The 56,017-nt window shown below is 71.0% G+C and carries 54 protein-coding genes, 1 pseudogene and 1 riboswitch (2 of these 56 only partly in view); of the genes and pseudogenes, 22 read left to right on the forward strand and 33 right to left on the reverse strand.

The annotated features are described in order from the left end of the window. Positions 1–813, forward strand: partial view of an NADP-dependent oxidoreductase gene (locus tag IE317_RS18815; RefSeq protein WP_191311805.1) — the 3' portion only. 111 nt of this gene lie to the left of the window's left edge; only the last 813 of its 924 coding nucleotides appear in the window; its start codon lies off the left edge, out of view; the stop codon is at positions 811–813. Here IE317_RS18815 and IE317_RS18820 read toward each other — a convergent pair. Continuing rightward, positions 810–1,820 (reverse strand): phosphatidylinositol-specific phospholipase C domain-containing protein, encoded by a 1,011-nt coding sequence (locus IE317_RS18820; RefSeq protein WP_191311808.1) that lies wholly within the window; start codon positions 1,818–1,820, stop codon positions 810–812. The two genes, IE317_RS18815 and IE317_RS18820, sit on opposite strands and share 4 nt — an antisense overlap. A gap of 105 nt (positions 1,821–1,925) precedes the next feature. Here IE317_RS18820 and thiD point away from each other — a divergent pair, with 105 nt between their 5' ends. Beyond that, positions 1,926–2,753: a bifunctional hydroxymethylpyrimidine kinase/phosphomethylpyrimidine kinase gene (gene thiD / locus IE317_RS18825; RefSeq protein ID WP_191311810.1), complete on the forward strand. Its 828-nt coding sequence runs from the start codon at positions 1,926–1,928 to the stop codon at positions 2,751–2,753. A 59-nt stretch (positions 2,754–2,812) separates the two neighbouring features. Then, on the forward strand, positions 2,813–3,616 hold the full coding sequence (locus IE317_RS18830) for an ion transporter (protein WP_191311813.1): 804 nt from the start codon (positions 2,813–2,815) through the stop codon (positions 3,614–3,616). On the opposite strand, the gene IE317_RS18835 is transcribed toward IE317_RS18830, so the two are convergent. From IE317_RS18835 to thiO, 4 genes are all read right to left on the reverse strand, one after another. Continuing rightward, complete coding sequence (locus IE317_RS18835; RefSeq protein ID WP_103351229.1) at positions 3,613–4,038, reverse strand: MarR family winged helix-turn-helix transcriptional regulator; 426 nt, start codon at positions 4,036–4,038, stop codon at positions 3,613–3,615. The two genes, IE317_RS18830 and IE317_RS18835, sit on opposite strands and share 4 nt — an antisense overlap. Positions 4,039–4,194: 156 nt before the next feature. Beyond that, entirely contained in the window at positions 4,195–4,953 is a 759-nt protein-coding gene (locus IE317_RS18840; protein ID WP_191311815.1) for a thiazole synthase, read from the reverse strand. A 1-nt stretch (position 4,954) separates the two neighbouring features. Then, the gene (gene thiS, locus IE317_RS18845; RefSeq protein ID WP_191311818.1) at positions 4,955–5,155 is read right to left on the reverse strand and encodes a sulfur carrier protein ThiS; all 201 of its coding nucleotides are present in this window, start codon (positions 5,153–5,155) and stop codon (positions 4,955–4,957) included. Further along, positions 5,155–6,228: a glycine oxidase ThiO gene (gene thiO / locus IE317_RS18850; RefSeq protein WP_191311820.1), complete on the reverse strand. Its 1,074-nt coding sequence runs from the start codon at positions 6,226–6,228 to the stop codon at positions 5,155–5,157. Before thiO ends, thiS begins: the two co-directional genes overlap by 1 nt. Then, positions 6,222–6,327: riboswitch (TPP riboswitch) on the reverse strand. Its footprint overlaps the gene before it by 7 nt. Before the next feature lie 31 nt (positions 6,328–6,358). On the opposite strand from thiO, the gene thiE reads away from it, so the two are divergent. Further along, positions 6,359–7,018: a thiamine phosphate synthase gene (gene thiE, locus IE317_RS18855; protein WP_191311822.1), complete on the forward strand. Its 660-nt coding sequence runs from the start codon at positions 6,359–6,361 to the stop codon at positions 7,016–7,018. Position 7,019: 1 nt separating this feature from the next. On the opposite strand, the gene IE317_RS18860 is transcribed toward thiE, so the two are convergent. Continuing rightward, positions 7,020–7,754 carry a hypothetical protein gene (locus tag IE317_RS18860; protein WP_191311824.1) on the reverse strand — a complete coding sequence of 245 codons (735 nt, stop codon included), beginning with the start codon at positions 7,752–7,754 and terminating at the stop codon, positions 7,020–7,022. A gap of 147 nt (positions 7,755–7,901) precedes the next feature. On the opposite strand from IE317_RS18860, the gene IE317_RS18865 reads away from it, so the two are divergent. Next, positions 7,902–8,852 (forward strand): threonine ammonia-lyase, encoded by a 951-nt coding sequence (locus tag IE317_RS18865; protein WP_191311826.1) that lies wholly within the window; start codon positions 7,902–7,904, stop codon positions 8,850–8,852. Here the strand turns inward: IE317_RS18865 and IE317_RS18870 are convergent. Together IE317_RS18870 and IE317_RS18875 are read right to left on the reverse strand one after the other, a co-directional pair. After that, complete coding sequence (locus IE317_RS18870) at positions 8,849–10,381, reverse strand: MFS transporter (protein WP_191311828.1); 1,533 nt, start codon at positions 10,379–10,381, stop codon at positions 8,849–8,851. The two genes, IE317_RS18865 and IE317_RS18870, sit on opposite strands and share 4 nt — an antisense overlap. 44 nt (positions 10,382–10,425) lie before the next feature. Further along, on the reverse strand, positions 10,426–11,181 hold the full coding sequence (locus IE317_RS18875; protein ID WP_086846871.1) for a GntR family transcriptional regulator: 756 nt from the start codon (positions 11,179–11,181) through the stop codon (positions 10,426–10,428). 148 nt (positions 11,182–11,329) lie between these two features. Between IE317_RS18875 and IE317_RS18880 the strand changes: the two genes are divergently transcribed. Together IE317_RS18880 and IE317_RS18885 are read left to right on the forward strand one after the other, a co-directional pair. After that, the gene (locus IE317_RS18880) at positions 11,330–12,376 is read left to right on the forward strand and encodes an SIS domain-containing protein (RefSeq protein ID WP_191311830.1); all 1,047 of its coding nucleotides are present in this window, start codon (positions 11,330–11,332) and stop codon (positions 12,374–12,376) included. Further along, positions 12,373–13,338 carry an N-acetylglucosamine kinase gene (locus IE317_RS18885; protein ID WP_191311832.1) on the forward strand — a complete coding sequence of 322 codons (966 nt, stop codon included), beginning with the start codon at positions 12,373–12,375 and terminating at the stop codon, positions 13,336–13,338. Before IE317_RS18880 ends, IE317_RS18885 begins: the two co-directional genes overlap by 4 nt. Before the next feature lie 101 nt (positions 13,339–13,439). Here the strand turns inward: IE317_RS18885 and IE317_RS18890 are convergent, their stop codons facing one another. Further along, positions 13,440–14,099, reverse strand: coding sequence for a DUF3159 domain-containing protein (locus IE317_RS18890; RefSeq protein ID WP_191311834.1), 660 nt, complete (start codon positions 14,097–14,099; stop codon positions 13,440–13,442). A 268-nt stretch (positions 14,100–14,367) separates the two neighbouring features. Between IE317_RS18890 and IE317_RS18895 the strand changes: the two genes are divergently transcribed. From IE317_RS18895 to IE317_RS18920, 6 genes are all read left to right on the forward strand, one after another. Beyond that, positions 14,368–15,183 carry an SGNH/GDSL hydrolase family protein gene (locus IE317_RS18895; protein ID WP_191311836.1) on the forward strand — a complete coding sequence of 272 codons (816 nt, stop codon included), beginning with the start codon at positions 14,368–14,370 and terminating at the stop codon, positions 15,181–15,183. Positions 15,184–15,617: 434 nt separating this feature from the next. Further along, on the forward strand, positions 15,618–16,349 hold the full coding sequence (locus IE317_RS18900; protein ID WP_229902786.1) for an OmpA family protein: 732 nt from the start codon (positions 15,618–15,620) through the stop codon (positions 16,347–16,349). Between the two features lie 14 nt (positions 16,350–16,363). After that, entirely contained in the window at positions 16,364–16,771 is a 408-nt protein-coding gene (locus tag IE317_RS18905; RefSeq protein ID WP_191311838.1) for a hypothetical protein, read from the forward strand. Positions 16,772–16,826: 55 nt separating this feature from the next. Beyond that, entirely contained in the window at positions 16,827–17,303 is a 477-nt protein-coding gene (locus IE317_RS18910; RefSeq protein WP_191311839.1) for a DUF6932 family protein, read from the forward strand. Continuing rightward, positions 17,300–18,181, forward strand: a complete 882-nt coding sequence (locus tag IE317_RS18915) for a hypothetical protein (RefSeq protein ID WP_086852001.1) — start codon at positions 17,300–17,302, stop codon at positions 18,179–18,181. The genes IE317_RS18910 and IE317_RS18915 overlap by 4 nt, the downstream gene beginning before the upstream one ends. 250 nt (positions 18,182–18,431) lie before the next feature. Then, positions 18,432–19,097, forward strand: coding sequence for a DUF4190 domain-containing protein (locus tag IE317_RS18920; RefSeq protein WP_191311841.1), 666 nt, complete (start codon positions 18,432–18,434; stop codon positions 19,095–19,097). Positions 19,098–19,376: 279 nt separating this feature from the next. Here the strand turns inward: IE317_RS18920 and IE317_RS18925 are convergent, their stop codons facing one another. From IE317_RS18925 to IE317_RS18955, 7 genes are all read right to left on the reverse strand, one after another. Then, positions 19,377–22,139 carry an AfsR/SARP family transcriptional regulator gene (locus tag IE317_RS18925; protein WP_191311843.1) on the reverse strand — a complete coding sequence of 921 codons (2,763 nt, stop codon included), beginning with the start codon at positions 22,137–22,139 and terminating at the stop codon, positions 19,377–19,379. Positions 22,140–22,554: 415 nt separating this feature from the next. Continuing rightward, entirely contained in the window at positions 22,555–23,457 is a 903-nt protein-coding gene (gene thpD, locus IE317_RS18930) for an ectoine hydroxylase (protein ID WP_191311846.1), read from the reverse strand. Positions 23,458–23,483: 26 nt separating this feature from the next. Then, positions 23,484–23,876: an ectoine synthase gene (locus tag IE317_RS18935; RefSeq protein WP_191311848.1), complete on the reverse strand. Its 393-nt coding sequence runs from the start codon at positions 23,874–23,876 to the stop codon at positions 23,484–23,486. Between the two features lie 12 nt (positions 23,877–23,888). Next, positions 23,889–25,142, reverse strand: a complete 1,254-nt coding sequence (ectB, locus tag IE317_RS18940) for a diaminobutyrate--2-oxoglutarate transaminase (protein WP_191311849.1) — start codon at positions 25,140–25,142, stop codon at positions 23,889–23,891. Positions 25,143–25,157: 15 nt separating this feature from the next. Next, on the reverse strand, positions 25,158–25,667 hold the full coding sequence (gene ectA / locus IE317_RS18945; RefSeq protein WP_191311851.1) for a diaminobutyrate acetyltransferase: 510 nt from the start codon (positions 25,665–25,667) through the stop codon (positions 25,158–25,160). A gap of 217 nt (positions 25,668–25,884) precedes the next feature. Beyond that, positions 25,885–28,797, reverse strand: a complete 2,913-nt coding sequence (locus tag IE317_RS18950) for a DUF3376 domain-containing protein (protein WP_191311992.1) — start codon at positions 28,795–28,797, stop codon at positions 25,885–25,887. 59 nt (positions 28,798–28,856) lie between these two features. Next, positions 28,857–32,003 (reverse strand): patatin-like protein, encoded by a 3,147-nt coding sequence (locus IE317_RS18955; RefSeq protein ID WP_191311853.1) that lies wholly within the window; start codon positions 32,001–32,003, stop codon positions 28,857–28,859. A gap of 163 nt (positions 32,004–32,166) precedes the next feature. Between IE317_RS18955 and IE317_RS18960 the strand changes: the two genes are divergently transcribed. After that, positions 32,167–33,035 (forward strand): IS5 family transposase gene (locus IE317_RS18960; protein ID WP_229902787.1). Its coding sequence is split into 2 segments (ribosomal slippage): positions 32,167–32,538 and positions 32,541–33,035, totalling 867 coding nucleotides; the frame shifts between segments, so codons are not numbered across the junction. Between the two features lie 22 nt (positions 33,036–33,057). Here IE317_RS18960 and IE317_RS44620 read toward each other — a convergent pair. From IE317_RS44620 to IE317_RS18970, 3 genes and pseudogenes are all read right to left on the reverse strand, one after another. After that, positions 33,058–33,256 (reverse strand): annotated as a pseudogene (locus IE317_RS44620) (transposase); the annotation flags it as partial. 156 nt (positions 33,257–33,412) lie between these two features. Beyond that, positions 33,413–34,648 carry a DUF445 domain-containing protein gene (locus IE317_RS18965; RefSeq protein ID WP_191311855.1) on the reverse strand — a complete coding sequence of 412 codons (1,236 nt, stop codon included), beginning with the start codon at positions 34,646–34,648 and terminating at the stop codon, positions 33,413–33,415. Between the two features lie 4 nt (positions 34,649–34,652). Continuing rightward, a complete protein-coding gene (locus IE317_RS18970) occupies positions 34,653–35,444 on the reverse strand; it encodes an Abi-alpha family protein (RefSeq protein WP_191311858.1) in 792 nt (263 codons plus the stop codon). Between the two features lie 85 nt (positions 35,445–35,529). Here IE317_RS18970 and IE317_RS18975 point away from each other — a divergent pair, with 85 nt between their 5' ends. Continuing rightward, positions 35,530–36,351 (forward strand): maleylpyruvate isomerase family mycothiol-dependent enzyme, encoded by an 822-nt coding sequence (locus IE317_RS18975; RefSeq protein ID WP_191311860.1) that lies wholly within the window; start codon positions 35,530–35,532, stop codon positions 36,349–36,351. A 35-nt stretch (positions 36,352–36,386) separates the two neighbouring features. On the opposite strand, the gene IE317_RS18980 is transcribed toward IE317_RS18975, so the two are convergent. Beyond that, positions 36,387–36,830 carry a LapA family protein gene (locus tag IE317_RS18980; RefSeq protein ID WP_191311862.1) on the reverse strand — a complete coding sequence of 148 codons (444 nt, stop codon included), beginning with the start codon at positions 36,828–36,830 and terminating at the stop codon, positions 36,387–36,389. A gap of 46 nt (positions 36,831–36,876) precedes the next feature. Then, entirely contained in the window at positions 36,877–38,016 is a 1,140-nt protein-coding gene (locus IE317_RS18985) for a dipeptidase (protein ID WP_191311864.1), read from the reverse strand. 100 nt (positions 38,017–38,116) lie between these two features. Here IE317_RS18985 and IE317_RS18990 point away from each other — a divergent pair, with 100 nt between their 5' ends. Together IE317_RS18990 and IE317_RS18995 are read left to right on the forward strand one after the other, a co-directional pair. Beyond that, a complete protein-coding gene (locus IE317_RS18990; protein WP_191311866.1) occupies positions 38,117–38,563 on the forward strand; it encodes a MarR family winged helix-turn-helix transcriptional regulator in 447 nt (148 codons plus the stop codon). A gap of 20 nt (positions 38,564–38,583) precedes the next feature. After that, positions 38,584–38,721, forward strand: a complete 138-nt coding sequence (locus IE317_RS18995) for a hypothetical protein (RefSeq protein WP_191312003.1) — start codon at positions 38,584–38,586, stop codon at positions 38,719–38,721. A gap of 61 nt (positions 38,722–38,782) precedes the next feature. On the opposite strand, the gene IE317_RS19000 is transcribed toward IE317_RS18995, so the two are convergent. The 7 genes from IE317_RS19000 to IE317_RS19030 form a co-directional block, all read right to left on the reverse strand. After that, a complete protein-coding gene (locus IE317_RS19000) occupies positions 38,783–39,637 on the reverse strand; it encodes an amidohydrolase family protein (RefSeq protein ID WP_191311868.1) in 855 nt (284 codons plus the stop codon). Continuing rightward, the gene (locus tag IE317_RS19005) at positions 39,634–41,178 is read right to left on the reverse strand and encodes a benzoate-CoA ligase family protein (protein ID WP_191311871.1); all 1,545 of its coding nucleotides are present in this window, start codon (positions 41,176–41,178) and stop codon (positions 39,634–39,636) included. The genes IE317_RS19000 and IE317_RS19005 overlap by 4 nt, the downstream gene beginning before the upstream one ends. Before the next feature lie 8 nt (positions 41,179–41,186). Beyond that, complete coding sequence (gene boxB / locus IE317_RS19010; protein ID WP_191311873.1) at positions 41,187–42,608, reverse strand: benzoyl-CoA 2,3-epoxidase subunit BoxB; 1,422 nt, start codon at positions 42,606–42,608, stop codon at positions 41,187–41,189. 5 nt (positions 42,609–42,613) lie between these two features. Beyond that, a complete protein-coding gene (gene boxC / locus IE317_RS19015; protein WP_191311875.1) occupies positions 42,614–44,233 on the reverse strand; it encodes a 2,3-epoxybenzoyl-CoA dihydrolase in 1,620 nt (539 codons plus the stop codon). A 31-nt stretch (positions 44,234–44,264) separates the two neighbouring features. After that, positions 44,265–44,684 (reverse strand): hypothetical protein, encoded by a 420-nt coding sequence (locus tag IE317_RS19020; protein ID WP_191311878.1) that lies wholly within the window; start codon positions 44,682–44,684, stop codon positions 44,265–44,267. 97 nt (positions 44,685–44,781) lie between these two features. After that, a complete protein-coding gene (locus tag IE317_RS19025) occupies positions 44,782–45,684 on the reverse strand; it encodes a GNAT family N-acetyltransferase (RefSeq protein ID WP_191311880.1) in 903 nt (300 codons plus the stop codon). 152 nt (positions 45,685–45,836) lie between these two features. Further along, entirely contained in the window at positions 45,837–48,263 is a 2,427-nt protein-coding gene (locus IE317_RS19030) for a beta-glucosidase H (RefSeq protein WP_191311882.1), read from the reverse strand. Positions 48,264–48,358: 95 nt separating this feature from the next. Between IE317_RS19030 and IE317_RS19035 the strand changes: the two genes are divergently transcribed. Further along, complete coding sequence (locus IE317_RS19035) at positions 48,359–48,940, forward strand: TetR/AcrR family transcriptional regulator (protein ID WP_191311884.1); 582 nt, start codon at positions 48,359–48,361, stop codon at positions 48,938–48,940. Position 48,941: 1 nt separating this feature from the next. Here the strand turns inward: IE317_RS19035 and IE317_RS19040 are convergent, their stop codons facing one another. Further along, entirely contained in the window at positions 48,942–49,325 is a 384-nt protein-coding gene (locus IE317_RS19040) for a TIGR03618 family F420-dependent PPOX class oxidoreductase (protein WP_191311887.1), read from the reverse strand. Positions 49,326–49,351: 26 nt separating this feature from the next. After that, a complete protein-coding gene (locus IE317_RS19045) occupies positions 49,352–49,939 on the reverse strand; it encodes a dihydrofolate reductase family protein (RefSeq protein ID WP_191311889.1) in 588 nt (195 codons plus the stop codon). 90 nt (positions 49,940–50,029) lie between these two features. On the opposite strand from IE317_RS19045, the gene IE317_RS19050 reads away from it, so the two are divergent. Further along, positions 50,030–50,485, forward strand: a complete 456-nt coding sequence (locus IE317_RS19050; protein WP_191311891.1) for a winged helix-turn-helix transcriptional regulator — start codon at positions 50,030–50,032, stop codon at positions 50,483–50,485. Between the two features lie 7 nt (positions 50,486–50,492). On the opposite strand, the gene IE317_RS19055 is transcribed toward IE317_RS19050, so the two are convergent. After that, entirely contained in the window at positions 50,493–50,939 is a 447-nt protein-coding gene (locus IE317_RS19055) for a MarR family winged helix-turn-helix transcriptional regulator (protein WP_191311894.1), read from the reverse strand. 49 nt (positions 50,940–50,988) lie between these two features. On the opposite strand from IE317_RS19055, the gene IE317_RS19060 reads away from it, so the two are divergent. Beyond that, positions 50,989–51,456, forward strand: coding sequence for a DUF1579 family protein (locus IE317_RS19060; protein ID WP_229902788.1), 468 nt, complete (start codon positions 50,989–50,991; stop codon positions 51,454–51,456). Positions 51,457–51,496: 40 nt separating this feature from the next. Continuing rightward, complete coding sequence (locus IE317_RS19065) at positions 51,497–53,410, forward strand: ABC transporter ATP-binding protein (RefSeq protein WP_191311899.1); 1,914 nt, start codon at positions 51,497–51,499, stop codon at positions 53,408–53,410. 554 nt (positions 53,411–53,964) lie between these two features. On the opposite strand, the gene IE317_RS19070 is transcribed toward IE317_RS19065, so the two are convergent. Next, on the reverse strand, positions 53,965–54,720 hold the full coding sequence (locus tag IE317_RS19070) for a 2-keto-4-pentenoate hydratase (RefSeq protein ID WP_229902789.1): 756 nt from the start codon (positions 54,718–54,720) through the stop codon (positions 53,965–53,967). After that, positions 54,717–55,508 (reverse strand): 2-keto-4-pentenoate hydratase, encoded by a 792-nt coding sequence (locus tag IE317_RS19075; RefSeq protein WP_191311901.1) that lies wholly within the window; start codon positions 55,506–55,508, stop codon positions 54,717–54,719. Before IE317_RS19075 ends, IE317_RS19070 begins: the two co-directional genes overlap by 4 nt. A 139-nt stretch (positions 55,509–55,647) precedes the next feature. Between IE317_RS19075 and IE317_RS19080 the strand changes: the two genes are divergently transcribed. After that, positions 55,648–56,017, forward strand: partial view of a VOC family protein gene (locus IE317_RS19080; RefSeq protein ID WP_191311903.1) — the 5' portion only. The gene runs 134 nt beyond the window's last position; the window shows 370 of its 504 coding nt (coding positions 1–370); it begins with the start codon at positions 55,648–55,650; the stop codon falls past the right edge of the window.

The following is a 56,017-nucleotide window of genomic DNA, read 5'->3' on the forward strand; positions in this document are numbered from 1 at the left end:
GGGATCAACCCGGTCGACTGGAAGGTGCGGCGCGGCGGCGGGTTCCTCGGCGAGCCGCCGTTCACCGTCGGCTGGGACGTCGCCGGCGTCGTCGAGCAGGCCGGTTTCGGCGCGACCGGTGTCCAGGAGGGCGACGAAGTCCTCGGCATGCCGTGGTTCCCGCGGCCGGCCAACGCCTACGCCGAGTACGTCACCGCGCCCTCGCGCCACTTCGTGCGCAAGCCGGCCGGGCTGTCGTTCGCCGAGGCCGCCGCCCTGCCCCTCGCCGGGCTGACCGCGTGGCAGGGCCTGGTCGACGTCGCGAACGTCCACGAGGGACAACGCGTGTTCGTCGACGCCGCCGCGGGCGGGGTCGGCCACCTCGCCGTGCAGATCGCCAAGGCCCGCGGCGCGCACGTCATCGGCACGGCCAGCGCGGGCAAGCACGAATTCCTGCGCGAGCTCGGCGTCGACGAGCCGATCGACTACCACGAAGCCGAAGCCACCGCGTCCGATGTGGACGTCTACTTCGGACTCGTCGGCGAGGAGAGCGACCTGCGCTGGCTGCCCGCGATCAAGGAGGGCGGCCTGCTGATCGGGGTGCCCAGCGGGGTCGGCGACCGGGTCGAGAAAGCGGCCGGGGCCAGGAACGTGCGCACGAGGCGGATCCTCGTCGAACCCGACCGCGGCGGGCTGACCGGCCTCGTCGGACTGATCGAGGCCGGTCAGCTGAAGGTCCGCGTCGAGCAGACCTTCCCGCTGGAGGACGCCGCCAAGGCGCACGAGCTGGGCGAATCCGGGCGCGTGTCCGGCAAGCTCGTGCTGACCGTCTAACCGCGGGCGAGCACCTGGGGCAGCACCGTCGTGAGCCCGGTCCAGTCCGCGGTGACCACCGACGCGTGCTGCTTCGCCAGGTCGGCGACGCGCTGGTTGGCCTGGTCGACCGTCGGGTTGTGGCCGTCGATGGCCGGCGCGACGTTCTGCGCGTCGGTCATCACGAGGTAGTAGTGGCTGGCGTCGTACCACCACGGCCCGGTCTGCGTCACCCACGCGTTCGCGTCGCCGTCGAACACCACGAACCACGGCTTGAGGTCGGCGGTGTACCTGTCCCGCGGGTCACCGCCGGCCGCGCCGTGCACGGTGGGGAAGATGTTCGCGTCGCCCAGCTTGCCCGCGTTCTTGAGGCCGACGAGGTAGCGCGCGTACTCGACGTCGGTCTTCAGCGTGTCGGTCGGGTTCTGCTCCTCGACCGTGCCCGGGATGATCTCGGTGATCACCCGGCCCCGCAAGGCGTCCACGGACGGCCAGTTGTCCGCTTTGGCGGCGTCGTCGAGCGTCGCGTAGCCGCCGAGCAGCTCGGCCGGGCGGAAGGCGACGCTGCCGAGGTGCGCCCGGAACGTGGCGTCCAGCTCGTCCGGGCCCATGCCGGTGTTGTCCGAGAAGCCCGTCTTCATCTCGAGCTTGAGCGTGATCGGCGTGTGGCCCGGGTGGGCGGCCAGCCAGATCCGGATGTCGTCGAGGCAGTACTCCAGGTTCTTGTTCTTCCCGCCCGAGTACAGCTGCGCCGCCGAGGTGGCCGCGACGCAGTTGTTCTGGTTCCCCAACGGGTTCGAGTGGCTGACCTTCCATTCGTGGGTGAAGAAGTCCGGCCAGACGTCCAGCTCGATCAGCGACGACCCGGCGTCGAGCGCCTGGGCGAGGTAGCCGTAGGCCGCCGGGTCGTACGTGTTGTGCACGCCGACGGTGGTGACGTGGGACAGCTTGGGACTGTCGGCGTCGGCCGCGGTCGCCCCCGAGAGCGTGAGTGCCGCCGTGAGGATTGCCACCGAGAAGAGCTTCATCCAGGCTCCTTCGAACGTGAGTAACGTTCACAATGTCTCACCGTGGTTGACTGTTGATGAAGCAAAAGAGGCTGATCGGCCTAGACCAGAAGTCGGGAAACCACCATGACGACGAGCCTGCCGACCGCGTTGACCATCGCCGGGTCGGACTCCGGCGGCGCCGCCGGGCTGCAGGCGGATCTGCGGACGTTCCTGACCTGCGGCGTGCACGGCCTGGTCGCGGTCACCGCCGTCACCGTGCAGAACACCCTGGGCGTGCACGACCGCGCCGACCTGCCGCCGCACATCGTGGCCGGGCAGATCGAGGCGGTGGCGGCGGACATGGGCGTCGGCGCGGCGAAGACCGGCATGCTGGCCTCGGCCGAGATCATCCACGCCGTCGCCGCGGCCTGTGACCACGCCGAAATCGGGCGGGACGCGAAGATCCCGTTCGTCGTGGACCCGGTGGCGGCGTCGATGCACGGCCACCCGCTGTTCGACGAAGCCGGGCTCGTGGCGCTGCGCGACGAGCTGCTCCCGCGCGCCACGGTACTGACCCCGAACCTCGACGAGGTCCGGCTGCTCACCGGGATGACCGTGACCGACCGCGAGGGCATGCACACCGCGGCCGTGGTGCTGCACCGGATGGGCCCGCGGTACGTCCTGGTCAAGAGCGGTCACCTGCAGACCGACCCCGAGTGCGTGGACCTGCTCTTCGACGGCTCGACGTTCGTGGAGCTGCCGGGCCGGCGCTACCCGACGCCGCACACGCACGGCGCGGGCGACACGATGGCATCGGCGCTCACCGCGGGCCTGGCCAAGGGGATGTCCGTGGTCGAGGCCGCGCGCTACGGCAAGTGGTTCGTCTCGCACGCGGTCGAGCACGCGTACCCGATGGGCGCGAAGGTCGGTCCGGTGTCGGCTTTCTGGCGGCTGGCGCCCGAGGAGCGCTGAGCGACCACCCGGCTACCATTCCTGCGCTTACTTTTCCTTGAACCACGCAGGGGGTGCCCTTGACCGGGCGCGAGCGGGTGGCGAAGGTCCTCGAGGGCCGCCGCTTCCAGAACTTCATCATCGCGGTGATCGTCTTCAACGCCGTCACCCTCGGCATGGAGACGTCGACGTCGATCATGGACGGCTACAGCGGCCTCCTGCACGTCCTCGACCACCTCGCGCTGGGCATCTTCGTCGCCGAGCTGCTGGCCAAGTTCTACGCCTACCGCGGCAGCTTCTTCCGCGACAACTGGAACGTCTTCGACCTGCTGGTCGTCGGCATCGCGGTGATCCCGGCGACCGGGCCGTTCGCGGTCCTGCGGTCGCTGCGCGTGCTCCGGGTGCTGCGGCTGATCTCCGTCGTGCCGTCGATGCGCAAGGTCGTCTCCGGCCTGCTCGCCGCGATCCCCGGCATGGCGTCGATCGCCGCGCTGCTCGCGCTGATCATCTTCGTGGCCGGCGTGATGGCGACCAAGCTGTTCGGCACCATCGACCCCGGCGACTTCGGCGACCTCGGCACGTCGCTGTTCACCCTGTTCCAGGTGATGACCGGCGAGGCGTGGCCGGACATCGCGAAGACCATCATGGAACAGGCGCCGCTGGCCTGGATCTTCTTCGTCGTCTACATCCTGGTGTCCAGCTTCGCGGTGCTGAACCTCTTCATCGCCGTGGTGGTCAGCGGCATGGAGGACGAGCTGCGTCAGGACATCCGCGAGGAAGAGGCGAAGCAGGCCGAAGCGCAGGCGGCCGCGAACCAGGAAATCCTCGACGAACTCCGCGCCCTGCGCGCGGAGCTGGCCGAACTGCGGCAGCGAGCGGCTTAGTCGTCCGCGATCAGGGCTTCGAGCGCCGGGATCGCCGCCGTCAGGGCTTCGCGGTGCTCGGGCGAGAGCCGGTCGAGACGGCGGTTGAGCTCCTGGACCCGGGTCGACCGGACGCCGGAGACGAGCCGCTCGCCCTCTTCGGTCGCCTTCGCCAGCCACGCCCGGCGGTCGACCGGGTCGGACTCGCGGCTGACGTACCCCGCCTCGACCAGGGACGCGATGATCCGCGACATCGTCGCCGCGGCCACGCCCTCCTTGGCGGCGAGGTCACCGAGCCGAAGCTGGCCCGCGTGCACCAGCGTCGCCAGCGCCGAGATGGCACCGTGGCCCGGCCCGGGTACGCCGGCCTGGCGCAGGGACCGCGACAGCCTGCCGACGGCGAGGTACAACCTGCCCGAGGTGTCCTGAACCGATGTGGTCACGGCTGGCTCCTTCTGCGCTGCCCGGCCGCGGATGCGCCGGAAAGTGCCGTCCACCTTACGGGTTCCAGGTCACGCTCGGCGTGAAGCCGCAGCGTCATACCGGGGCTCCGCCCCGGGCCGGGGGCTCCGCCACCCGGAACCCCCGAAAGCAGCAGTTCACCGAGGTGGACTCGAAGCCTGCGCCCAGAAGCGTTGCGGCACCCGCCCCGCGCCCCGGGCCAGGTGACCGGCGACGACGGCGGAACGCATCGCCGACGCCATCCGCTCGGGATCCGCCGCCCGGGTGACCGCCGTGGACAGCAGGACGGCGTCGCACCCGAGCTCCATCGCCAGCGTCGCATCGGACGCCGTGCCGATTCCGGCGTCCAGGATCACCGGGACGCCCGCCCGCGAAACGATCAGCTCGATGTTGTGCGGATTCCGGATGCCGAGGCCGGTGCCGATCGGCGCGCCCAGCGGCATCACCGCGGCGCAGCCGGCCTCCTCCAGGCGCAGCGCGAGCACCGGGTCGTCGTTCGTGTAGGCGAACACGGTGAACCCGTCGGCAGCCAGCCGTTCGGCGGCGTCGAGGGTCTCGATCGGGTCCGGGAGCAGCGTCCGGTCGTCGGCGTGCACCTCGAGCTTGATCAGGTCGGTTTCCAGCGCCTCGCGGGCGAGCTGCGCGGTGAGCACGGCTTCGGCCGCCGTCCGGCAGCCCGCGGTGTTCGGCAGCAGCTCGATGCCGAGCCTCGTCAGGAGTTCGAGGACACCCGAGCCGCCTTCGGCGTCGGCGCGGCGCATGGCGACCGTGGTCAGCTCGGTGCCGGACGCGACGAGCGCGCGTTCCAGCACGGCGAGGTTGGCCGCGCCACCGGTGCCGATGATCAGCCGGGACGTCAGCTTGGTCGTGCCGATGACCAGTGGTTCTTCGTCCATTTCAGCCTCCCTGGACCGCGGTGAGCACGTCGAGGACCGCCCCCTTGGGCACGGCGGTGGTGGCCCAGTCGGCGCGGCGGACGACGACCCCGTCGACCGCGACGGCGATGCCGGGCCGCTGCCCGCCGGTCGCGTCGAGGACGTCGGCGACGGTGGCGCCGTCCGGGAACGCCGTCCACTCGCCGTTGAGCTTGATCTCCATCACTCGTGCTCCTTCAGGTGCAGGCGGGCGGGGGACGCGGCTTCGGTGCCTGCCGGCGGCGCCTCCCCCTCGAGCCAGGCGACCACGGCGTCCGCGGTCACCGGGGCCATCAGCAGGCCGTTGCGGTGGTGCCCGGTCGCGGCGAAGACACCGTCGTCCAGGACACCCAGGTACGGCAGCGCGTCCCGGCTGCCGGCCCGCAGGCCGGCGGCGGTCTCGGTCAGCTCGTACTCGGTGATCGCGGGGAAGACGCGTTCGGCGCCTTCGAGCAGCTCGCGCACGCCGCGGGCGGTGACGGCCCGGTCGAACCCGGCCTCGTACTGGGTGGCGCCGAGGACGAGCTCGGAGTCGCCCCGCGGGACGAGGTAGATCGGGCGGCCTTCGACGACGGCCCGGACGGTGTGCGCAGGCGGTGGCAGGCAGCCGTGGCGGGGCTTGAGCCGCAGGATCTCGCCCTTGAGCGGGCGGACGGCGCCGGCGAGCCGGGGGTGCAGCTGCCCGGTCCAGGCGCCCGCGGCGAGCACGACGGCTTCGGCGTCCGGGAGTTCTTCGACGCGCTCTTGCCGGAACCGGACATGGTGGTGCACACAGGCGGCGTACAGGGCTTGCAGGAGTTTCCGGTTGTCCACGGCCAGGTCGCCGGGGACGTGCAGTCCACTTCGGACGGATCCGAGGCCGGGTTCGAGCCGCTTGGCTTCCCGGCCGGTGAGCCGCTCGGCCGTGCGGCCCATTTCGCCGAGGTGGCGGGCGAGAATTTCGAGGTGCCCGGCGTCGGCACTGTCGAAGGCGACGACGAGCGTGCCATGCTCGGCCAGACCGGGGTCAAAGCCCTCTTTCCGCAGGTCACGGGCGAAGTCCGGCCAGCGTCTCAGCGACTCTTCGCCGAGGCGGAGGACGTCCTCCTCGCCCGGCCAGGCCTCGGTGACCGGGGCGAGCATGCCGCCGGCCAGCCAGGACGCCCCGCCGCGCGCGGGTTCGGGGTCGTACAGGGTGACTTTTCGACCGGTGCGTGCGGCACGCCACGCCGTGGACAGGCCGATCACGCCGCCGCCCACCACTGCCAGGTTCGTCATGGAATCACGCTCCCTGCGCCGGCATGACCCGGATCAGGTTCCACGGTCGGAGCGGCAGCTCCCTCTCAGCCCGTGCCTCGGGCTCCCGTGCGGACACCCTCACCCTAACGCGCGAGGTACGGTCGCCGCTATGCCCGCCCTCTCCGGTGACAAGATCCGCGCCCGCCTCGACGCGGCGCGCCTTTACCTCTGCACGGACGCCCGCACTTCCCGCGGCGACTTGGCTGCCTTCGCCGACGCGGCCCTCGCGGGCGGCGTCGACATCATCCAGCTGCGCGACAAGACCGGCGCCCTGGAGGCGGCCGGCGAGATCGCCGCGCTGGAGGTGCTGGCGGAGGCGTGCGCCCGGCACGGGGCGCTGCTGTCGGTGAACGACCGCGCCGACGTGGCGCTGGCGGTCGGCGCCGACGTGCTGCACCTGGGCCAGGACGACATCCCGGTGCCGCTGGCCCGCCGCGTCCTGGGTGACGACGTGGTGATCGGCCGGTCGACGCACTCGCTCGACCAGGCCCTCGCGGCGGCCGCGGAGCCCGGCGTGGACTACTTCTGCACAGGCCCCTGCTGGCCGACACCGACCAAGCCGGGCCGGCCGGCACCGGGCCTGGACCTGGTCCGCGACACGGCGGCCTGGGCTCCGGAGCGGCCGTGGTTCGCCATCGGCGGCATCGACGGCGACCGGCTGCCTTCGGTGCTCGAGGCGGGCGCGTCGCGGATCGTGGTCGTCCGGGCGATCACCGAGGCCGAGGACCCCGAGGCCGCGGCCCGCGCACTGCGGGCCGCGCTGCCCTGAGTCACGGGGTCGGCGTCGTCGCCGCGCCCTTGCTGGTCGGCGGGGTCGCCGTGGTGGCCGGGGCCGAGGTCGACGGCTGCTCGGTCGTCGTGCCCGGGGTGGTCGACGGGGTCTCGGACGACGTCGTCGGCGGGTTCGTGGTGTCCGTCGGAGTCGTTGTCGTCTCCGTCGGGGACACCTGCGTGTCGTCCGTGCTCGGCGCCGGCGTCGTCACCGGGGTCTTGTCCTGGTGGCCGGAGCCGCCGGTGAAGATCTTGCCGATGCTCGAGCCCGTCCCGCCGCCGATCTGGGTCCCCGTCGCCGACTCGAAGCCGACGATCGACAGGATCGCCACCGCGAACGCCGCCACGCTCGTGCCGATGATCAACGGCCAGCGCAGCTTCCGCAGCCGCGCGGACAGCCGGGACGGCTCTTCCTCCGGCGGTTTCAGCTGGACCGTCGGCTGGTCGGTGAGGTCGGCCGGCGCCGGCCCGCGCCGCCGGATCCCCGACGTCGCCAGCTGGCGCGCCTTGAGCGCCGCCTCGCGGGTGCGCTGCAGCGAGCGCAGGTACAGCTCGCTGCCGACCGTCGACACCACACTCGCCACGCCGGCGCCCACCACCGTGCCCGCCACACCCAGTGTCGAGCCGAGCAGCGCCGCGGTCACCGCCGCCAGCGCCGCCGCCAGCACCTGCGCGATCCGCAGGCCCGACTTCTCTTCCTTCTCCTCCGAAGCCGCTACTTTCTCCTCGCTCATGATCCCGATCTAGGTAGTCAGTGTTCTCCCCTGTCCAACGTCTAAGGCGCGTGAGGCACTCCCCTCGTTGCCACGGCGTGAGGAGGACCACTCTGTCTGTCCATAATAGACACTCCATCCCGAACGTTTTCTTGACATACTCGGCACATGGAACTGGTGACGATCTCTGACGTCGAGGCCGCCGCGAAGCGTGTCGAAGATGTCGCCGTGCGCACGCCCCTGCTGCTCCAGACGTGGGATCCCCGCGGAACCCTGTGGCTCAAACCCGAAAACCTGCAACCGGTCGGGGCGTTCAAGGTGCGCGGCGCGTTCAACGCCATCGCCACCCTCGACGACGCGGCCCGCGCCCGTGGCGTCATCGCCTACTCGAGCGGCAACCACGCGCAGGCCGTCGCGTATGCCGCGCAGCGGTACGGCGTGCCCGCGGTGATCGTCGTGCCGGACGTCGCGCCGCGGATCAAGGTCGAGGCCACCCGCTCGTACGGCGCCGAGGTCATCGAGGTGCCCATCGGCGAACACGAGGGCAAAGCGCGCGAACTGGCCGTCGAACGCGGGCTGACCCTCGTCCCGCCGTTCGACCACGCGGCCATCATCGCCGGGCAGGGCACCGCCGGCCTGGAGATCGCCGAGGACCTGCCGGACGTCGAGGTGGTGCTCGTGCCGATCAGCGGCGGCGGGCTGGCGGCCGGGGTCGGCACGGCGATCAGGGCCCGCTGCCCGCGGGCGCGCGTGATCGGCGTCGAGCCCGCGGTGGCCGCCGACGTCGCCGACAGCCTCCGGCGGGACGAGCTGGTCCGGTGGCCGCAGGCCGACCGCGCCCGCACGATCGCCGACGGCCTGCGCTCGCAGCCGTCGGAACTGACGTTCGCCCATTTGCGCGAGGTCGTGGACGGGATGGTGACGGTGTCCGAGGACGAGATCCGCGAGGCGGTCCGCGTCCTCGCCCGCAAGGCCCGGCTGGTCGCCGAGCCCAGCGGCGCGGTCACGACGGCGGCGTACCTCTTCCACGGCGACGAGCTCCCGGCAGGCAAGACGGTCGCGCTCGTCTCGGGCGGCAACGCCGACCCGGCGATGTTCGCCGAGATCTTGGCAGGTTAGGACCCGGCGACGGGGGCCCGGCCGCCGCGGATGTGCGTCGGCGGGCCCTCCACGCCGCAGTGGTAGCACTCGCCCAGGTGGGGGCACTCGCCGTCCGGCTTGACCTCCGAAGACGACGACGGTGGCGCGAGGACGCCGTTGTGGATGCCCAGCGCGATCAGCCCGCCCGCGATCGCCAGGGCCGCGCAGATGACCAGCGCCGTCCGCCAGCCCGCCGTCAGCGCGACCGGGTCCGCGTACGCCTCGCCGGTCAGCCCGGCCGCCGCCGGCAGCACCGCCACCGCCAGCAGCCCGCCGGAGCGGGCGATGGCGTTGTTGACGCCCGACGCCACCCCGGCGTAGCGGTCCGGGGCCGCGGCGAGCACCGTCGCGGTCACCGGGGCCACCACCGTCGCCAGGCCGAGCCCGAACACGACCACCGCGGGGAGCACCGCGCCGAGGTAGGACGCGCCGGGCGCGATGCGCAGCATCAGCAGCATCCCGACGCCGACGACGATCGGGCCGACCACCAGCTGCGTCCGCGGCCCGATGCGCTGCGCGAGCGCGCCGGACCGGCCCGAGAGCAGCAGCATGATCACCGTCAGCGGCAGCCCGGCCAGCCCGGACGCGGTCGGCGAGTAGCCGAGCGAGACCTGCAGCTGCATGACCAGCAGCATCATCACGCCGCCGAGCGCGGCGTAGACGACGAACGTCAACGCGTTCGAGAGGGTGAACGTGCGGTCGCCGAACAGCGACGGCGGCACGAGCGGCTCGTGCGAGCGGTGCTGGACGACGACGAACGCGGCCAGCCCGGCGATCCCCAGCAGGCCCGCCCCCAGCACGAGCGGGTCGCCGATGCCGCGGGCGGGCGCCTCCACCAGCGCGCCGGTGATCCCGGCGAGGCCGAGGGCGCCGAGGGCGGCGGCGCCGAAGTCCGGGTGGCCGGTGGCGTCCGGGTCACGGGATTCGGGGACGAACTTCCGCGCCATCAGCACCACCGCGACCGCGATCGGCACGTTGATGAGGAACGCCAGCCGCCACGACCAGACCTGCACGAGAAAGCCGCCGAGCAGCGGCCCGGCGGCGGCCGCGATGCCGCCGAGGCCGGACCAGGCGCCGATCGCGCGGGCGCGGGCGTCGTGCGCGAAGGAGGCCTGCAGGATCGCGAGCGACCCGGGCGTCAGGAGGGCGCCGCCGATGCCCTGCAGGATCCGCGTCGCGACGAGCATCTCGGTGGACGTCGCCGCGGCGCACAGCCCGGACGCGACGCCGAACCAGACCACGCCGACGAGGTACATCCGGCGCCGGCCGTACCGGTCGCCCAGCGAACCGGCGACGAGGATGAGCGCGGCGAGGGCCAGCATGTAGCCGTCGAGGATCCACTGGAGCCCCGCGACGGACGCGTTGAGTTCGGCGCCGATGCGGGGCAGGGCGACGTTGACGATCGTGCCGTCGAGCATCGCCATGCCCGAACCGAGGATCGTGGTGGCCAGCAGGCCGCGGGCGGCACCGGTGCCCCAGCGGATCCCGGTGTCTTCGGTGGCAGTCACCCGGCCACCTTCACGTGACCGGGGACCCCCGTCAACCGCGCCGGTTACGGCAGCAGCGTCGTCACGAACTTGTAGCGGTCGCCGCGGTAGACCGAGCGGGCGAACTCGACCGGCTTGCCGTCCGTGGCGAACGAGTGCCGGGTCAGCATCAGCACCGGCATGCCGACGTCCGCCCCGAGCATCTCCGCTTCCTGCGGCCCCGCCAGTGACGTCTCGATCGTTTCTTCCGCGCGTTCGAGTTCGACGCCGTAGTGCTCGCGTAGAACGGCGTACAACGAACCGCCGGCCGAGACGTGCTTGCGCAGCCCGCGGAAGCGGCCGAGCGGCAGGTGTGTGGTCTCGAGCGCCATCGGCTGCGAGTCCGCCAGTCGAAGTCGTCGAAGGCGGAGGATTTTCGCGCCGGTCCGGATGCCGAGCAGCTTCGCGAGGTCGCCCTCGACCGGCATTTCCTCGACTTCCAACAATTTCGACGACGGCTTCAGGCCCTGCTTGCGCATGTCCTCGGTGTAGGAGGACAGCTGGAGCCGCTGGGCGAGCTTCGGTTCGGCCGCGAAGGTGCCTTTGCCCTGCACGCGGTGCAGGCGCCCCTCGGCGGTCAGGTCGGCCAGCGCCTGGCGCACGGTGGTGCGGGAGACCGTGAACTCCCCGGCGAGCGCGCGTTCGGTCGGGATCGGCGACCCCGGCGGCAGCACGTCCAGGAGGTCGAGGAGGTGCTGTTTCAGCGCCCAGTACTTGGGCTCGCGCTGTCCGCGCATCCCGGCGACGGCGCCCGCCTCGCCCGTGGTGGTGGTCTCCAACATGCCCGGCTCCCTATGTCTTCCCTCATCGCACGCCACGTCCCCGTAAGAAACGTACCCTTTTCCCCAAACGCGCCGCCCCTATAACATTGGTCTAGACCTGACCGACGCCGCCTGAGTCCGGTACATAATGCCGGAGGTGGAGAGGAAAATGATGACGGAAGAACGGCCCGGCGCGCACATGGCCGCGGAGATCGCCCAGCAGCCGGAGGTCCTGGCCGGACTGGTGGCGCGTCAGGCGGAAATCGCCGAAGTGGCGGAAAAGATCTCACAACACCCTCCGCGGTTCGCGTTGCTCGCCGCGCGTGGATCGAGCGACCACGCAGCGTTGTACGCGAAGTACCTGATCGAGGTACTGCTCGGCCTTCCGGCCGGCCTGGTTTCCCCGTCCACGGCGACCCTGTACGGCGCCCGGCCCGATCTGCGGGACGTGCTGTTCGTCACGGTCAGCCAGAGCGGCGGCTCGCCCGACCTGATCGAGGTCACCGAAACGGCGCGGCGCCAGGGCGCGCTGACGGTCTCGGTCACCAACACGCCGGACTCGCCGCTGCGGGCGGCGTCGGAGCTCGGCGTCGACATCGGCGCGGGCGTCGAGAAGGCCGTCGCGGCCACCAAGACGTACTCCGCGACGCTGATGGCGCTGTACCTGCTGATCGACGCGGTGCGCGGCGGCAAGGCGGCCGACGCCGAGAAGATCGGCGAGCTGGCGCAGCAGACCCTCGACGGCGCCGCCGAGGGCGTGCAGCGCGCGGTCGACCGGTACCGCTTCGTGGACCGCGTCCTCACCACCGGCCGCGGCTACTCCTACGCCAGCGCGCTCGAGGGGTCGCTCAAGCTCGCCGAGACCAGTTACCTCGCCGCCCGCGCGTACAGCGGCGCGGACCTGCTGCACGGTCCGGTCGCGGCGGTGGACGGCGAGACCGCGGTGCTCGCGGTGACCAGCGCCGGGCACGGCGGCCGCGCGATGCACGAGGTCCTCGAGGCCGTCGGCAAGCGCGGCGCGGACGTCCTCGCGGTCGGTTCGGCCGCCGCCGAGGTGCCCGCGGCGCTGCGCATCGACGTCGCCCCGACGGTCGAGGAGCTGGCGCCGATCCTGGAGATCCTGCCGATCCAGCGGATCGCGCTCGGCCTGTCGCTGGCCCGCGGCGGCGACCCGGACAGCCCGCGTGGCCTGCTGAAGGTGACCAAGACGAGGTGAGCTTCGCGATCGGCGTCGACGCCGGCGGGACGTCGACCAGGGCCGCACTGGTCGACGCCGCGGGCGCGGTGCTGGGCACCGGGCGCAGCGAAGGAGCCAACCCGAACGCGCACGCGCCCGAGGCCGCCGCGGGCCGGATCGCCGGCGCGATCACCGCGGCGCTCGGCGCGCACGACCCCGGCGCCGTCCGCGCGTGCGTCGTCGGCATGGCCGGGGTCAGCAAGCTGAGCGACCCGGGCGTGGCGGCGGTCTTCGAAGCGGCCTGGACGCGAATCGGTCTCACGTGTGCCGTCCGGACGGTCGCCGACGCCGAAGTCGCGTACGCGTCGGCGACGCCCGCCCCGGACGGGACGGTCGTCGTCGCCGGCACCGGCTCGATCGTGGGCCGGATCCGGAATCGGCGGCTGGCCGCCACGACCGGTGGCTACGGCTGGCTGCTCGGCGACGAGGGGTCGGCGTTCTGGCTCGGCCGCGAGGCCGTCCGCTCCACTTTGGAGGCACTGGGGCGCGGCCGGCCGCTCGACGGGCTCCCGTCGGCGGTGCTCGCCGCCGCCCTCGGACTGTCCGCAGTGGACGTCCGTGACGACGCCGGGCGGCTGGCCGCGTCCCGGGCGTTGATCACGGCGGCGAACGCGGAGGCTCCGGTCCGGCTCGCCCGGTTCGCCCCGCTGGTGAGCGCGGCGCACGACGCGGGCGAGCCGGCGGCCCGGGAGATCGTCGCCCGCGCGGCCGGGCACCTGGCCGAGAACGCCCTCGCGGCGCGCGAGCCCGGCGAGTCGACTCCGGTCGTGCTCGTCGGCTCCGTGCTCACCGGAGCGAGCCCGGTCGGCGAGCTCGTGCGCCGCCAGCTGGCCGGTCTCGAGGTGCTGACCAGCTCCGATGGGGTGCTGGGGGCCGCGTGGCTGGCGGCCGTGGACGCCTTCGGCGAGGGGACGCCGCGACCCCGCGCGCAAGGATATTGAGCAAAACTCGGCGCAAAGCCGCGAAAACGTCGACTGAACCCGGGTAGTCCGGGTACCGTAGGCAGTGGCCCCCGGACCCTCCCCCCTCGCCGGGGGCCGCCTTATGCCCCGGGTACGTCGTCCGAGCGGGTTTCCGGCGCCAGGCGCAGGCCGGGGTGCTCCGGCGGCAACGCCCGGTAGAGCACCCAGCCACTGACCGCGACGGTCAGCGCGACGAGCGGCCACGACAGCACCGTGCGCGCCACGCCGAGGGCGATCACCTGGCCGGCCCACCACAGCAGGCCGTAGACGACCACGCGCAGCGTGTACTGGAGCACCCACACCCAGCTGGCCCGGGAGTAGGCCTTGAGCAGCACGGCGTCGCGGCGCCAGCGCGTCTTCTGGCCCAGCAGCAGGCCGACGACGACGCCGAGCAGCGGCCAGCGCACCACGATGCTGGCCGCCCACAGCAGCGCACTGGCCACATTGGACATCAGCTGCAGCAGGAAGAAGTCCTGGGCGCGGCCGGTGTGCAGGGCGATCAGCGCGGCGGCGACGACGGCGGCCAGGCTGACGACGAGCGCGCGGACCTTGCCACCCCCGGCGATCCGGACGATCCCGACCACGACGGCGACAGCGACGGCGGCAGCGGCACCCCAGGCCACAGACTGACCTGCGGCCAGCCAGCCGACGACGAAGCCGACGGGCGGGATGCTGGCGTCGAGCGCGCCCCGGCGGCCACCGAGGATCTGCGCGAGCGATTCACGGGGTTCTCCGGACACGTGTCCAGCCTGCCGGATCGGGTCCGGGACGCCCCGGTCAGGGAGATTTTCGCCACACCGGGTGCCGGATTTGACTCCGAGTGTGCGGTTTCACGGCATGCCGGAGGTGAAGACCACGTAATAGAGAGGCGGAGAAGGCCGACAAGATAAGACACTGTTACCGCAGGCTGAACGCCCGGGGGTGGAGCGGGTTTGCGGCCGATGGTTAGTTGAGGTGTACAACTACATGTCGGGGTGTGTCGGTCGCAGGATGGGAAGGGGACCCAACGTGTACGGATTCGACAGCTACGTAGCCCTCGGTGACAGCTTCACCGAAGGACTCAACGACGGCCTGCCGGACGGTTCCTTCCGGGGCTGGGCCGACCGGCTCGCGGAGGTGCTGGCCGCCGGCCGCAGCGACTTCCGCTACGCCAACCTGGCCCTGCGGGGCAAGATGCTCGACGAGATCCTGGACGAGCAGCTGCCGATCGCGTTGGAGCTCAAGCCCGACCTGGTGACGCTGTGTGCCGGCGGCAACGACATCATCGTGCCGGGCGCGGACGTCGACGCGGTCACCGAGCGCCTGGAGGAGGGCGTCGCGAAGCTGCGCGAGGCGGGTATCCCGGTGCTGATGTTCAACGGCCCGGACACGAAGGTCCTGTCGGTGATGTCGGTGCTGCGCGGCAAGGTGGCGATCTACAACACCAACCTGTGGGCGATCGCGGAGCGCCACGGAGCCCGCATGGTCGACCTGTGGACGATGGCGCCCCTGCACGACCGCCGAGCCTGGAGCGACGACCGGCTGCACTTCTCCCCGGACGCCCACCGCCGCATCGCGCTGAAGGCGGCGGAGGTGCTGGGGATCCCGGTGGAGGCGGACTGGCGCGAGCCGTGGCCCCTGGAGGACACGCCGAGCCGCTGGATCGACTCGCGGCGCTCGGACCTGACGTGGACGAAGGTGCACCTGCTGCCGTGGATCCGGCGGCAGCTGCGAGGCGAGTCGATGGGCGACGGGCTGTCGCCGAAGCGGCCGCAGCTGGCGCCGCTGCTGCCGTTGGAGGTGCTCGAGGTGCCGGAGGCTGCGCCGCACCAGCAGGCGAGCTGAGGTTTCGGTCTTCGGGAGGGGCTTGAAGCGCGCCTGAGGGGTCGGCGCGGCAGCTCGCGGGTGTGGTGGCCCCGGCCTACCCGGCAGGCGGGCTGAGTCTTGCCTGCGGGAGGGCTCCGGCGTGGCGATCTCCAGGCCATCTCTGGACCGCGGCAGCAAAGCCCCACCCCGCCCGGAGTGCGCGCCCCAGAGAGCTGTACCCGCCCCCGAGCCCCCCGCTCCGGAGCGCTGCCCCGCCCAAAACCCGCCCAGGACCTGGCCCACCCTCCCAGGGGGAGCCACCCGCTTCCAGCGTACCGCCCACCTCCGACAGAACGTGCCCGACCGAACACGATCCCCCGAGTTGTCCACATGTCGACTTACCTGGGGACAACTTGTGGAACACCACCCGGATTCAGGTCGCCAACCCGCGGCACCCGGCTTACAGTCCCCTTATGCGTCGGCGCTGGATCCTCGTGGTCCCGGTTGCGGTGCTGGTCACAGCGCTGCTCGCGGGTATCGCCACCTGGACTCGGTCCGGGAGCATGGAGCGGGACCTGACCGCGCGGTCGCAGGCCGCCCTCTTCCAAGCAGGCCTGCCCACCGGGGATGTCCGGTTCGACGGCCGGGACGCCACCCTCAGCGGGTTCCCGCCGGCGCAAGCGCTCCAAGCCCTCGAAATCGTGCAGCACGTCGAGGGCGTCCGGGCCGCGAAGGTCAACGGCGACGTCATCCCCGTGGCGCCGAGCAGCACCACCGCGACCACGGCACCGACGACCACCACCACCACGAGCCCGCCGCCGACCACCAGCACCACCGCTCCGCCGCCCACCGACAAGGCCGGCGTGCAGGCCGAGATCGACCGGATGCTCACCGAGACACCCATCGCCTTCGAGCCCGACACGGCCAAGCTCACCCCCGACGGCGAACAGGCCGCGCGCAGCATCGCGGTCGCCCTCGCCAAGGCGCCCGCCGGGTTCCGGTACCGCGTCACCGGGCACGTCGCGCGGGGGCCCGGTGGCGAGAGCGCCGCCCTCAAACTCTCGCGGGACCGCGCCCGGGCCGTCGCGCGGATCCTCACCGCCAACGGGCTGACGGCCAACCGCGTGACCTACCGGGGGCTGGGCGACACCCGGCCCGCCACCGGTGGCGAAGAAGACCGGCGTGTCGAGATCACGGTCGTTTGAGGGGTGATGAGCTGATGTTCTGGCTGTTCGGACAAATCTGGCTGTGGCTGATCGTCGCCTTCGCCCTGGGTGCGCTCACTTCGTGGCTCGTGGCGCGCACCGTCCAGCGCCCCAAGCCCGAGACCGCACCCGAAGCGCTCGAAGAACCCGAGGAGGAACCGCGGTACGAGCCGCCGCCCCCGCTCTCGACCGAGCAGACGCAGTTCATCCCCGCCGCCTGGGCGCAGCACGCGGCCGATCGGCGGCCCGAGGTGCACGACGACGACGAAGAACCGGATCCCGTCGGGCACCGCGAAGGGCACCTGCCGCTGCCGCCGCAGCGCGGGGCGGAGGCCGAGGAGTGGCCGACCGAAGACGAGCCCGCCTGGCCGCAGGCCGAAGAGGCCCCGCAGTGGCCGCAGCAGCCTGGGCGCGGTGGCTGACACCCATCCTGGTAAGTTCGGCTACGCACTGTGAGCGAGGGCTGAGGAGGGGTGTGTGGCGCTCCCCCATTGGACGTCGCAGCAGGTCCTGCCGCCGGGCCGGCACGCGGGGGACCTCGCCGACGTCTACGAACGCCTGGTGTTCGACGCCCCGCACCAGAACGACCGCGAGATCCTGTTCAGCGCGCTCAACAGCTACCTCGGCGTCGCCCGGCGGATCATCCCGTCCGGCCGCGCCTGGATCGGCGGCGAGCTCATCACCCGGACCGCCCACCCGCCGCGCAGCCTCGACGTCGTCCTCATCCCGGACGAGTGGGGCGCGCTCAAGCGGCTCGACGACGCCGGCCGGTCCGCGCTCTACGGCCTGCTCACGCTGCGCGGCGTGATCGTCGGGCAGCCGGCGATGTACCTCGACCAGGTGCAGCCGGTCGGCGGCATGCTGGACGGCTTCCTCTGCCGTCCCGGCGACGAAGACGTCTGGGCCGAGGTCTGGGCCGAAGGCGGCAGGGGCTACCCGGAGATGATCTGGTGAGGAACGAGTTCCGGCGCATCGCCGACGAGATCCCCGGCGGCACGTGGCTCGACGACCTGGCCCGCGCCTCGGCGATGGCGGCCAACGCCAAGTTCGAGCGGACGTCCCGCTCTCCGCTGCTGCACGTCTCGGTGATCGGCGAGCAGACCATCGACGCCTACACGTTCTCGGACATCAGCCGCGCCCTGCAGGACGCGACGGCGAAGATCGGGCACATCATCCGGAACCCCTCCGGCGAGGTCACCCAGGTCCAGCAGACCGACCGGGACAAGGCGCCGCTGATCCAGCGCGGCCAGGCGGGCAACGCGATCTTCTTCGGCTTCCCGGAGCCGCTGGCCGACGACGCCCTGATCGTCGACGGCATCGAGACGCTGTCCGAGCGCGCGGTCAAGGAGCTGTGCGACTTCCTGCCGGCGAACGGCTCGGACGACGGCGCGCTCGACGCCGTGCTGCTCCAGCGCGACACGGTCCGCAACGCCGTCAGCGACATCGTCAACGCCGTCGCGAAGAACGCCGGCATCGGGATGGCGCTGACCCCGACCGCGGGCGAGCAGGTCACCCGCAGCATGACCACCGAGCAGGCCCGGATCCTGCAGGGCAGCCTCCGCGAGTCCCGCGAGGAGGTCGGCTACGAGACGGTGCGCGGGCGGCTCGACGGCGTCCGCACCCGGCGCCGGATCTTCTACCTCGACCGCGAGTCGGGCGGCACGATCCAGGGCGCGGTGGCGCCGGACCTGCTCGACCAGATCAAGGAGAACCTCGATCGCCCGGTGACGGCCCGGCTGCGCGTCGTGCGCACGACGACGATCGACGGCCGCCGCGGACGGCCCGTCTTCGAACTCCTCGAAATCACCCCGGAAGTCAGCCTTTTCGACTGAAAAGTCCGTTGTGCGACTTTCGTCGTGAACGCTGGTACCGACGGTCGTCGTGGGCCGAACGGCCACGAAAACAGTGGGAACTCCGATATTCTTCCCATTGATCATCGGGCCACGTCATGCCCGCCATGTCAGGAAATATCGATACCCGAGCGCAAATGGTGGGACAATGACTTTTTCCGGAATGTAACAATTTCGTTCGGGGCCACACTTATGGGTTAACGTCGTCGCACTCCCACCCGAAGGGGTTCGCATGATGACCGACCCGCAGTACCCGCCGGCCACCGCGCGCCACGGCAGACCCGCGCCGCCGGTGACGGCCACGGAGCGTCGTCAAGCCAATGCGAAGCCCGCGCGGAACATCCTGGCCATCGTCGGCCTGCTGCTCGGCGTGGCCGCGCTGGTCGTGACCTTCGTGCCGGACATCGAGTGGGTCGCGTGGCCGCTGGGCGGGATCGGGCTGATCCTGGCCGTCACCGGGCTGGTCCAGGTCAAGAAGGGCACCGTGGGCGACCGCGGGGTGGCCGTCACCGCCACCGCCGTCACCGCCGCCGCGCTGCTCACCACGGGCGGGATGCTGCTGTACTCGACCTTCTTCGGCGGCGGCGAGTCCGGGCTCCACCTGCCCGCGGTGGCCACCGACAAGCACGCCGTCACGTTCCAGGTGACCTCGGCGGGCGGCGCGACCGTGCGCTACGGCAGCCTCAACGACCAGCGCACCGAAAACGCGCCCGCCAGCACCGACGCGTGGCAGGGGCAGGCGTCCTACAACAATGGCTCCTACCTGTTGACGCTCACCGCGGACACCCGCAACGCGACGGTCAGCAACGAAATCCGCTGCGCCATTCTGGTCGACGGCAAGAAGGTCGCGGAAAACAGCGGGACGACCATCGCGCTCTGCACCGCGAACGTCGGCTGAGCGGGGATGCCGCCTGGCGACCGGCCGGCCTACCCCCACGTCGGCCGGCCGGGCCGCCACGAGCCGCTCCTGGCGGCTCCGGGCCCCGCGGGGAGATTTCCCGCGCGGGACCTGGCACCGGCGTCTCCGCCTGCCCCTCCCCTAGGGCTCAGCCGGCACCGCCGAACCTACGCGGACACCGCCCGCGCCCACTAAGAATCCACTAAGGATTCAGCACGGGGGCGGGGTCGTGACCCATTCGCAACGAAATTCCCGCTGCCCGAAAGGGCCGGAAAGACTTCACTGCAGATCGGCGAGTTCGGAGCGCACCTCACCGACGAGCTTCGGGTGCACGCGCTCGTAAATGCGCACCGACAACGCCAGTTGTTCGCGCGCGCCGTCGATGTCGCCGCGGGCCCGCAGCACCCGGCCCAGCGTCAGCCGCAGCGTCCCCTCCCGCGCGACGAACTCGCGGCTGATCGCCAGGTCGATCGCTTCCCAGACGTACCGCTCGGCGGCCTCGTGGTCCCCGGCCCGCAGGCTGAGCTCGGCCAGCTTGCCCAGGGAGGCGACGACCTGGTCGTCGTCACCGAACTCGCGGTCGATCCGCAGGCCGGCGCGCTGGTGGGCGATCGCGGCGGGCAGCCGGCCCGCTCGCTTCTCCGCCTGCGCGCAGCTGCTGAGCGCCTGGCCGCGCAGGGTGACGTCGGGGGCGTTCGCGATGGCCTCGGCCAGCCGTTCGATGGCCGCTTCGTGCTCGCCGAGCCGGCTCAGCGCGCGGCCGAGGTGCAGGTCCACCGACGTGCGCAGCCGCTCGTCGGCCGAGGCGGCGGCGAGCTCCGCCGCCCGTTCGGCGTCGGCGAGCCCGAAGCCCGGCAGCTCGAAGGTGAGCGCGATCTCGCACCGCGCGAGCCGCAGCCAGCACTGCCCCGCGACGTCGCCCGCCGCTTCGGCGGCGGCGACACCGAGGTCGGCCATCCGCGTCCACTCGTCCAGCAGCGGGCAGGCGACGCGGTAGGTGTGCGCCAGCCGGGCCAGCCGCCAGACGTCGCCGTAGCGCCCGGCCGCGTACGCGGCGTCGAGGACGGCCAGGAGGTTCGGCCACTCGGCCGCGAACCAGTCGTGCGCCTCGGCGAAGCCGGACAGCGGCGGCATCACGTCGTCGGCGAGGACGTGGGAGAAGTCGAGCGGGTCGGCGACCCGGCCGAGCCGTCGCCGCGCCCGGTCGGCCACCGCCTGGTAGTAGCGGACCGTCGAGCCGAGCACTTCGTCGCGGTCCTTGTCGCTCAGTTCCTGTTCCGCGAGCTCCCGCAGGTACAGCGAGACGAGGTCGTGCGGCACGAAGACGTCACGTTCGGTCTCGGCGATGAGGTTGTGCGCGGCCAGCGCGCGCAGCCGCCGCCGGGCCTCGGCCACCGGGATCTGCGCGACCGCGGCCACCACGTGCGGCCCCGCCATCACCCCGGGCACCGCGCCCAGCTGCAGGAACGTCTCCGCGACCTCGCCGGGCAGCCCGCGGAAGGAGACGTCGAACGCCGCGCGGACGCTGTCGTCGGCCCCGTCGACCTGGAGCCCCGCGAGCCGGGTGCGTTCGTTGCCGAGTTCGTCGACGAGCTCCTCCGCCGTTCGCTGGGCGCCGGCCGAAAGCCGTGCGCCCGCGATCCGCAGCGCCAGCGGCAGGTAGCCGCAGAGCCGCGCGAGGGCGTGGTTGAGGCTCGCCGGGCCGGCGAGCTCCTCGATCAGCGCGACGGCGTCGTCGGGTGCGAGGGTGCCGAGCACGCGCTGCTTGGCCGCGTTCGACACGGCGAGCCCGTCGAGGCGCGAGCGGCTGGTCACCACCGTCATCGTCCGCGCGCTCGGCGGCAGCAGCGGGCGCACCTGCTCGGCGGTGCGGGCGTCGTCGAGCAGCACCAGCATCCGCCGTCCGGCGATCAGCGACCGGTAGAGGGCGACGCGCTCGTGCAGCAGCTCCGGGACCTTCGCGGTTTCGACGCCGAGGCCGAGCAGGAACTGGGTGAGCAGCTCGGCCGGCTCCAGCGGCGGGTGGTGCGGGTCGAAGCCGCGCAGCGACGCGAACAGCACGCCGTCCGGGAACCGCGAAGCAACGCGGTGCGCCCACCACACGACGAGGGTGCTCTTGCCGACCCCGGCGGTGCCGCTGACCACGGCGATCGTCGTCTGCCCGGCCTCGGCCCGGGTGACCAGGCCGTCGAGCCAGGCCAGCTCTTCGGCGCGGCCGGCCAGGTTCGGCACCGCCGCGGGCAGCTGCGAAATCGCCGAACCGCCGCTTTCCCGGGAAAGTGGCGGCCCCTGGTGGGCACCTTCCCGGGAAAGTGGCGGGAGGTCGTCGTTGAGGACGCGCTCGTGCAGCCAGCGGAGTTCGGCGCCGGGCTCGACGCCGAGGGTCCGCAGCGTCGCGCGGGAGACCGTCCGGTACAGCTCGAGCGCGTCCCCGCGGCGGCCCGCGTGGTAGAGCGCCCGCATCAGCTGCCCGGCGGCCCGCTCGGCCAGCGGATCGGCCCGGACGATCGGGCTGAGCTCGACGATCAGCTCCGCGTGCCGGCCGAGTTCGAGGTCGGCGTCGACGCGGGCGCCGTGCACGGCCTTGCGGAGGTCCTCCAGCTCGGGGGCCCGCAGCGACTCGGGCACCCCGCCCAGCGCGGGGCCCTGCCAGAGCGCGAGTGCTTCGGCCAGCAGCGCGGCGGCGGCCTCCGGGGTGGCCACCGACGCGCGGTCCAGCAGCGTGCGCGCCCGGTGGACGTCGATCCGGTCGGGCTCGACGTCCAGCCGGTAGCCCGGCGGGGTGGTGAGGATGCGCGGGCCGTCGAGGTCGCGCAGGATCCGCCGCAGGTGGGAGACGTTGCCGTGGACGATGGTCCGCGCGGTCGCCGGCGGGTCGTGGCCCCACAGGGCGTCGATGATCTCGTCGAGCCCGACGACCTTGCCGGGCTTGAGCGCCAGCAGCGCGAGCAGGCCGCGGACCCCGGGGCCGCCGATCGGGACGGGGTCGTCGCCGTGGAAGAGCTGAACGGGCCCGAGCAGCTGGAGCCGGGTCTGGGCCATGCTCGCGCCCACCTCCCCGGGTCCACGGTGTCCCCCGGCGTCGCCCCCGCCGGAAAAATCAACCTACCGTGGTGGCCGATCGGGGAATACCGCCCCACCGGGCCGGGACCAGGACATTTCGCGACGCTGCGGATTCCGCAGCCGGGATCAGCCGGGCCTGCGATTGACGCCGGACATGACAGGACCCCGTACCACCGGTCCCGATCCGGTGGTACGGGGTCACTGGCAAAACCTCGGCCGGGCCGCCAGGGGGCCGGTCCGCCCGTCCGCCACCGAGGGCAACCGGGCAGGTGAGCTCACCCCGAGCGAAGACCCGCCGCCGGCCGTCCACGAAGACGTGTTGCACGGGCCACACACCCGCGCGGTGGCGCCACGGTAACAGGCCGCACCGAGTCAGTCACCGGTGGGTCGGCAATCACCGCGTGATCGGCGTCGAATCCCGGCCCGCGATGAAGGCCGGCCGCGGCGCGCCGGCCGCGAACGGCTCCTGCAGGGCGTTCTCCACGCTGTTGAACACCAGGAAGATGTTCGAGCGCGGGTACGGGGTGATGTTGTTCCCCGAGCCGTGCATGATGTTCGAGTCGAACCACAGCGCCGAGCCCGCCTGGCCGGTGAACTGGTCGATGCCGTGCTCGGCCGCCATCTTCGTGATGTCGTCCTCGCTGGGCACGCCGACCCGCTGGTCCTTGAGCGAGCTCTTGTAGTTGTCGTCCGGCGTCTCGCCGGCGCACTGGACGAACGTCCGGTGCGAGCCCGGCATGATCATCAGGCCGCCGTTGAACGGGTGGTTGTCGGTCAGCGCGATGGAGCAGCTGACCGCGCGCGGGGCCGGCATGCCGTCCTCCGCGTGCCAGGTTTCGAAGTCCGAGTGCCAGTAGAACCCGGTGCCCTTGAAGCCCGGCATGTAGTTGACACGGCTCTGGTGGATGTACACCTCGGAGCCGAGCAGCTGGCGCGCCCGGTCCAGCACGCGCGGGTCGCGCACCAGTTCGGCGATCAGACCCGAAATCTCGTGGACGTCGAAGATCGACCGGACCTCACCGGTCTTCGCCTCGGTGATCACGCGCTCGTCGCGGGCCAGCTCCCGGTCGGAGGACAGCCGCACCAGCTCCTGCCAGTACGTCTGGACCTCTCCGACGGAGAGCATGTCCTCGACCACGGTGTAACCGCGTGCCTCGTGGTTCGCGAGCGTGGCGGCGTCGATCGGGCCGTCGGCTTCGGTGCCCCACACCGTGGGGTGCACGCGCGGCAGGTGGGCCGGCGTACCGGTGATCCGGGTCGGGTAAGCGTCGTCGACCCGGGTGTCCGTCAGCGTCACGGGCTTCGCCTCCTGTTTCGTCGCCCTTACGGTTCCTCGGTGATGAGCGGATACACGCCGTTTTCGTCGTGCACTTCGCGGCCGGTCACCGGCGGGTTGAACACGCACACGCACTTGATCTCGGTCTTCGGCCGGACCTGGTGCTTGTCGTGGTCGTTGAGCAGGTAGAGCGTGCCGGGCTTGAGCTCGTACACCTTGCCGGTCGCCAGGTCCTCGATCTCGCCCTCACCGGAGGTGATGAACACGGCCTCGATGTGGTTGGCGTACCAGAAGTCGTTGACCGTCCCCGCGTAGAGCGTGGTCTCGTGCACCGAGAAGCCGACGCCCTCCTTGGCGAGGATGATCCGCTTGCTGCGCCAGTTCTCGGTCTTGATGTCGGCGTCGGTGTCGGTGATCTCGTCGAGCGTGCGGACGAGCACGGGCGATCTCCTTTACTTGGTGAGGACGGCCTTGATGGACTCGTCGATGATCGACAGGCCCTGCGTCAGCTCGTCGTCGGTCAGGGTGAGCGGCGGCAGCAGCTTCATGACTTCGCCGTCGGGGCCCGAGGTTTCCATCAGCAGGCCGCGCGCGAACGCTTCCGCGCAGACGCGGCCGGCGAGGTCCCCGTTGGCGAACTCGAGCCCGCGCGCGAGGCCACGGCCCTTGGCGGTCAGGTTCGCTTCCGGGTAGGCCTCGACGATGCCGGAGAAGGCGGTCGCGATGCGCTCGCCCTTCGCCTTGGTCGACTTCTCGAGCGCGTCGTCGCTCCAGTAGACGTCGATCGCTTCCTTGGCGGTGACGAACGCCGGGCTGATCCCGCGGAAGGTGCCGTTGTGCTCGCCCGGCTCCCAGACGTCGAGCTCCGGCTTGATGAGCGTCAGCGCCATCGGGATGCCGTAGCCGCTGATGGACTTCGACAGGCAGACGATGTCCGGCGTGATCCCGGCGTCCTCGAAGGAGAAGAACGGGCCGGTGCGGCCGCAGCCCATCTGGACGTCGTCGAGGATCAGCAGGATGTTGTGGCGCTTGCAGAGGTCGTCGAGGCCCTTCAGCCACTCCAGGCGCGCGGCGTTGATGCCGCCCTCGCCCTGCACGCCTTCGACGATCACCGCGGACGGCTCGTTGAGCCCGCTGCCGGAGTCCTCCAGGAGCTTCTCGAAGTAGAGGAAGTCCGGCATCGCGCCGTCGAAGTACTGGTCGTACGGCATCGGGGTGGCGTGCACCAGCGGGACACCCGCGGCGCCGCGCTTCATCGAGTTGCCGGTGACCGACAGCGCGCCCAGCGTCATGCCGTGGAAGGCGTTGGTGAAGTTGATGACCGACTCGCGCCCGGTCACCTTGCGCGCCAGCTTCAGCGCGGCCTCGACGGCGTTCGCGCCGCCCGGGCCCGGGAACACGACCTTGTAGTTCAGGCTGCGCGGGTCGAGGACCTTGTCGCGGAAGGTCTGCAGGAAGTCGCGCTTGGCCACGGTGAACATGTCCAGGGCGTGGGTGACGCCGTCGCGCTGGATGTAGTCGATCAGGGCCTGCTTCAGCTGCGGGTTGTTGTGCCCGTAGTTCAGCGCGCCGGCGCCGGCGAAGAAGTCCAGGTAGGGCTTTCCGCTCTCGTCGTAGAGGTGGCTGCCCTGCGCGCGGTCGAACACGACCGGCCAGCCGCGGCTGTAGCTGCGTACTTCGGATTCGAGCTCTTCGAAGATGCTCATTTCTTTCTTTCTCTCCTAATCGCCCGGATTCGTCGACAGGGTCAGCGGACCGATGCGGTAAAGCTCTTCCGGCAGGTGCCCGGCTTCGGGGAAATCCTCGCCGGCGAACAGCACACTGGTTTCCATGGCGGCGTTCCACCGCTTCGCAAACGATGAGAACAGCCGGATGGACGCCTCGTTGTCCGGGGTGATCGTGGTCTCGAGGTAACGCACCCCCTCGCCGACCAAGCGCGTGTACAGCGTGTCGAGCAGGGCCCCGGCCAGGCCCTTTCCGCGCTGGGACGCATCGACCGCGACTTGCCAGACCAGCGCCGAGTCCGGCGCGTCCGGCCTGCGGTAGGCGATGACGAAACCGACCGCCTCGCCGTCCTCACGCGCGACCACCGAAGACTCGGCGAAATCGCGGCACCACAGCATGTATGCGTACGGCGAGTTGAGATCCAGCTTGGCGGAATCGCGCGCGATTCGCCACAGCTGCGCGCCGTCCGCCTTGGTCGGGGATTCGATCAAGTGCGTTACGGACATACTCAGGAAACGTAACAGAGAATTTTCCGCCTGCCAGCGACGCAGCTCACGACCCCCGCGATGACCTGCGGCGACGCGATGTACCCGGTGAGCAGTCACACAAACATGTTTGACGTGGACGCCTGCTGGGCACACGCGCGCTCGGGGCGCGAGCCGCGGCCCGTGACCTACCCGCACGATGAACCTTCGCGGCCGTGATCGCAAGGCGACGGGCCGTTCAGCGTCGTCGGCGCAGGCGACGCCAGATCCCGCGCACCGGCAGCACGACAGCGGGCAGCACCAGCGAGCCGGAGACGACGAGCCACCACACCGCGGCGTCCCCGCGCCGCCAACCTGCCACCACGTTCCCCAGCCAGCCGAAGAGCGGCTGCCTGAGCAGGGGCAGGAAGGCGGCGAGCAGCAGCGCCGTCACGGCCAGGGTGAACAGCAGCGTGAACACCCCGCGCGCGGTCCTGCCCATCGTCAGCAGCGCCGTCACCAGGTACACGACGGCACCCGCGAGAATCGGCAGGCTGACCCACTCGAACACGACGCCGCCGTTGTTCCCGAGCGTCAGCCCCGCCAGCAAAGCCAAGGTGGCGGCGATGATCGGTCCTTGCGAGCCGAAGGAAACCGCGTTCGTGGATATCCTCGCGACGATCTTGAACGTGGCCCGCAGCGCGTCGCCGACCTTTACGGGCCACCCCCCGGGGAGCCGGAACGCGACGGTGCCCACGTTCACCGCGGCCGCGCCCAGGCTCAGGAGTGTCCGCGTCAGTTGTGCGGTGTGCTGCTCGCCGGCGAGCTTTTCCGTCGAGATCCGACACGCCTGAAACAGCTGCTGAGCGGTCGCCACGTCGGCCGACCAGCGGGCGGCCTTCGATCGGAAGGACGCGGATGCGGTCCCGCTGGCTCTGTCGTACCTGACGTCGTGCAGCGCCCGCTGCGCCACGACGGGGAGCTCGGCCGCCGCGATCTCCACTTGGCGTGCCCGCGCCAGCACCATCGCGGTCACCGGAAGGCTGACCGGTCGTTGGAGCCCGAACTCGACGGGGTTCAGATCGGCGTCGAGACCCACGAACGCCAGCTCGGCGGCCAATTGAAGGCACAACTGCCGGGCCTCTTCGGGAGAGCAGTTGTCCCGCTCGTCCGGCTTGCGCCAGACGTCCCCCAACGTGGCTCTGAGCTCCTCGCGGAACGTCTCGGGCCCCACGATGTCGCGCAAGGTCTCCAGCCGCACCGGATCGAGCAGGCACTGCACCAGCCAGCCGGCTCCGTCGACCTCCCCCCACATCCAGTCACTGACACGCCACGACGATTTGTAGAACGCACCGAAGTAGCCCGCCTGCATGCCGGTCAGCTTGTCTCCCGCGCGACGCCGCGACAGGTCGAGCAGTGTCCGGGAGTCCGCACTGACCTGCACCAGATCGACCCGCTGATCCACCAACGGCGGCTGGGCATGCAGCCCACGGCTCGCCACGTGAAGGCCGAGGAGCCGGGCCTGGACCACATCGTCGCCGCCGGAGTCCAGCTCGAGCCAATCCAGCAGCGTCGTAACCGTGTCGGCGGATCCCGCACTCTCGTCCGCGAGCGCCCGCAACGTCGGAGCCGCGGCCCGCAACGCCGCGACGGCCATCGGCCAGGCTCGGGCGAGCTGGGCGGAGCGGCCGAGTCCGGCCCACTCCTCGGCCAGCTCGCGGATCCAGGCCTCGAGGGTGGCGCCCACACCAGGCCCTGCGTGGGCGATGATCCACTGCGCCAGCCGTACGGTCCGTGCCGCCTCCCGCCGCGCTGCGTGCAACATCGCTCGCGCGTCATTGAGCGCTTTCGCCTGCACGGGGGCCGGCCCAAGCCGGAAGCCCGCGTTGATCAGCTGCAAACCGGTCGCCACCGCGTCGTCGAGCGCGCTCGTGCGGTAGCCGACGAGGTCCGCCACGGTCATACTCGTCGGCGGGGGCCCGGTCGGGACGCCACTGCTCAACCCGGTGGCGGCGACCTCGCGCAACTGGCGCGACAGGCCACCCGTCCACGCCCGATCAGGGCTGTCCACCGCGGAGAAGGCGAACCGCCAGCTGGCGACCCGGACGAGCTCGGCGCCGTCCTCGGCGGCCCGCCGCTCCAGGTACGCTGCCACGAGCCGCGGGTCGATCAGCGCCTCGGGCCCGCCGCGCAATCCGAGGGTCGCCAGCGACACCCGGGAGTCCCTCGCCCGGACGACGGCATCATTGTGCCGGGTCAGCTCGTCCAGTTCGGCGCTGATCGACTGGCTCATCACGGTCGCGATGACTTTGCCGATCGCGGTCGACAGCAGCGGCGGATTCACCGGATCGGCTTCCAGCGCCACAGCCCCTGGTTCACCCGTAGGCACGACGTAGAGCAACAGCCGACGGACGTCCGCGTGCGAGGGCCGCTCGAAGATCCCGCGCAGCACCGGCCGGATCGGCGTGTTGAGCAGGACTCCCCCGTCGGTGAGCCATTGGGAGCGCACCAGGCCGGTATAAGCCGACATGTCGGGATGCAACGGGTCTGCGCTGGCATCGCCGATCGGTACCCGGGACAGCTCGAACGCACCCGGGAACGAAGCGCTGGAGCGCGCGGCGAGCGCCAGCGGTCCCTCCACGCCCGGCGTCCACAGTGGACCGTTGAAGCGGAAGAGCATCCGGTGCTCGGTGTCGCGCACGAGGTTTCCCAGCGCGTCGTCGAACCGCCTCGCCTCGCCGTCAACCATGGTGCCGGTGAGGAGCACGGTGATGTCCGGTTCGGCGGCAGGCGGAGTACCTTCCGCGGTGATGCGACGCAGGGCCCGCTCCAAATCGCCCAGGAGGACCCGATCGCCGTCGAGCACCGACCGAGGCTGGGGATCCGTGGCGCCCCGAGACAGGTTCTCCAGTGAGCCGATCTCGATCCAGGTGTCCCGCAGCACGTTCGGGGTGGAGCCGAAGGCCTCCGCCAAGCCGAGGCAGGCAGCGCTGATACCGCCGCCGCTGGTGCCGGTCAGCACATCGACCGACACGGAGGCGCGCAGCAGGCCGAGCAGCTTGCGGTACACGCCGGGAGGCACGTCGCCGCGCGACTCCCGCAGCAACTGTGACGTCTCGGCGGCGACGCCACCCAGCCAAATGGCGAGGCTGGCACCGCCCACCATCGTCATCGCCAAGCGGATCTCCTGGTGCCACGGTTCCGCCGTCTCGGCCGCTTCCGGTGCGGCGCTCACGATGAGCGTTCGTGAGCCGGGGCCGCCGGGCCGGTGTCCGGGAGAGTGACGGAGGCCGGGGCTGTCAGGACGACCGCCGGTGCGGTCTTCGCCGATTCCCCGGTTTCCGCCGGTGCCTCGAGCGCAGCCGGACGGTCTCCGGGCCGGATGTGCCGCCACAGCGCAGCCAGCGGCGGGACGACCCATGGCAGCAGCAGGACGGCCACGAAAACGACCCACGCGACCGCCCGGTCGCCGCGGCGCCAGCCGTCGACCACCGAGCGCAGCCAGCCGAAGAACGGCTCCGCCAGCACCGGCAGGAACGGGGCGAGCACCAAGCCGAGCACCACGAGCAGGCCCAGCAGGTAGAGCAGGACCAGGGGGGACTTCTTCGCCATCAGCAGCACGTTGACGACGAAGAAGACAACCCCGCCGGCCAGCACCGGCAGCCCGATCAATCCCACGATCGCATTGCCGTTGCCGCCCATCAGCAGACCCGCGATGAGGGCCAGCGCCGCAGCCACGATGGTCCCCGGTGTCCTCAGCGCCATCGCGCCCTTGGTGATCCGCCAGGTGCTGCGGGCGGTGGCACGGACGGCGGTGACTATCGACTTCCCGGCCTTCGGCGTCGACGGCGGCACGGTCGCGGCCGCCGCGTTGACCCCGGCCGCGGCCAGCTTGATTACGGTCTTGACCAGCAGCGGAGTGCCGCGTTCGTCCGAAATCCGTTCCGCCGAGACGCGGCAGGTCTGGAACACCCGCTGCGTCCGGTCGTCGCTGTCCAGCGGGAACACGCCGTCCCCGGTCTCCGGGTCCGGTGTGGCCATCGCGCGGAAGGCCTTCGACTTCTTGTCGCTCGCCTTCGCCTCGACAACGTCCTCGCGGGCGTGCCGCCACACGACGGGCAGCTCGGTACGGGCGATCTCCAGCTGCCGCGCCCTGGCGAGGACCAGCGCGGTCACCGGCATGCTTTCAGGCACTTCGGCGGCGTAGGCGATCGGCCTCAGCTGCGCGTCGAGCCCGAGGAAGCCCAGCTCCTCGCCGAGCTGGGCGGTCAGTTCGGCGACGTCCGCCGTGCTGAGGTTGTCCGCCTCGCGCGGCGGGCACCACCCGGTCTCCGTGAAGGTCTTCTGCACCTGCCCGCGGAACGCGTCCTGGCCGGCGAGGACGGCGAGGTTCCGCAGCCGGACCGGGTCGAGGAGCACCTGCATGAGCCAGCCCGCTCCGTCGATCCGGCCCCACATCCAGTCGTTCGCGCGCCAGGAAGCCTTGTAGAAGCCGCCGAAGTAGTTCGCCTGCATCCCCGTCAGCTTCTCCCACGCGCGCCGCCGGTCCATGTCGAGCAGCGTCCGCAAGTCGGCGCTCACCTGCACGAGGTCGGCTCGCTGGTCGACAGCGGGCGCCTCGGCCAGCAGCCCGCGGCCGGCGACGTGCAGGGCGAGCAACCGCGCCTGCACGACCTCGTCGTCGGATTCGAGTGCGAGCCAATCCCGCAGCGTCTTCACGACATCGTTCTCGTCCGGTCGGGCATCGACCCGGCGGCGCAGGGCCGGTGCGGTGGCCCGCAGCGCCTGGACGACAGCCGACCAGGCACCGACGAGCCCCTTCGTATCGACGGCCGTTGCCCACCCTTCGGCCAGCTTTCCGACCCACGCTTCCAGGGTCGTACCCGGCTCCGGTTGCTCCGAGACCCACTCGTCCAGTTTCTGCTTCCGGGCAGCGTCCTTCCGCGCCTCGTGCAGCTTTGACCGAGCTTCGTTGAGCACCGCGGCGTCGGCCGCGTCCGGGCCGAGCAGGAAAGCCGCGTTGATTAGCTGAAGTCCGGTCGCGACGGCGTCGTTGAGAGCGGAGGTGCGGTAGGGCAGCAGCGCTTCCACCGGCATCCGGGTCCGCGGCGGGCCAAGCGCGATCTTGCGCGCCAGGCCCTCGGCCGCCTTGCCGCGCAGGGTCGCTGACATCCCCGTGGACCACTGCAGCTCTGGACTGTCCGTGCGGGACCGTGCGTACCGGCAGGCGGCGAGCTCGGCCAGTTCCTCGGCGTCCTCGGCCGTCCGCCGCTCGAGGTAGGCACGGAAAAGCTGCTTGTCGATCAACGACTCCGCGCCGCCGCGCAGCCCGAGCCCGGCCAGGACGACCCTGGTGTCCCTGGTCAGCAGCACACTGGCGTTGTGCCGGGAAAGCTCCTCGAGCTCGGCACTGATGGACTGGCTCATCACCGCGGTGACGACCTTGCCCATCGTGTTGGTCAGCATCGGGAAGTCGCCGGCGTCACAGGATTTCGCTTCGGCCTCCCGCTCCCCCGTCGGCACGACGTACAGCAGCAGCCGCCGGACGTCGGAAGCAGCGGGCCGGGCGAAGATCTCCGCCAAGGCCGGCCGCAGCGGCTTGTTGAGCAGCACCCCGCCGTCGGTCACCCAGTGCGAGCGGGCGAGCTTGGTGTACGGCTTCATGTCCGGGTGCCGGTCGTCGGCCTGCCCAGTACCGATCGGCACCCGGGACAGCTCGAACGCACCGGGGTAGGAGGCGGTGGACCGGGCGGCGAGGGCGAGCGGTCCGAGCACCTTCCCCGATCCCCACTGCTCGCCGTGGAACCGGAAGAGCAGGCGGTGGTCGGTGTCCCGCACGAGGTTGCCCAGCGCGTCCCGGTACCTGGCGCTCTCGCCGTCGACCATGGTTCCCGTGAGCAGCACGGTGAGATCCGGCGTGCCGGCCGCCGGGCCCGCGCTGTTCCCCTTGATCCGGTCGAGCGCGCAGCGGACCCCGTCGAGCAGGACGCGGTCACCATCGAACAGCGACCGCGGCTCGGGCTCGGCGGGGTCGCGGATCAGCTTGTCCAGCGAACCCGTCTCGATCCAGGTGTCGCGCAGGACCTCCGGGCTGGAGTCGTACGCCTCCGCGAGCCCGAGGCAGGCGGCGTTGATGCCCCCGGCGCTCGTCCCGGTCAGGACGTCGACCGAGACGTCCGCGCGGAGCAGGCGGGTCAGCTTCCGGTAGCTGCCTGGGGCCACGCTGCCCCGCGCCTCGCGGAGCAGCTGGGATGCTTCGGACGCGACGCCGCCCATCCAGACGGCGAGGCTGGCGCCGCCGACCATGGTCATCGCGAGGCGGATCTCCTGCCGGGGCAGCGTGTCCTCGGCGCTTCCGGGTTCCGGTGTCTCAGCCATGGGCTTCCCCCGCCCGTCGTCGGTCCTGCCGGAGAGTAGAGGCGAGACGCACGCAGCCGGATACGTCCGCAGGTACGGTCGATCGGGTGGACTTGTTCGCCCTCTTGGTCGCCTAGGGCGTGTCCTGTAAGCGGTTGAGCTGGCCCTCTGGTACTTGTGCCCGGTGGTTGGTCGCGGTGAGCTGACGGACAAGGCATGGGCGGTAATCGAGCCGCTGTTGCCACCGGTGCAGGGTGATGGCCGGCGGTGGCGTGATCACCGCCAAGTCATCAACGCGATCTTGTGGAAGCTGCGCACCGGTGCTCCGTGGCGTGACCTGCCCGAACGGTACGGGCCGTGGAAGACCGCGCATGAGCGGCTGCGGTTGTGGACCAAGGACGGTACCTGGGAGAAGATCCTCGACCGGGTGATCGTCAAAGACGACGCCGTCGGCGACCTGGAATGGATCATCTCGGTCGACTCCAGCGTGGTCCGAGCGCATCAGCACTCGGCTGGTGCCCGGAAAAAGGGGGATGCAGCGACGGAGTCGAAGCCCTCGCCTGCGACGGGGAAGGGCTCGGCCGGTCCCGTGGCGGGCTGAGTACCAAGATCCACCTGGCCGTGGATGGGCGGGGTCTGCCGATGCGGTTTCTGCTCACGCCGGGTCAGGCGGGCGACAATCCGCAGTTGCTGCCGCTGCTGGACGGCATCAGCGTCGCCCGCCCTGGACCTGGCCGGCCCCGCTGCCGGCCGGAGACGGTGATCGCGGACAAGGCGTACTCGCATCCCTCGACCCGCCAGGCGATGCGCGACCGGCAGATCACCTTCGTCAGCCCGGAGCGCGATGACCAGATCGCCCGCCGCGTCGCCAAAGGCTCCCACGGCGGGCGACCACCGGCGTTTGATGCCGAGGTCTATAAGCAGCGCAACGTGGTCGAACGCTGCTTCAACCGCCTCAAGCAGTTCCGCGACCTGGCCACCCGCTACGCCAAACGCGCCGCCTACTACCAAGCCGAACTCACCATCGCCGCAATCGTCCTCTGGCTCCGATGACTTACAGGACAGCTCCTAGGCGTCAGTTCAGAATGAGTTTGCGGAGGCAGATCACGAAGCAGGCGAGGCTGAGGATGGCTGGTGGACGTCGGCTCGTCGTTGGGTGCGGATGCGCAGGCGGCGGAAGTTTCGAGCCAGGCGAAGGTGCGTTCGACCGGCCAGCGGATGGTGCCCAGGCCGGAGCCGTGCTCGACGCCGCGGTGGGCGATGAGCGAGGTGATGCGCGGACCAGGCGGCGGCCACGTGCCATTCAGTCAGCCGCCGCCAGCAGGTGACCCCGGAGGCACCGAACAACGCCGTCCGCAGACGGTTCCAGCCGATTCTGGAAACTCTGCAGTCAGGCAAAGACGACACGCCGACTCATTCTGAACTGCCCTCTAAGCCGCCAGGTGCTCCAGGAGCAGCACCTGCGCCTCACCGACCATGAACCCCAGCACCGCCCCCGTCGCGATCAGAATCCACTCGTCCTGCTCGAAAGCCGGCCGCAGCAATCGCTCGAACTCCTTCGGTGACAGCTGCTTCATCTTCGACACCAGCACGTTCCGGATGTCCATCGCGTCCGTCGCGTAGTCCTCGATGTACCGCATCGTCTCCGGCAGGCGCGCCATGATCTGCGACGCGATCGTCAGCTTCATGTCCTGGTACTTGCGGCTGCCGACGGCGAACACCAGCAGCGGCCTCGCGACGCTGCCCAGCTCCCGGTCGAGCTGCCGCTGGATCAGGGCCAGCACCCGGTCCGCCAGCGGCCCGTGCAGGATCGCCTCGATGACGTTGTGCGGGGTGATGATCTCCTTCGCGATCAACGACCCGTACGCCTCCGCAACCTCCGCGCGCCGCTTCAGGAACAGGCCCTGCCACTGCACTCCGAAATACCGGCGGGGCTCGATCGGGTAGAAGATCATCCGTAGCGCCAGCCAGTCGGTGAACCAGCCGGTGAACAGGCCGAACACCGGCATGATCGGCGGGAACTTGAACAGCACCCACGCCACCATCTGCACGACACCGATCGCGCCGCCGAACACCAGGCCCGACCGGGCGATGAACTTGAACTCCCGCGCGCCCGCTTCCTGGAAGATGCGGTTCAGCAGCCGCTTGTCCTTGACCAGGCTGGTGACCACCATGCCCTTGAGGTCGAAGACGCTGTCCACATCGGACTTGATCAGGTCGAGCACCGCCGCGACCATCCGCGGCGACTCGTGCTGGACGCGCTCGATCACCAGCCGCTGCACCCGGACCGGCAGGGACTCCCAGAGCCCCGGCTGGTAGTGCCCGGCCACCTCGCGGACGATGTCCTCGACGCCCGCCAGCAGCGGCTTCTCGATCTCCTTCGCGATCCGCCCGGCGTCCAGCCGCGCCACGACCTCGGCCGGCTTGATCAGCTGCTCGGTCATCGTGTCGCAGGCGATGCTCGCCATCCGGGCGGCACGCTTCGGCACGATGCCCTGCCAGCCCAGGAACGGCTTGACGCCGATGAACTCCACCGGCTGGAACATCATCCGGATCGCGACGAGCTTCGTGCCGTAGCCGATCAGCGCCGCGACGACCGGGATCGAGACGTAGAGGGGCCAGTGCCGGGCGAAGTCGGCGACGATCCCGCCGAAGAAGGCCCCCATCGCGCTAACCCAGGCTCGGGTCGCAGGCCTGCCAGAACTGCGCGCCGAGGCGCGAGACGTGGATCGTGCGCCGGACGAACTTCGCGCGCCGGACGTGCTTCTCGGCCTCGCGCACCGTCTCGTCGGTCAGCAGGATCTCGTACTGCGTCTCCAGCGAGGGCACCTCTTCGTCGAGGTCGACCAGGCCGAGCCCGATCAGCCTGGTGACGTAGCCGGGCACCTGGTCGGGCAGCGACACCCCGGCGGCCTTGCCGACCGTCGAGGCGTTGCGCAGCACGACCCGGCCGTTGCCGCCGAGGCCGGTGCGCTCGACGACGTCGACGGCGGGGAACGGCGAGCCGTCGGACAGCGCGGACAGGATCCGCGCCTCGTCGGGCGTCAGCTGGCGCAGGATGATCGCGTAGAAGTACTCGCGGGCGCGTTCGCGGCCGAAGCCGACGGAGTGGTTGAGCAGCTCGGCCATCGCCGCGCGCAGCGGCTCGGCGCGGTTGTCGCGCACCGGCACGACGGTGACGGCGGCTTCGACCTTGCCGGGCACCGCGGGGCGGTTCATCGCCGACGCCGCGGTGAGCGCCGCGTGGTACGGGTCGTCGACCTCGTCGAGCCGTCGGCGCAGCTCGGTCAGCAGCTGGCGCTCCACCTGCCGGACGCCGCGTTCGGCGGTCTCGACACCGGGCAGCTTGCGGCCGATGGCGAAGCCGGTGCGCGCGGCCCAGCCCGCCAGCTGACCGGCGCGGCGGGCCAGGTCGGCCACGTCGTCGGCGGCACCCCGGCCGTTCGGTCGCTCTGCGTTCACCGGCGGACTCCCCTCTGCTTACGCGAGGCTGATGCTACCTGCGGGTAGGCCGAATGGAGGTGTGACTTGCGTGTTGGATGGGCGCATGAGTCCGACGCGCTGGGGCCCGCCGATCGACGTCCTCCCGTACTTCTCGAAGGAAGAACAGGCGCTGATGACGCTGCTCGGCGCGCTCACCGACGAGGACTGGACGCGGCCGACGATGTGCGCGGGCTGGACGGTCAAGGACGTCGCCGCCCACCTGCTGGGCGACAAGGTCGGGCGGCTGTCCCACGGCCGCGACGGCCACGCCTCCGATGGCCCCCGGCCGGGTGAGGCGTTCCCGCGGTTCATCGACCGGATCAACGAGGAGTGGGTCGTCGCGTGCCGCCGGCTCTCGACGGACGTCCTGCTCACGATGATGTACGAGTTCATGGGCCAGACGACCGAGTACTGGGCGCAGCTGGACCTCGACGTCCCCGGCATCCCGGTGAGCTGGGCCGGCGACGAGCCCGCGCCGCGCTGGCTGGACGCCGCCCGCGACTATTCGGAGTTCTGGGTCCACCACGTGCAGATCCGCGAGGCCTTGGAGCACACGCCGCTGGAGGCGGAGTACGCCGAGCCGATCGCCGACACGTTCGTGCGAGCACTGCCATACACCCTGCGTGACGTCGACGCCCGCGTCGGCAAGCAGGTCGGCTACACGGTCACCGGCCAGGGCAAGTGGTACGCCCGTCGCGAGCGTGACGGCTGGGTGCTGGATCGCGGCGCGCCGCCGTCGCGCACCCCGTTGGCCACCGTGACGACGGACCTGGACACGTTCTGGCGGCTCTGCACGCGCAACGCGGCGGACCTCGGCCGGGTGCGCACGACCGGCGACGAAAACGTTTGCGCCCAGGTCCTGACGATGACGTCGATCATCGTCTGAGGGGCACTTTCACGTGAAAGTGCCCTCAGGGGGACCTAGCGGCGGCGTGCCTGCTTCCGCAGCTGCAGGATCCGGGCCCCGCCGATCAGCGCGACCAGCGCCGCGCCGCCGATCGCCGAGAACAGCATGGCGATGGCCAGCGGCAGGTTGCCTTCGGCGCCGAAGAAGTGCACGGTCACCGAGTCCAGGTTCTGCAGGATGAAGATCAACAGCACGATCAGCACGACCAGGCCGGCGATGACCGCGACCCAGGTGCCGCTGATCCGCGTCGGCCGCGCCCTCTTGGCCGTGGCGGGCCTGCCGGGTGCCGGGCGCACCGGCGTGACCTCCTCGGCGCCGGGCCGGACGTCGCCCGCCCGCAGTTCGGCGGGTTCCAGGGCGCCCTCGGGCACCTCGGGGCCACCCGGCTCGTGGTGGCCGCTTCCGGGTAGGCCGGGACCGGTGGGGCGGTCGGCCGCGCCCCCGCGCGCGTGCGTCATGTACCCAGTGTCCGTCCGCTGCGCGGGGAGCGCCGTCTCAAACCCCCTAACGGGCGAAACCGTCGACCTCGCGCAGGACGCGCAGCGTGTTCCGCCCGGCCAGTTTCGCGCAGTCGTCCTCACTCCACCCGCGCTCGAGCAGTGCGGCGAACAACACCGGGTACTTGGACGTGTCCTCCAGCCCCTCCGGCAGCGAGCCGACGCCGTCGTAGTCGCCGCCGAGGCCGATGTGGTCGATGCCGGCGACCTCGCGCGCGTGCTCGACGTGCGCGACGACGTCCTCGACCGTGGCGAGCGGCTTCGGCGGGCCGTCCCACTGCTTGACGAACTCGCCGCGCAGGCTCAGGTTGCGGTACTCGAGCCCGGCTTCGGCCATCGCGGCCTCGAGCCGTTCGTTCCAGGCGGCCACCTTCGGCGAGACGAACGCGGGCACGAAGGTGATCATGGCGACGCCGCCGTTGCCGGGCAGCTTCGCCAGGACGTCGTCGGGGATGTTGCGGGGGTGGTCGTTCACCGCGGTGCAGGAGGAGTGGCTGAAGATCACCGGCACCGAGCTGACCTCGATCGCCGCCCGCATCGTCGACGGCGCGACGTGCGAGAGGTCGACCATCATCCCGATCTTGTTCATCTCGCGCACGATGTCGCGGCCGAACTCGGTGAGCCCGCCATGGGCCGGCTCGTCGGTGCCGGAGTCGGCCCAGGTGGTGTTGAAGTTGTGCGTCAGCGTCATGTAGCGGACGCCGAGGCGCCGCAGGATCCGCAGCACGCCGATCGATTCGGCGATGCTGTGCCCGCCCTCGGCCCCGAGCAGCGACGCGATCCGGCCGTCTCCGAAGGCGGCCTCGGCCTCGTCCGCGGTGGTGACCAGCCGCAACCGGTCGGGATAGCGCTCGACCAGCTGGTGGACGACCTCCACCTGTTCCAGGACGGCGGTCACGGCACTGTGGCCCTCGAACTCGCAGGGCACGTACACCGACCAGAACTGCAGGCCGAGCTTGCCGTCGGCGAGCTTCGGGAAGTCGGTGTGCAGGGCGGGCTGCCGCACGGTCAGGTCGAGGGACGCGGCCGCCTCCACCGGGTTCGGGCCACCGTGCTGCCGCAGCTCCCACGGCAGGTCGTTGTGCCCGTCGGCAAGGATGACGGCGTCCAGCAGTTTGGTAGCACGCTGTAGTGCCTCGTTGGTCATCGCCCGATCGTAGGGACGCGCGGTACACGGTTCGTACAAACGGGCTGACATCTTCTCCGGAAGAAATAATCCGGCGAGGTGTGGCGGTAAACTCCGACCTGTGGACACCGACGACGACGAGATCGTCACCTGGTGGGGCCTGGTTATCGAGGGTTACCTGGCCACCCAGGACAGGCTGATGGGCGAGATCGCCGACCGCTTCGGGCTCGCGCCCCCGTCGTTCGACATCCTGCTGCGGCTCGTCCGCTCGCCGGACCACCGGATGCCGATGACCCGCCTGGCCACCGAGGCGGCGCTGTCCAGCGGCGGCTTCACCAAGGTGGCGGACCGGCTGGTGGCGGCCGACCTGATCTGCCGGATCCCCAGCCCCGACGACCGGCGCGTCACGTTCGCTTCGCTGACCGAGCACGGCCTGGACGTGGCGAACAAGGCCCGCGCGGCGGCGGCGGACATCCTGCGCCGGATCGTGCTGACGCCGCTGGGCGACGACGCTCCGGCACTGGCGGAAGCGATGCGGACACTGCGCGCGTTCAACGCCGACCGTTGAAAAAGTCGAGGTCACGCCCGATGCCCGTGGCGGCGCACCATGAAAGCCATGTTGACCGAATCGACCATCACGACCATGCGCAGCTGGGCAACGAGCGCGCGGCCTGGTTCACCGATTCCGGGGGCAACGTGCTCTGCCTGCACGAGGTCATGGGCTGACCACCCTGGGGGCGCGGGGGTGCCGCCGGTCGACGGCAGGCACCCCCGCGTTCGGCCCGGCTCACGCCAGTGACGGCATCAGCTTGATCGCGTTCCCCGACAGGACCCCGCTCAGCACGTCCTCGGGCAGCCCCAGCCCGGCCAGCGTCCGGACGTTCGCGGCCACCGAAGGCACCCCCGGCCAGTCCGTCCCGAACACGAACTTCCCCGCCAGCCGCGTCAGGTCGAAGCGCTGGTAGTACTCCGGGAGCTTCTTCGGCGGCAGCCCGGCGAGGTCGAGCCACACGTTCTCGCGGGCCAGCGCCAGGAACGCCGCCACGTCGTACCACCACCCGCGGCCGCCGTGGGCGAAGACGAACTGCAGGGCCGGGAAGTCCTCGACCACATCGGACAGCAGCTCCGGGTTGCCGAAACTGGTGCGGGAGCCGGGAAAGCTCGACGTTCCCGAGTGGAGGATCACCGGCACCCCGCGTTCGAGGCACAGCTGGTAAACCGGGTACAGCTCCTTGTCCGCCGGTGAGAACGCGCCGTGCACCGGGTGGATCTTCAGCGCCACCGCGCCCAGGTCCAGCTGCCGCGCCACCTCGGCCGCGGCCGGGTGGTGCACGTACGGGTTCACGTTCGCCACCAGCCGGAACCGCTCCGGGTTGAACGCCACCAGCGGTAGGTTGTCCTCGATCGGCTGGATCCCGGTCGCGCGCGGGCTGTACTCGCAGAACAACAGCACGCGGTCGACGCCTTCGGACTCCATCAGTTCGTCCATTGCGGACGGGACGACCTCCCCGGAAGCGGAGTACACCGAACGCCACGGGTACGCCCCGGCGAAGTCGTGCGCCCACTGCAGCCACGCCGGCTTCAGCGTCGGCAGCCGGGGCGTGTGGACGTGGGCGTCGACCACGAAGTGCCCGTCGATCACGGGCTCGGTACCGTCCGCAGCGAGTCGCGGACCAGCTCGCGGATCACGTTGCGGCGGATCTTGCCGGTCGCCGTCTTCGGCAGCTCGGGCAGTTCGACCACCCCGCGCGGGCGCTTGAACGCCGCCAGGCCCTCGCGGCAGAACTCGATCAGCTCGGCCGGGTCGACCGCGAACCCGGGGGCGGGCACCACGCACGCGACGGGCTTGTCGAGGCCGTCGGCGTCCGGCGCGGCGACCACGGCGACCTCGGCCACCGCCGGGTGCTGCCGCAATCGTTCCTCCACTTCGGACGGTGACACCCAGATCCCGCCCGCCTTCAGCATGTCCCCGAACCGGCCCAGGCAGCTGTAGGTGCCGTCTTCGTTCCGGATGTAGCTGTCGCCGGTCCGCAGCCACTCGCCCTGGAAGACGAGTTTCGTGGCGTCGTAACGGGCCCAGTAGCCGGTCGCCGTGGACGGCCCGGCCACGAACAGCTCGCCCGGCTTCCCGGCGGCGTCGATGACGGCCCCGGCTTCGTCGCGCAGCTGCACGGAATACCCGGGCACCGGGACGCCGGTGCTGCCCGGCCGCACCGAGCCCGGCTGGTTCGACAGGAAAATATGCAGTGCCTCGGTGGACCCGATGCCGTCGAGGATTTCCAGTCCGAAGCGGGCGCGGAACCGTTCGAACAGTGACGCGGGCAGCGGCTCGCCCGCCGAAACCGCGTACCGCACCGAAGAAAACGAGTCGTCCGGGACGTCGCTGGCGAGCAACGCCGCGTAGAACGTCGGGACCGCGAAGAACAGTGTCGGCTTCTCCTCGCGAGCGCGTGAAGCGAACAACGCGGGCGTCGGCCGCGAAGGCTCGAGCAGCGTCGTGCCGCCCGCGCCGAGCGGGAAGAAGCACGAGTTCCCCAGCCCGTAGGCGAAGAACAGCTTCGGCACGGACAGGAACCGGTCCTCGCTCGTCGTCGCCAGCACGCCGCGGGCGTAGGTCTCGCAAACCGCGCGGATGCTCGCGTGCCGGTGCATCGCGCCCTTCGGCTGTCCGGTCGTCCCCGACGTGTACAGCCACAACGCGGGCGAGTCCGCCCACGTCCGTCTACTCGGGACCGGTCCGGACAGCGACGGCCAGTCGTGCGTCCGGACGCCGAACCCAGCCGGGTCGCAGTGGTCGAGCACGACGTCGGTGACCTCGGGGGCGAGCGTCAGCGCCGTCAGCGCCTGTCCGGCGAACTCCCCGGACACGCACAGCACGCGCGCCCGCGAGTCGGCCAGCACCTGGCCCAGCTCGGGCCCGGTGACCATGGTCGAGACGGGGACGGCGACCGCGCCGGCCAGCATCGCGCCGAGGATGCCGGTGAGCAGCTCGACGTCGTCGACCATGCAGAACATGACCCGTTCCTCGGGCCGCACCCCGAGTTCGAGCAGCCCGCCGGCGACGCGCCGGGACTCCGACGCGAGCTCGGCGTAGGTGAGCGAGCGGCGGGGCGACACGACCGCGGTCGCGTCCGGGTGCCCGGCCGAGAGCAGGTACTCCGCGGCATTGAACCCTGTCGCCACCAGGCCTCCTACGTGAGGTACACGTACTCGTAGTCGATGGGCTTGCCGTTGATGCCCTGCCGCGGCGGCGCGACCCAGCTCGCGATCTTCCCCCGCTCGTACACCGGGCGCATCAGCGAACGCACGAACGTGAGGTCTTCGGTCGTGGGCAGCCACTTGCGCTTGCCTGCCTCCCAGGTCGCCTCGTCGACGATGGTGCCGTCGGGAGTGACGTGGTGGCCGGAGTTTATGCCCACTTCGCGGTTGAAGCCAGGGTGCGGCAACCGGAACGTGAAGTCGACGCCGGCGTCGGAGAGGATCTTGTTCCAGCGCTTCACGCCGGTCTGGCAGTCGGCCACGTACTCGCTGCGCAGGTCGAGGTTCAGCAACAGGATCGCCTGCAGCTCCTCGGTGGTCCAGGTGCCGTCGGCGTTCGGCCGCTCCAGCGTGCGGGCGTCCTCGGTGAGCTTGTGGTCGTCCTTGCGGCGGGTCTCCTGCCAGCGGCCCTTGAGCCCGGCGGTGTAGTAGTTCGCCGCGTTCGTCGACGTCTCACTGCCGAACAGGTCCAGGGACACCGTGTAGTGGAAGTTGATGTACTTCTGGATGATGTCCAGCGGGATGCCGCCGAGCGGGCCGATGTCGTACGTGTCGTGCTCGCGGATCAGCTCGGCGCTGCGGGTCACCACGCGGTCGACGCCGGTGGTGCCGACCATCATGTGGTGCGCCTCCTCCTTCAGCATGAACTCGCACGTGCGCGAGAGCGGGTCGAAGGAGGACTCCTTGAGCGTGCCGAGCTGGTACTTCCCGTCGCGGTCGGTGAAGTAGGTGAACATGTAGAACGCCAGCCAGTCGGCGGTTTCCTCGTTGAAGGCGCCGAGGATTCGCGGCGCGTCGGGACTACCCGAGTTGCGCAGCAGCAGCCCTTCGGCCTCGTCGCGGCCTTCGCGGCCGAAGTAGGCGTGCAGCAGGTACACCATCGCCCACAGGTGCCGGCCTTCTTCGACGTTGACCTGGAACAGGTTCCGCAGGTCGTACAGGCTCGGCGCGGTCAGGCCGAGGAGTTTCTGCTGCTCGACCGACGCCGGTTCGGTGTCGCCCTGGATGACGATCAGCCGTTGCAGGTCGGCGCGGTACTCGCCGGGCACCTGCTGCCACACCGGCTCGCCCCTGTGCTCCCCGAAGGCGATCCGGCGGTCCGGGTCGCGCTCGGCGAGGAAGATGCCCCAGCGGTAGTCCGGGACGTTGACGTGGTCGAAGTGCGCCCAGCCCTCCCGCCCCACGCTGACCGCGGTGCGCAGGTAGACGCCCTGGGTCTCCAGCGTCGGCCCCATCTCGCCCCACCAGTGCATGAACTTCGGCTGCCAGCCCTCCAGGGCCCGCTGGAGCCTGCGGTCCTCGGAGAGGTTGACGTTGTTGGGGATCTTGGCGTCGTAGTCGATCTTCTCGGGCATCTGCGCTAGACCCGCTTCCTGTCGAAGACGGCCTTCTGTCCCGTACCGTAGCGGCGCAGCGCGCCTTCCGGCCCGGATGCGTTCGGCCGGGTGAAAATCCAGTTCTGCCAAGCCGCCAGCCGGCCGAAGATCTTGGTCTCGATGGTCTCGGGACCGACGAACCGGTGGTTGGCCTCCATCCCGGTGAGCGCGTCGGGGCTCAGCGAGGCACGGCCTTCGAGGGCGATGCGGATCTCGTCCTCCCAGTCGAGGTCGTCCGGGGCGTCGGTGACCAGGCCGAGTTCGAGGGCTTCGGCCGGGGTCAGCGCCCGGTTCTTCTCGCGGGCGAGCCAGGCGAGGTGGTCGTCGTCGCCGTAGAAGCGCGCCTGGAGGCGGGTGAGGCCGTTGCCCATCGGGAACGCACCGAAGTTGGCGTCGGTCAGTTCGATGGAGGCGCGTTCCTCGGAGTTTTCGTCGTCGATCGGCGGGCCGTCCAGGATGTACTGCCGGTCCGCGGCCAGCGCGACCTCCAGCAGCGCGCCGGTGAAGCAGCTGCCCGGTTCGATGAGCGCGATCAGGCTGCGGCTGGTGACGTCGAGGCGCTTGAGCGTGCGCTTGAAGTAGTGCGTGATCTCGTTCGCGAGCCAGTCCTTCTGCCCCAGCACGGCCTCTTCGTGCGCCCGTACCGTCGCCGGGTCGCCCTGGGTCCGGAGGATCCACGTCCCGGCTTCGACCTCGTTGGTGCGCAGCCGCAGGATGGCGTCGTCGAGTTCGCGGGTCATGGCGAGGAACCAGCCGCCCGCGCCCTCTTCGTGCAGGTCACCGGGGTCGTTCTCGGGCCCCTTGATGGTGATGGTGGCCTGGCTCGCCTCGACCTCGATGTCGACATGGCGATGTTCGAGCGGGGTCAGCTCGATGCCGCGGTCCGCTTGCTTTGCGGACCCCCGCGCGAGTTCCCGCGCCCTTTCCAGGACCTTCTCGCGGAAGTCCTGGCGGGGCACCAGCTCGTCGACCAGGCGCCAGTCGACCGCCGTCTTGCCCTTGACGCCGTCCGGGCGCGTGGCGAAGACGTCGGCGAGGTCCCGGCGCACCCGCCGTTTGTCGACGACCCGGGTGAGGCCGCCGGTGCCGGGCAGCACGCCGAGCAGCGGGACCTCCGGCAGCGCGACGGTCGAGGAGTTGTCGTCGATCAGGAAGACCTTTTCGCAGGCCAGCGCGATCTCGTAGCCGCCGCCGGCGCAGGTGCCGTTCACCGCGGCCACGTACGTCTGGCCGGAGTGCTCGGTGGCGTCCTCCATGCCGTTGCGGGTCTCGTTGGTGAACTTGCAGAAGTTGACCTTCCAGTGGTGCTCCGACGCGGCGAGCATGCGGATGTTCGCGCCGGCGCAGAACACCTTGTCCTTGGCGCTGGTCACGATGACCACCCGGACCTCGGGGTGCTCGAACCGCAGGCGCTGCGTGGCGTCGTACAGCTCGATGTCGACGCCGAGGTCGTAGGAGTTGAGCTTGAGCTCGTACCCCGGGACCAGCCCACCCTGCTCGTCGACGTCCAGCTCGAGCCAGGCCACCTCCCCGTCGACCCGCAGGTGCCAGTGGCGGTACTCGTCCGGACGGCGGTCGAAGGCAACCGGTGTGGTGGTGGTCACCTGTCGATTGTCTACATGAGCCGGACGAGCGTCAATGTTGTGTAGAAACTTGATCTCGCGTGGTCACCCGGTTGAGCGTGGCCCAGGCCCAGGTGAGGAACACCCACAGGGCCAGCCCGGCCGCGGCGTCGGTGAAGATCGTCGCGAACCAGAACGCCGGGATCTGCGGGACGCCGGTCAGGAAGTGGCCGAGCGTGATCATTCCGGCCAGCGAGTAGACCAAGAGGAACGCCAGTGCCCGGTGGTACCGGCCTTGCGTGTACGCGCGGTAGCCGAACCAGCCGAACGCCGTCAGCAGCACCCAGGCGACGGCGACGGTGATGCCGCCGACGAGCGGCGTGATGCCCGGCAGCTGCGGGTAGTCCGCGTACCGGACGGCGTTGTGCGTGTAGTGGACCGCCGTGCTGAGCAGCGAGAAGCCCAGAATCACCCGAAGCGTCGTCAACCCCATCGCAGCCCCCGATTTGATAGATCGCTCTAGCGAAGGTAGCGCCCAGGGCTCGTGAGTGGCAAGGCGGTTCTCACCCGCCTTGCCACTCACGAGGCGGTCAGGCCAGGTCGATGCGGTGCTGCGTCACCGGGTAGCCCGCCTTGGCGAAGGCCTTGGCCATCGGGACGTTGCCGACGTCGGTGCCCGCGACGATCCGGTCGGCGCCGTAGCAGACGAGGTCGTGCGTGGCCTCGACCAGGAGGTCGTACGCGTAGCCCCGGCCTCGGTGCTCCGGCACCACGGCGACGTAGCCGATCACCGGGTCGTAGACGTTGCGGGTGGGCAGGACGAGCCCGGCGAGCTCGCCTTCGGGCGTGTACGCCAGCCGCCACCAGTCCCGCGGACCCGGCATCCACTTCATGATGTCGAGGTCCTCCTGCGCGGCCGCGTCGAGGCCCTGCTCTTCGACGGTCTTCCGCACGTGCGCGTCGAGGCTGCCGACGTGCACCCGCTTGAAGACCTCGAGGATGACGTCGTCGTCCGGCTCCGGCCGGAACTCGAGCCGGCCGGGCTTCTCCGGCAGGCCGTTGTCCGGCGTCCAGCGGAAGCGGTAACGCTCGACGAGCTTGCGGAAGCCCGCCCGCTCGGCCGCTTCGACCCGGCCGTTCACTTCGGCCGCGACCTCCGGGTCGTCCTGCCACGCGGGTGGCGTGTGCAGCGCGTACTCGGCGCGCAGCGGCGCCGTCTTCAGCAGGTGGACGGCCGCGTCGAAGTCGGTGAAGTCGAACCAGTCCAGCGCGACCGGGGTTTCGTCGCCGGGCTTGGCCCACCAGGCCGCCCGGGCCACGACGACGCCTTCGCGCAGCGCGACCCACGTCCACTCGGGCCGGTACTCGCCCTTCTTCGCCATCTCCGCGAAGTCGTCGCCGAGCAGCTTGCGGCCGACGAGACCGCGGTCGGGCAGGGAGGTGAACAGTGCTTCTTCGCCCGCTTCGAGCGGGCGCACGACCAGTTCGGTCATGGAAATCCTTCCGGGAGTACGCGCTCCCGGTCAGACAGCCGGCACCCTCGCTGCGAGGTGGGAGCGCGTGATCGGTTGCGTGATCATCGGTCCCACCTCCTTTCGCCGGTCAAGGTGCCTCCCCGGGACATTAGGGGATGCACCCGCGGTGATCAACGGATTTTCTGCAGCACCACGCGCGTGCTCAGCCGCGGCTCGGCGTAGGAGTGCGACGCCTCCAGGACGTACTCGCCCGCGATGTGCCGCCAGCCCTCGTTCCAGACCTCGGCCGACCTCGAGGCGATGGCGATGTCGGCCTCCACCGGCTCGCCGGGCCCGGCTTCCACGCTCGCGAACCCGGCCAGCCAGCGGTGCGGCCGGTCGCCGCGTTCGGTCGGGACGAGGTAGAGCTGGACGACCTCGCGGCCCTTGCGCTTTCCGGTGTTGCGGACCCGGACCCGGACGCGCGCGCCGCCTTCCTCGTCCGGGTAGGCGTCGATCTCTTCGTACTCCCAGGTCGTGTAGCCCTGGCCGTGGCCGAACCAGTACGCGGGTTGCCGGTCGGTACGCGCCCAAGCGCCGTAACCGATGTACACACCTTCGCGGTACTCGAGCGCGCCGTCTTCCGGCGTCACGTCGGTGACCGGCGCGTCTTCGAGCTTCGCCGGCCAGGTCATGGGCAGGCGGCCGCCGGGCTCTTCACGGCCGAAGAGGACGTCGGCGAGCGCGTCGCCGCCGGCCTGGCCGGGGAACCAGGTGAGCAGCACCGCGGCAACGTCGTCGCGCCACGGCATCTCCACCGGGGAGCCGGCGTTGACCACCACGACGGTGTTCCGGTTCGCTTCGGCGACCCGCGCGACGAGTTCGTCCTGGCGGCCGGGCAGGGCGAGGGAAGTCCGGTCGAAGCCTTCGCTCTCGACCTCGGCGGTCGTGCCGACCACGACCACGGCGACCTCCGACTTCGCCGCGAGGGCCACGGCTTCTTCGAGGCTCGCGTCCGGGTCGAGGACCGGACCTCGGTAACCGAGCGCGAAGGTGACCCAGGCGAAGGTGCCCCTGGCGAACTCCGCCATCTCCGAGGGGATCCAGTAGGTCAGATTGACGTCGACCGGCTCGCCCGCGGTCAGCTCGACCTCCCGCCGCTGCTCGTGGACCTGCATGATGGAGGTGAAGATGTCGCCGCCTTCCGGCAGGTTCACGCCGTCGAAGACGGTGTGGCCGGCGACGGTGAGGCGGAGGTCGCCGGGACCGGTGATGCCGAAGGTGTGCATGCCGCTCTGCTCCGGGAGGAACGTGCCGGCGATCTCGACCGAGGCGAGCGTGCCGATGTCGAGCCCGGCCGGCAGTTCGCCGATCCAGTCGATCCTGGCCGTGCGCAACGGAAACTGCGCGAGTTCGGTGCCGTCGGCGGCGCGGGCGGTCGCGCGGAGCCGGAAATTGTCGGTGGCGGTCGGTAACGTCGTGCGCGGATCGGCACCGGGTGCGTAAACGAGCTCGGTACCAGGGGGAACGGCCGCCTTGAGGCCGTCGAGAGGGGAGACGACGTGGTCCGGAAACACGGTGGCACTGCCACCACCGAGGATCTTCGGGTCCGCGGCGAGCGCGCCGATGAGCGCGATGCTCTGCGGCTCCCGCAGGGGCAGCACGCCGGTTTCGTTGCGGAGCAACACGAACGACCGGTGCGCGACCTCGCGCGCGATCGCTTCTCCGTCCACATCGGATACTCCTGGCACGGGGTCGCCGCCGAGCGCGCCGGTCCGGTGGGCGAGCAGGAGCACGCGGCGCACCATGGCGTCGACGACGCCTTCGTCGACTTCGCCACCGCGAACCGCTTCGGCGAGCCGGGCGCCGAACACCGTGCGCGGGCCGGGCATGGCCACGTCGAGGCCGCCGTTGGCGGAGGCGACGGTGTCGCGCGCGGCCAGCCAGTCGGAGACGACGAAGCCGTCGAAGCCCCATTCGCCGCGCAGCACGCCGTTGACCAGTTCGGCGTGCTGGGTCATCGTGACGCCGTTGACGCTGTTGTAGGCGGCCATGATCCCCCACGGCTTCGCGCGCCGGACGATGAGTTCGAAGGGCGCGAGGTAGAGCTCGCGCAGGGCGCGCTCGCCGACACGCACGTCGACGGTGAAGCGTTCGGTCTCGAAGTCGTTGGCGACGAAGTGCTTGACCGTGACGGCGACCCCGCCGTCCTGCACGCCGGTGACGTAGCCGGCGCCGATCATCCCGGTGAGGAGCGGATCTTCGGAGTAGCACTCGAAGTGCCGGCCACCCAGCGGCGAGCGGTGGAGGTTGACCGTCGGGGCGAGCAGCACGTGCACGCCCTTGCGCCGGGCCTCCTGCGCGAGCAGGCGGCCGGTCTCGACCGCCAGGCGCGGGTCCCAGCTCGCGGCGAGCGCCGTCGGGCTGGGCAGGGTCACCGAGGGGTCGTCCGGGCTCCAGCGCGTCCCGCGGACGCCGACCGGGCCGTCGGAGAGCACCAGCGACGCGAGCCCGATCCGCGGCAGCGCGGGAAGGGACCAGACGTCCTGGCCGGCGAGCAGGCTCGCTTTGGCGTCCAGGTCGAGTTCGGCCAGCAGCGCGTCGACGTCGAAGCTCATGCGCATCCTCCGCGATCGGTCCTGCCGTCACCCTACCTGGCAGCGAGTAGCGAACGTTATGCTTCCGTGACGCTCACTGCCGTAGGCTCGGGATCATGACCCGGGCCAGGGGCGCCGACCGCCGAGCCAGCATCGTCCGAGCGGCGTTCGAGGTGATCGCCGAGCGCGGCTACCGCGGCACGTCGCTGGCCGCGGTGGCCGAACGCGTGGGCCTGACGCAGCAGGGGCTGATGCACTACTTCCCCACCAAGGAAGACCTGCTGACGGCGGTGCTGGAGACCCGCGACGAGTGGGACCTGCTGCACTTCGGGCACGCCACGGCGGCCGATCCGTCCGCGATGACGGTGAACCAGCTGGCGGACCTGGTCGACTACAACGCCACCCGCCCGGGCATCGTCCAGACGTACACGGTGCTTTCGGCGGACAGCGTCACGGAGGACCACCCGGCCCGGAAGTACTTCCAGGACCGCTACGCCCGGGTCCGGGCCGGCATGACCCGGATGCTCGAGCGCCACCGCGACGAGCTGCCCCCGGGAACGACGCCGGAACAGCTGGCGCCCTTGGCCATCGCGATCCTGGACGGCCTCCAGCTGCAGTGGCTCCTGGACCCCGATGAAGTCGACATGTCGGCCGGGTTCCGCACGTTCCTGACCCTGCTGGGGGTGAAGCCGGACTGAATCAGCCCATCCCCACGCTCTGCCGCTCCACCTCGATGAGCGCCACGACCCGCTCCCGCTCCCGCGAGTACGGGCCGCCGATGTACTTCGTCGCGATCCGGTCCACGATCTCCCAGGCGGCGTCACCCTCGATCCACTCGGCCACCCGGCCGCGGATCATCACCGGCTCGAACGGGTTGTCCAGCGGCGTCAGGGAAAGCGCCACACGCGGGTCGCGGCGCAGGTTGCGGGCCTTGCGCGAGTCCGGGCCGGTCAGGATGGCGATGCGGTCGCCCTCCGGGTCGACCCAGACCGGAACGGCGTGGGGCGCGCCGTCCGGCAGGACGGTGGCGAGGTGGCCGAGGACGGCGGTGGCGAGGATGCGGCGGACGTCGGCGTCGAGCATGGTCGGCTCCTTGTGGGGGTAAGGGTTCAGGCGACGGAGTAGTGGAGGTGGGTGACACCGGGCGCGGCCACGGCCTCGACCAGGTTCAGCCGCACGTGCGAGGGCAGTTCCCGGAAGAACGGCCGGCCACCGCCGAGCAGCACCGGGACCTGGTGGAGCACGATCTCATCGACCAGGCCGGCCTGCAACGCCGAAGCGAGGACACCGCCGCCCATGAGGCCGACGTCCTTGCCGCCGGCCGCCTCGCGGGCCGCCGCGATCGCGTCTTCGACGGTGCCGAACAGGGTCTGCCGGTCGGTCAGCTCCGGCGCGGGCCGGTGGCTGACCAGGAACACCGGGGCGTCCGGGTGCGGGCTGCCGCCGCCGAAGTGTTCCGAGTCCTCGTAGGTGTTGCGGCCCGCCACGATCGCGCCCACCCGGCCGGCGAGCGAGTCGAAGACGCGGGCGCTCGGTTCGCTGAGCCGGAAGAAGTCGAAGACCCGGCTGCGGGTGTCCCCGTCGGAGTACCAGTCGAAGAGCGTCCCGCCGTCGCCGAGCCCCTGACCCGGGCGAGCGCCCCGGCCGGTGATGTAGCCGTCGACCGAGACGGCGTGGGCGCTGAAGACCTTGCTCATCGTGGCATTCCCTTCTGGGTTCCTTCAGGAGACTCCAGAACGGTAGCAGCTTGAGTTCCTTGAGGGAACCCCAAGTGCTAACCTGGCTCCATGCAGCGCACGAACTTCAGCGAACTGGCCCCGTGCTCGATCGCGCGCACGCTCGACGTCATCGGCGAACCCTGGTCACCGCTGATCCTGCGGGACGTGTGGGTCGGCCTCAGCCGGTTCGAGCAGCTCCAGGCGGACCTCGGCATCTCGCGCAAGGTGCTCACCGAGCGGCTGAACCACCTGGTCGGCTCCGGCGTCCTCGAGCGACGCCCGTACGACCGCAGGCCGCGCTACGAGTACGTCCTGACCGAGAAGGGCACCGAGCTGGTCGACATGCTGATGGCGATGACCCGCTGGGGCGACAAGTGGCTGGCGGGCGAAGCCGGCCCGCCGGTGCTCTACCGCCACCACGCGTGCGGCGAAATCAGCAGCGTCGACCCGCGCTGCGCCCACTGCGGCGAGCCGATGCACGCCAACGACGTCGAAGTGCTGGCCGGCCCCGGCGCGGCCCGCTGACCGCCGCTCACCGGAGGCGCGGCTGCGCCACCACCCCGCGCAGCCGCTGCAGGGTGCGCAGTGTCGTCTCCAGGTCCTCCTGCGGCACCTGCGCCGCCACGTCCTCGGCCCACGCGACCTGCGCGTCCCCCAGCTGCCGCAGCGCCGCGCGCGCCCGGCGCGTCAACGACAACACCGGCGCCCGCGCATCGGCCGGGTTCGGCGAGCGGTCCAGCATCCCGTTGCGCAGCAAGCGGTTCACCGTCTCCTGCACGCTCTGCCGGCGCAACCCGCGGCGGCGCGCCACCTCGGCGGCGGTGGCCGGGCCGTCCTCGAGGAAGCCGAGGACCTGCCACTGCGCCGCGGTGAGCCCGACCGGCTCGGTCAGCGCGTCGCCCGCGGCGAGGAAACCGCCGTTGCAGGCGAAGACGGCGTCGATCACGCGGGTGAACGTTTCGGCTCGAGGCGACCGCATGCGTGCTAGTCTCGCACATCGACAGGCACCTGTCGAAATGGAGACGACCATGGACATGCCCCGCCTCGGCCCCGCGCACGAAGCGCTGAAGGCGTTCGTCGGCGAGTGGACCGGCACCGAAGAACTCGCCGCCTCGCCGTGGGCGCCGGCCGCGACCGCGTCGGCCGAGTGCGAATATCTTCTGGCCCTCAACGGTTTCGCGGTCGTCCAGCACTACCGGCAGCGCCGCGAGGACGGGTCGGAGTTCCTCGGCCACAACGTCTTCACCGCCGATCCGGCCACCGGCGAGACGCTCTGGTACGGCTTCGACAGTTACGGTTTCCCGCCCGAATCCCCCGCCCGCGGCGGATGGACCGGCGCGACGCTCACCCTGGAGAAGCAGACCGCGCGCGGCGTGGCCCGGCATCGGCTCACCCCCGAAGGCGGGACGCTGACGCACGAGATCGACGTCCGGATGGGTGAAAACCCGGCGTACAGCCCGTTTTTGCGGGCGCGGTACACCCGGAAGGGCCAGTAGCGGGCCAGAAACTGTCGGACCCCCGGAGTACAGATGGGGTGTGACCGGAATCGCCGACCCGCCCCCGCTGATCGGGGTGGAGAACGTCAAGATGCCCGAGTGGGCCCGCGTCGACGAACGCGTGGCCGCGGCGGGCTTCGGCCAGGCCGTGCGCGCGCTGCCCACCGCGATCTCGGTCGTGCTGCGGCTGGCGTGGCGGACGTCGCCGCGGCTGACCGTGCTGGCCGCCGTCGTGCACGTCGTTTCGGGCTGCGTCACGGCGTTCGGGCTGCTCGCCACGGCGAACGTCTTCACCGCGCTGCTCCAGCAGGGCCCCACGCCGGAGCGGGTGCTGCAGTCGTTGCCGGCGATCGCGGTGGTCACCGGGTCGTACGCGGCGCGCGCGGTGCTGGACGCGGCCGTCGCCGCCGTCGAGGGTGCGCTGCGGCCGCGGGTCACCGCGGCGGCGGACGACGCGGTGACGGCCGCGGTCGTGCGCGTCGGGCTGATCGCGTTCGAGGACGCGGACTTCCGGGAGCTCGCCCGGCAGGGCGCGCGGTTCGGGGTGCGGGCCATCGAAACGAGCCTGCGGCGGCTGGCCGACCTGACGTCGTCGGCGATCTCGCTGGCGGCGGCGATGATCACGGCCGGGCTGCTCAACCCGTGGCTGGCCCCGGTGCTGCTGCTCGCCGCGGCGGCCGACGGCTGGGCCGCCGCGCGCGTCGCGAAGCTGAACTACCGGCACTTCGTCGACACCGTCGGGCGCAACATCCGCAAGTCGGTCGTCGAAGAGGTCGCCACCTGGCGCTCGATGGCCCTCGAACGGCACGCGCTGACGCTGCAGGAGCCGTTGCTCGGCGAGTACCGGCGCATCTCGCGCAGCCTCTCGCGCGAAGAAGTCCGGCTGGCGCACCGGAGCAACCTGGTGCGCACCACCGGGCGGGCGGCAGCCGGCCTCGGCACGGCCGTCGCGTACCTCGTGCTCGGCTGGCTGCTCTACACGGGCGCGATGGAACTGGCTTTGGCCGGCACGGCGGTGCTGGCGATGCGCACGGCGTCCACGGCGCTGTCCAACACCATGCGCGCGGTCAACTCGCTGTACGAGGACTCGTTCTACATCGGGTTCTACAACCAGCTGCTCGCGGAGTCCCGGAAGCGGCAACCGCCGCCGACTTCGGTGGCAGCGCCCGCCGACCCGGCCGAGATCCGGCTGGACGGCGTCACGTTCACCTACCCGGGCCGCGACAGCCCGGCGCTGCGGGACATCTCGGTGACGATCCGGCGCGGCGAGGTGGTCGCGCTGGTCGGCGAGAACGGGTCGGGCAAGACCACCCTCGGCAAGCTGCTCACCGGGCTCTACCCGCCGGACGAGGGCACGGTCCACTGGGACGACGTCGACCTCGCGCGCGCCGACCCGGCATCGGTGCACGCGAACATCGCGGTGATCGCCCAGGAACCGGCGGAGTGGCCGATGACGGCGGCGAACAACATCACGGTAGGCCGCCTCGGCCGTCCGGACCCGGAGAAGCAGGCGTGGCGCGAAGCGGTCGACTACTCGGGCGCGGACGAGGTGATCGCCTCCCTGCCCGCCGGCGAAGACACGGTCCTGTCGAAGAAGTTCGACGAAGGCCACGACCTGTCGGGCGGCCAGTGGCAGCGCATGGGCATCGCCCGCGGCATCTACCGCGACGCCTCGGTCCTGGTCGCCGACGAACCGACGGCGGCGCTGGACGCCCGCGCCGAAGCCCGCGTGTTCGCCGGGCTGCAGCACGCAAGCCGCTCGGGCCGCGGCCGCCGCACCACGGTCCTGGTCACCCACCGGCTGGCCAACATCCGCTCGGCAGACAGGATCCTGGTGCTGGAGAAGGGAAGGCTGATCGAGCAAGGAACCCACGACGACCTCATCCGAGCGGGCGGCGTCTACCACGAGCTGTACGAGATCCAGGCCCGCGCCTACCGCCCCACCCCACCCTGACCCACCCCGCACCGGGGCAGGCCCCGGTGCGGGGCCCCGGAGGTGGAGCCTAGGCCCGAGGGGGGCCCGGGGCCCGAGGGCGAAGCCCGAGCAGGGCCGGGGGCGGTTGCCCGCCGCACCCAAAGGGTCAGTTCACGTACCCAGCCGGTCGATTCGCGTACCCAGAGGGTCGGGTTGCGTACCCAGCCGGTCGGGTTGCGTACCCAGAGGGTCGGCTGGGTGTCCGGTCGGTCGGCTCGCCGACCCGACCCTCCAGGCACACGAGCCGACCCTCCAGGTACGTAGGCCGACCCTCCGGGTACGCCAGCCGACCCTCCAAGCACGCCAGCCGACCCTCCAGGTACGTGGGCCGACCCTTCGGGTACGCGAGTTCGCCGGCCCGGTATGCCCCACCGCAGCGATTGGCGGCGGAACTTGCGTGCCCGGAGGCCGAACTCGCGTGATTAGGGGCGGAATTCGCGTGATCGGGGAGGCATCTCGCGTGATTGGAGGGGCATCTCGCGTGATCCGGGAGGCATCTCGCGTGATTGAGGGGGCAACACGTGATTGAGGGGTTAGGTGGTGAGGGTTAGAGAGCCGAGGTGGGAGAAGTGGGCGGCCACGCGGGAGCCGGGGCGGAGGGGGACCGCGTCCGTCATTCCGCCCGTCAGGACCAGCCAGCCCGGCTCCAAAGCCAAGCCCCGCGCGGCCAGGGCGTTGGCCGCCAAGGCGAGAGCCTCCGCCGGGTGGCCCTGGACCGCCGCGCCCGTGGCCGTGTCGACGATCTGGCCGTCGACCTCCAGCAACGCCGCCTCCAAGGAGAGGTCCACCGTCGAAGGCGGCACCCCCACCGGGCCCACGCTGAAGCACGCCGACGAGCCGTTGTCGGCCACCGCGTCCGGGAGCGTGAACCGGTAGTCCGCGTACCGGCTGTCGATCACCTCGATGCCGCCGTACACGCGGTCGACCGCGGCCAGGGCCGTCGCCGCCGTGACGCCCGGGCCCGCCAAGCGGCGGCCCAGCACGAACACCAGTTCCGGCTCCGCACGCGGGTGGATCAGCGACGGCACCGGCACTCCCGCCGGCAGCACCATCGCGTCCGTCAGCCAGGCCAGCAACGGCGTGTCGATGCCCATCCGCTGCTGCTTGGCCCGGGACGTCAGCCCCAGCTTCACCCCGACCAGCGTCTCCCCGCGCGCCCGGCGCTGCCGCAGCGCCTCGTCCTGGATCGCGTACGCCGTGTCGACGTCCAGGTCCGGCCACTCCTCCGAGAGTGGCGCGCGCTCCGAGACCGTCCCCAGCAGCGCAGCGGCTGCCTCGCGCACGTTCACGATTCCTCCGAAAAGACCGCGGTGACACTGCCGACGCCGGCGATCGTGGTGACGATCGTGTCCCCCGGCGACACCGGGATCGCCCGGGTCATCGACCCCGGCAGCACGACGTGCCCGGGTTCCAGGGTGACACCCAGCGGCCCCACCGTGTTCGCCAGCCAGACCAGCGAATTCAACGGCGAGCCGAGCACCGCGCCGCCCGCGCCCGTCGCCGCCACCGAACCGTTCCGGTACAGCACACAGCCCGCCAGCCGGAGATCCACCGAACCCAGCGCAGTCGGCCTGCTCCCCAGCACCACCCCACCCGACGACGCGTTGTCCGCGATCGTGTCGAACAGCGAGATCTTCCAGTCCTGGATGCGGGAATCGACGATCTCCAGCGACGGCAGCACGAACTCGACCGCCCGGACCGCGTCCGCGACCGTCACGCCCGGGCCGCGCAGGGCCGAGCCGAGCACGAACGCGATCTCCGGTTCGATCCGCGGCTGCAGGAACGCCGACGTCGGGATCGGCTGGTGCTCCAGGTGGAACATGCTGCCGGTGAGGTGCCCGTAGTCGGGCTGGTCGACGCCCATCTGCCGCTGCATCGCCGCCGACGCGAGGCCGACCTTGTGCCCGCGGACGGCGTCGCCGCCCTCGACCCAGTGCCGCACCTGCTCCTGCTGGATCCGGTACGCGTCCTCGACACCGGCGTCCGGATACGTCTTGATCAGCGGCTCGATCGGCTCGCGCGCGGCATAAGCCCGCGCCAGCGCCGAAGCGGCCTCCTGCACCTCGCTGACATCCACCGGAAGGACTCTGCCGTGCGCTCCGACCGCACACAAGCCACGATGTTCCACCCACCGGAACTCTCGCCAGACAACCTCTTGCGCGCGAGATAAATCAGGCGTAGCGTCGGAGCCACCACCAGGAAGGGACGTGAGGGACATGGCACCGACCCCCGCCGAGGTCACGAAGCTCGCCGAAGCCCGCGACGCGCTGCGCGAGCGCCACCTGCGCCCGGCCGCCGAACGCCCGCCGACGAACGGCCGCGGCATCCACCACACCGCGCTGATCTCCAGCGACGTCGAGCGGACCATCGAGTTCTACCAGGACGTCCTCGGCTTCCCGCTCACCGAACTCATCGAAAACCGGGACTACCCCGGCTCCAGCCACTTCTTCTTCGACGTCGGCAACGGCAACGCGGTCGCCTTCTTCGACCTGCCGGGCCTCGACCTGGGCCCGTACGCGGAAGTCCTCGGTGGACTGCACCACCTGGCCCTCTCCGTCACGCCCGAGCGGTGGAGCGCCATCAAGG

The sequence above is a fragment of the Amycolatopsis bullii genome, from assembly GCF_014654205.1.
GTDB classification, from domain to species: Bacteria; Actinomycetota; Actinomycetes; order Mycobacteriales; family Pseudonocardiaceae; genus Amycolatopsis; species Amycolatopsis plumensis.

Coding starts and splice junctions, on each gene's coding strand:
- IE317_RS18820 (WP_191311808.1), bottom strand. CDS start 1,820: ATGAAGCTCTTCTCGGTGGCAATCCTCACGGCGGCACTCACGCTCTCG.
- thiD (WP_191311810.1), top strand. CDS start 1,926: ATGACGACGAGCCTGCCGACCGCGTTGACCATCGCCGGGTCGGACTCC.
- IE317_RS18840 (WP_191311815.1), bottom strand. CDS start 4,953: ATGGACGAAGAACCACTGGTCATCGGCACGACCAAGCTGACGTCCCGG.
- thiS (WP_191311818.1), bottom strand. CDS start 5,155: ATGGAGATCAAGCTCAACGGCGAGTGGACGGCGTTCCCGGACGGCGCC.
- thiO (WP_191311820.1), bottom strand. CDS start 6,228: ATGACGAACCTGGCAGTGGTGGGCGGCGGCGTGATCGGCCTGTCCACG.
- thiE (WP_191311822.1), top strand. CDS start 6,359: ATGCCCGCCCTCTCCGGTGACAAGATCCGCGCCCGCCTCGACGCGGCG.
- IE317_RS18860 (WP_191311824.1), bottom strand. CDS start 7,754: ATGAGCGAGGAGAAAGTAGCGGCTTCGGAGGAGAAGGAAGAGAAGTCG.
- IE317_RS18865 (WP_191311826.1), top strand. CDS start 7,902: ATGGAACTGGTGACGATCTCTGACGTCGAGGCCGCCGCGAAGCGTGTC.
- IE317_RS18875 (WP_086846871.1), bottom strand. CDS start 11,181: ATGTTGGAGACCACCACCACGGGCGAGGCGGGCGCCGTCGCCGGGATG.
- IE317_RS18880 (WP_191311830.1), top strand. CDS start 11,330: ATGATGACGGAAGAACGGCCCGGCGCGCACATGGCCGCGGAGATCGCC.
- IE317_RS18900 (WP_229902786.1), top strand. CDS start 15,618: ATGCGTCGGCGCTGGATCCTCGTGGTCCCGGTTGCGGTGCTGGTCACA.
- IE317_RS18905 (WP_191311838.1), top strand. CDS start 16,364: ATGTTCTGGCTGTTCGGACAAATCTGGCTGTGGCTGATCGTCGCCTTC.
- IE317_RS18920 (WP_191311841.1), top strand. CDS start 18,432: ATGATGACCGACCCGCAGTACCCGCCGGCCACCGCGCGCCACGGCAGA.
- IE317_RS18925 (WP_191311843.1), bottom strand. CDS start 22,139: ATGGCCCAGACCCGGCTCCAGCTGCTCGGGCCCGTTCAGCTCTTCCAC.
- ectB (WP_191311849.1), bottom strand. CDS start 25,142: ATGAGCATCTTCGAAGAGCTCGAATCCGAAGTACGCAGCTACAGCCGC.
- ectA (WP_191311851.1), bottom strand. CDS start 25,667: ATGTCCGTAACGCACTTGATCGAATCCCCGACCAAGGCGGACGGCGCG.
- IE317_RS18950 (WP_191311992.1), bottom strand. CDS start 28,797: ATGACGATGGTGGGCGGTGCCAGCCTCGCCATTTGGCTGGGTGGCGTC.
- IE317_RS18955 (WP_191311853.1), bottom strand. CDS start 32,003: ATGGCTGAGACACCGGAACCCGGAAGCGCCGAGGACACGCTGCCCCGG.
- IE317_RS18965 (WP_191311855.1), bottom strand. CDS start 34,648: ATGGGGGCCTTCTTCGGCGGGATCGTCGCCGACTTCGCCCGGCACTGG.
- IE317_RS18975 (WP_191311860.1), top strand. CDS start 35,530: ATGAGTCCGACGCGCTGGGGCCCGCCGATCGACGTCCTCCCGTACTTC.
- IE317_RS18980 (WP_191311862.1), bottom strand. CDS start 36,830: ATGACGCACGCGCGCGGGGGCGCGGCCGACCGCCCCACCGGTCCCGGC.
- IE317_RS18985 (WP_191311864.1), bottom strand. CDS start 38,016: ATGACCAACGAGGCACTACAGCGTGCTACCAAACTGCTGGACGCCGTC.
- IE317_RS18995 (WP_191312003.1), top strand. CDS start 38,584: ATGCCCGTGGCGGCGCACCATGAAAGCCATGTTGACCGAATCGACCAT.
- boxB (WP_191311873.1), bottom strand. CDS start 42,608: ATGCCCGAGAAGATCGACTACGACGCCAAGATCCCCAACAACGTCAAC.
- IE317_RS19020 (WP_191311878.1), bottom strand. CDS start 44,684: ATGGGGTTGACGACGCTTCGGGTGATTCTGGGCTTCTCGCTGCTCAGC.
- IE317_RS19025 (WP_191311880.1), bottom strand. CDS start 45,684: ATGACCGAACTGGTCGTGCGCCCGCTCGAAGCGGGCGAAGAAGCACTG.
- IE317_RS19030 (WP_191311882.1), bottom strand. CDS start 48,263: ATGAGCTTCGACGTCGACGCGCTGCTGGCCGAACTCGACCTGGACGCC.
- IE317_RS19035 (WP_191311884.1), top strand. CDS start 48,359: ATGACCCGGGCCAGGGGCGCCGACCGCCGAGCCAGCATCGTCCGAGCG.
- IE317_RS19040 (WP_191311887.1), bottom strand. CDS start 49,325: ATGCTCGACGCCGACGTCCGCCGCATCCTCGCCACCGCCGTCCTCGGC.
- IE317_RS19045 (WP_191311889.1), bottom strand. CDS start 49,939: ATGAGCAAGGTCTTCAGCGCCCACGCCGTCTCGGTCGACGGCTACATC.
- IE317_RS19050 (WP_191311891.1), top strand. CDS start 50,030: ATGCAGCGCACGAACTTCAGCGAACTGGCCCCGTGCTCGATCGCGCGC.
- IE317_RS19055 (WP_191311894.1), bottom strand. CDS start 50,939: ATGCGGTCGCCTCGAGCCGAAACGTTCACCCGCGTGATCGACGCCGTC.
- IE317_RS19060 (WP_229902788.1), top strand. CDS start 50,989: ATGGACATGCCCCGCCTCGGCCCCGCGCACGAAGCGCTGAAGGCGTTC.